This window comes from Spirosoma horti (genome assembly GCF_054776595.1).
The window spans coordinates 114,528-172,198 of the sequence record NZ_BAAHBQ010000011.1; the positions used below are offsets into that span (position 1 = coordinate 114,528).

A 57,671-nucleotide genomic window follows, 5' to 3' on the forward strand; every position below is an offset into this window, starting at 1 on the left:
GTCGAATAATCTGGGCGCGTACACGCAGTTGATCAATGCGCCTTACAATATCTTCAGCGTTGGCACCGATACGTATGTGCGACTCGAATACAAAGCCTATGAATTGTATGTTGGCTACAACCACACGCTGGCTCGGCGCAATAGCTCTGCCGATAATACGTACTTGCCACTGGCCCCTCAGGATAAGTTTTCGACCACGGTAGCCTGGGAAAATGACCATTTCCGGTTTGGTGTCGAAGCCAGCTACGTGGGGACCCAGTACCTTTACAACAACCAGAAAGTGCATAATTATACTTTCTTTGCCGCAGCGGCCGAATACCACTACAATGACCACTGGCGGCTGGTGCTCAACGGGGAGAATATCTTCAATGTGAAGCAAGCTAATTATGAAACGGTTGTGCTCGGCACTAACCCGACGGTACAACCCACCTTCCGGCCTATTTGGGGCCCCTTAGAAGGACGAATTGTGAACCTGGCGCTGAAGTTTACGTTATAAGCTCAACTTGACAGTATCATAAACAAGCTCCTGAAGATCATCTCTTCAGGAGCTTGTTTATTTAATGCTCGTTTGGGTGGATTGAAACACTACATATCGAACTTTTCCAACTTCCCCTTCCGATAGACATAGGCTTCATACGCATGTTTACCGATGCCAAACACTTCTTCCAATACCATGTGGTCGGCTCCCTGGCTGAGCTTTTTCACTTCAGCCTGCTTGTCTGGAGGAAGTTCACTGAAGGGAATGGTGTGTTCGAACTCGAACCCCTCATCGTATTCAAACTCCAGCGAAAACAGTTTATTCCGCCATTGGAGTTGCGTGCTCATGCCATTGGCAACGGGAGAATAGTCAATATCGATCGGCGCGTATGTTACCACCTGACCAGCCGCTTCGGTAAATAAACTTAGTCCCGAAACGACCATGGCCGTGTAGCCAACCCGCCGAAAGAGACCTTCACTCAATCGGGGTAGCAGCCATTTCATGCCATAGGACGCCAGCAGGGCCGCTACGGCGATCACAGCACCTAACGTGAGCGCTTTCCCCGTCAATAAGCCAAAGGAAGCATACAAAGCAAGCTTGACCAGATGCAGCATCACTTCATTAGCCGCCCGAGTTGCCACGATTTCCTCCTTACCCATGCCGTAGCGCAAATAGAACCGATTGAATAATAAGCCAACCGCACCGGTTAGACCCGAAACAAAACCCGCTGCCAGCCCAATCAGAGCCAGATAACCTTTTGATGATGGATGAACCACCTCCAGTTCTTTGGTCGAACGAAAAATCAAGGGCAGATTAGCCATCAGAAATAAACCCATCAACAGTTCCAGATAGAGCGGATTGATATAAGTAAGCAGCTTTGCGCCAATCCAGACGGCGGGTAAGGCAGGGGGCACAAACCAAACCACCACATCCCAGCGAATACGCGGCCAGAAGGCAATGATGCGGGAAATGGAACTGGAAACCGTACCGATGGACAGTGCCGCCGGAACTTGTGCGCCGGGTATGAGAGACCCTAATAGGGGTAACAGCAACAGACCGGCCCCGCCCCCACAAACTGCACTCAGTGAAAAGGCCAATAGGGCACAGCCAAATAAGAGCAAACCGGATAAAAACATAAACATGCTGATTAATGAGAAATCCAGTGGTTAGGCTACGTTGGCTTTATGAGTTGTTCGCTGCCATTCGGTGAGCACAATACCCACAATCAGCCAACAAGCACCCAGTAAATAGCCGCCCAACACATCGCTCAAAAAATGAACCCCCAGATAAATTCGACTAAAGCCCACCAACCCGATTAACCCGACGGCACTGAAACCCACCAGCCACCGGTGCCGAATCCGACGACGGCCCCGAACCAGCCAGTACCCCAGTAATCCATACAGAGTCATGGCCGTGGCCGAATGACCACTGGGAAATGAGTAGCCCGTTTCAGCATAATAAGCAACCTGAGCAGGGCGCTGCCGAATAAAGGTTCGTTTCCCGACCTGAACAAACATCCCGACGCCTGCCATCAAGCTCCACAGGATTACGATGTTGCGCATCTTTCTTTGACGATATAGAACATATGACCCGAGTAAAGTCAAACCTATGGTTACGTAGGCAGATCCCAGCCAGGTTAGTGCATAGAGCAACTGGCTGATCGACGAACTACGCTGCTGAAAGAGCCACTGGGTGAATCCGTGATCAACACGAACCATTGGCTCAGCATTGACCAGATTTTCGGCAATTTCGGAAAGCATCATCACGTTGACGATCAGTAATCCGGCCAGCACGGTCAGGGGTAGACCTCGAAAATGGTCGGTCGATAAACGTTCGGCCAGCCAGCGAACAAGAACTGGATATCGAGTAGCCAATCGGCCAAAGCGTTGGTGAATATGGTGTTGAAATTGGTTTGTCGTCATTCGGTATGCGTTCACTCAAGAGCCATGATAATGCGTACAAACTAATCATGGCATTCTAAAGAAACTTTGAAGCGTAATCCGATTCTGATTCGTGGCAGCGATTTACGAATACGTTTTTTTCAAACGTCCATGCACTCACCGTAACTGACGAAGACAAAAAAACCTGACCATTCGTTAGATTGATGTAAACGGTAATTACCCGATTCCTGTAAAGTAATCAAGTAAGTCAACCCGGAGAAGTTTGTATCGTGATTTAAGCGACTTTTCTAGGCCAGGCATTTCTTCATGTAGCGTCCTTAGACTCGTGGTTTATAAAATAAGCACCAGCGTGCCACCAATAATCAATAGTGCTCCCAGAGCAGCCTTCCAGGTCAGCACTTCGCCTAGAAACACAACCGACAGAATTAGGGCGATGGCCACGCTGAGTTTATCGACCGGTGCCACCTGCGAAACCTTGCCAAGCTGCAGGGCCTTGAAATAGAAAATCCAGGAGAACCCAGTGGCTACACCCGACAAAATCAGAAACAGCCAATTCTGGCGACTAAGCGCGGGTAATGTATCAAGACCGCCCCGCCAGAATACGAGTCCCCAGGCCACAACCAAAATGACGACGGTTCGAATGGCCGTTGCTAGATCGGTATTTACTCCTTTGATACCTATTTTAGCTAATATGGCTGTCAAAGCAGCAAAAAGGGCTGAGAGTAATGCGTAAATCCACCACATTGGTTAAACTAGTTTAGACAGACAGAAGGCAGTTAGTAGCTACCCTGCATCTGGCAGGGTAGCTAGCCGCTATTACTTGTAAAGCACATTGGCGATCTATTTTGCTGTTTAAATACTGCCACATGTACCCCCTAAGTGCTTTTAGAGGGGCCTCTGACAAAAGATACCCTATACTTACTACTTAGCTGCGTATTCCAGCACCATAAACGTTCCCGGCTTCACTGCGGGACGGGGCTTCGGAATTTCAGTCGTAGGGGCTGGGGCAGGGCCGTACTCAGCGGTTGTGACAAAAATATGATGAGATGTAGGATCGATAGTAACCGTTCGGGCACCCCGTTGAGTCGTTACGGTTTGAACCGCGTCAAATTGTCCCGGTTTTACTTCCTTTATGATTGTTAATGTGCCTTCCCCGTTGGAGCTGATGGCCGAGCCGGTTGAGGAGTCAAATACGGCTCCATCGGTTCCGCTTCCCGTTGGGACTTCCGCCAGCACCTTACCCGTTTGCGAATCCATGACCAACATGACCTTATTGCAGGTGCTGAACAACCGGTGATGCGGTTTATCAAACGCCAGGCCGGTGGGTTCCTCCCCCTTCCCTAATTTCCAGCGATGTTTCACCGCCAGCGACTTGGCCTCAAAAACAGCTACCTCATTTTTATCTTCTAGGTTCACGAAAATCAGGCCGTGGTCATCGCTAACGGCAGCTTCGGGTGCTCCGCCTAACTCCACCGTTCCGGCAATGTTACCCGTAGTGGCATCCAGCACGGTTGCGCTATTGCCTTCCTTGTTAAAGATAAAGACCCGCTTGGAAAAAGCGTCGTACATAATCGCGTCCGGCTTTTTGCCCGTCGGGATTTCCTTTATAACTTTAAAGGTCTTCGCGTTAAACATCGTCGCCGTGTTCGGGCGGCCATTCGTCGTGTAACCGATAGAGGTACCCGGCACAACAGCGATACCGTGAACACCTGGTGTTGGGGTGATAACCCCCAATTTTTCGTGGCTTTTCAGGTCGAGTACGTCCACCTGTGTACCGTGCGAAATGTAGAGCCGACTACCCTCAGCATCGGCTAGCAGATAATCCCAGCCCCCTTCGCCCCCAATGATGGTTTTCTTGACGAGCTGATAATTCGCCGACTGGGCGAAGAGAGAGCCTGTTAGCGACAGGCATACGACAGAAATCCATAATGCGTTCATTGAGATAGGGTTGGTTTTAATGAGGGGTGGTTCTTTGTCGACCCAGTTTACGTGTCAACCACGGATAGACCTGGTAGGCAATTTCAGTAGAAAGTAGCCCAATACCTGCCCCAACCAGTACATCCGATAGCCAGTGTTTGTCATTGGTCATTCGCAAAATGCCTGTCGAAGTGGCCATCGCATAGCCGCCAAGGGGAATCCAGGGACTTACGCTACTAAACTCCCGATCCAGCAAACTTGCTCCGGTAAAAGCATTAGCGGTATGTCCCGATGGAAAGGAGAGGTAATTGGACCCATCAGGTCGGAGTTCATTGGTGGTATGTTTCAGTACCAGTATAGCACCCGTACTGATCCCATAGGCAAGCACACCAATAAGCGCCCGGTCAAGGGGTTTCGACCGACCGTTCACGCCCGCCAGACTCAAGCCGGCCCAGGCCACGGCTGGCCCATACTGTAGAAAATCATCCGCATGGGTACGAAAATGAATTTTATCCTGGATTTCACTTCGGACGTAAAAGCGGTCGAAATGGCTGTTTGGATAGTCTGGTGATAGGGCTAACCCAATGGGAATCAGCACGGCCGGAGCTACCCATCGGAAGGTAGCGGGACGCGTTGGAATCGTATCCCAGGATGCTCGTTGGAAAACCATATTTGCCGGTTGTCCAAGGGTGGCGCCAAGGGGAAATAAAAAAAGCCAACTGAGCAGTACCCAGGAGTAAAGTGGAGAATTGAATCGCCAGTTCCGTTTTGTCATTGGTTATTCGTTAGTCACTACGCGCTGGGAGCAGCAAGGGTAGGGTGGTTAGGGAAATATATAGAGATATGGTAGGAAAGAGTAGCGTAAAGGAAGGGTGGAAACCTAAAGAGAATCTGTAGTTGAAGTGCCAATATCTCCAGGTGAAAGACTAACTTCAAAATGTATTCAGTTTTCGTGGCTACTTTGACGAAGTAAGCCAACCGCGTGACCATGAAAATTTTGCTGATCGAGGATGAACCCTCGCTACTGGTGGCCCTGCAACAGTATCTGGAAGGTGAACAGTATCAGGTATCGACGGCGACTAATCTCCGAACAGCTTCGTTGAAGGTGCATGATTATGACTATGATTGTGTCGTGGTGGACATCACTCTGCCGGACGGAAACGGGCTGGCCATTGTGAACGAATTAAAGGAAGCTCATTCGTCGGCGGGTATTATCATCGTATCGGCTAAAAACTCGCTGGATGATAAGCTCTCCGGATTGGAGTTAGGCGCTGATGATTACCTGACAAAACCGTTTCACTTACCCGAACTGAACGCTCGTATCCGGTCGCTAATGCGACGACGTCAGCATGCGGGTGAGACGCAACTCACGTGTGGGGCCATTACGATTGTTCCTCATCGCAAACAGGTTCTGGTAGCCAACCAGCCAATGGACGTAACGGGTAAAGAGTATGAATTGCTTCTGTTTATGGCCACCAACAAAAACCGACTCTTATCCAAAGCCGTCATTGTTGAACATGTGTGGGGCGACTACATGGATGGAATTGACTCGCACGACTTTCTGTATACCCATGTGCGGAACTTGCGCCGAAAATTGCTGGATGCGGGCAGTCCGGATTACATCACCACGCGGTACGGGGCCGGGTATATTTTTACGGTAGGCGAATGAAATTACTTCACAAGACGACGCTCTACCTGCTCCTGGCGGCCCTCCCCATTGCACTGGGGGGTGTTTTTCTATTGAATGCGTATATCCACCGGCATATGTTGTATGAAATCGACGAGTTACTGGCCAGTGAACTCGTCCAGGTAAAAGCACGGCTTCGCCAGCACCCGCCCCAGGCCACCAACGTGCCGTACTGGGATCCAACCATACGGATTACCCGGATTACCCCCCTTCGTCCAGTATCCCCCGTTTACATGGACACCATAGCCTTCGACCCCGTCGAAAAAGAACAGGTTCCGGTTCGTATGCTTCGCGCTGGGTATTCCATTGGTGGTCAGCAATACACGATAAGCCTTATGCAATCCTACCTGGAGTTTGACGAAATCGCCAGTGCGGTATCTGTAGGGGTCATTGTTTGTTTTCTGTTCGTTGTGACACTGCTGGTGCTGGCCGATGTTGTGGTGACCCGGCGGATCTGGCAGCCCTTTTACGGGATCATTCATCACTTGGAGCAGTTTCGGGTCGATGGCCCGAATGAAGTAGCCTTTCCCGTCAGTGATGTAGCGGAATTTAAATTGCTCAGTCAGTCACTCGATGAAATGAGTCGCCGTACTCGCCAACAATACGCCCAGCAAAAGCAATTTACCGATAATGCCTCGCACGAAATGCAGACACCCTTAAGTGTGCTATCGGTCGAATTAGATCTACTGCAACAGTCGGAAGGGTTAAACGAAGCCGACCTGGATCGGATTCACCGGTCACAGCAGGAGATAAAACGGCTCTCCGCCATGAATCAATCTTTGCTGTTGCTGGCCAAGATAGATAATCATCAGTTTGCCCAACAGGATTCGGTGAATATTGGGGAACTGGTCAATCAACTTCTGGATAACTATTTAGATTATGTGGCCCACAAAGGCATAACAGTTAACCGGTTGATTGAAAAAGGCCCAACCCGACCTATGAGCCGGCAGCTAGCCGATGTATTATTTTTAAATCTGATCAAAAACGCCGTCCGCCATGCGGACTCAGGCAGTTCAATTGTCGTGCAGGTGGGCGCAACTAGTTTTAGTATTACCAATGAAGGGGATCCACTGCCGTTTCCTGAGGAGCAACTGTTTCGGCGGTTTGTCCGCAATCAGGCGCTGCTTCAGTCCACTGGTCTGGGCTTAGCCTTAGTGAAGGAAATTGCCGACCAGTATGGCATGAGGGTGACCTATACTTATGTTTCATCGATGCGTCGGCACCTGTTTCAGGTTGATTTTTGAGGCAGGTCTATCACCGTCTACAACTTCAACATTACTTTAGATTTAATGGCTACGTTTGAGTTGGAAACTAAACCTATGTGTAACCATGAACAAGACCTTATTCAGGCGTATCCTGGTGTTAATGGCGTTAGCCAATACAGTGCCGATGGCGGTGGCTCATTCGGTAGAAAATTCCTATACAACCGTAATACGAGCTGGCATTGATGTGCCAGCGGCTGCTAAGGCCACCGTGTCCAAGCGCTATCCGGATGTAAAACAGGTGAAATGGGAGAAAGAGGATAGGAATTATGAAGCAGGTCTAACCCACAATGGAAAGAAATTGTCACTAATTATCGATGCCAAGGGTAATATACTCGAAACGGAAACGACTATTGCCGAATCGGCACTACCAGCCTCCGTGCGAGAGTATGTAGCCAAACACCATACCGGTAAGAAAATTAAAGAAGCGGCCGAAATCGTCGATGCCAAAGGTAAGAAAACTTACGAAGCCGAAGTCGGTGGTAAAGACCTGTTGTTTGATACCAATGGTCAGTTTATCAAGTAAATTAGGTAGTTGACCTAAGTCGCGGCCTGCTTGTGAGTGTAAAATAAGCGGCCGCGACTTTGTCTTTAGCTAGTCATTATAGCCATTCACCCCATTATAAAAGGCATTCCGTCTATTTAGTTTCTCTTCATTAAGAGCTAGTGGCAAGTTTGTGCTATCTGGCAAGGTACAATTTTTTCAATCTCACGTTATGTGGCTTAAAACTACAGGGCTTCTTTTTATAGTAACGATGGAAATTACGTTGGCCCAAACGCCAACCGGAATTCCCACGCAACCCGTTCCAACTCAATCGAGCCAACCCGCTGCTACGCCAGTAGGAGAAACGGCATCAAAAGGCAACGCAAAAATTTCGGGTTATGTCGTCGACTCTACGCTGACCAAAGCAGTTGAATATGCCAACATCGCCGTCTACAATACAGCTACCGATAAACTGGTCGACGGCACGGTCGCCGATGATAAAGGTAAATTTACGCTCACTAAAGTAGCGCCCGGTACCTACAAACTGCTGATCTCCTTTTTAGGCTATAACGTCAAACCGATTGAAAACGTAGTAATTACCAAAGGTCAGATCAAGGATATGGGTGTTATTAGGCTTAGTGCCAGTACGCGTACCCTGGGTGAGGTAACCGTCGCGGGAAAAAAAGCCCTGGTGGAAGACAAAGTGGATCGGCTCATCTACAATGCCGATAATGATGTGGCGGCTAAGGGGGGCGATGCCCTGGATATTTTGCGGAAAGTGCCCATGCTCGCCGTCGATCCGACGGGTAATGTCTCCTTGCAGGGCAGTAGCAGCGTGCGGGTGCTGATTAACAATAAACCCTCCTCTATTCTGGCGGGGAATCTGGCCGATGCGCTCCGGCAAATTCCGGCGGATTTGATTAAAACGGTCGAGGTCATCACCTCCCCTTCGGCGAAATACGATGCCGAAGGAAGTGGGGGGATTATTAATATCATTACCAAGAAAAATACGCTTCAGGGGCTGCACCTCGACGTGGACGGGGGAACGGGTAACCGCAATTCGACGCTGGGATTGAATGGCAGTTTCCGAAAAGGAAAACTGGGCCTTAATCTCAACGGCAATGGTCGAATCATTTATAACCCGTCCGCATCTGACCTGAATCAAACAACCTTCTTAGCCTCCGGGGCTACTCCGGTTCAGACCCGTCAGCGAATCGATGCCTTCGACAAAGGCACCTTTGCCCAGTATGCGTTAGGCATGGATTATGATCTGGCAAAAAATCAATCGCTAACGGCCGGGGTCCGGTTGGGGATTCGTAATTTAAGCCAAGATCAGCACCAGTTAACGAACACGCTTTCCAGCGAACGCGTTGCTGCTCCGACCAAACGGGATGTTAACACGCAGAATCTATCCAATTCGATTGACGTGAATATTGATTACCTGCATACCTACGAGGGCTCTTCGAAAGAGTTCAGCTTTTCAACCCAGTATAGCCGGAGTGCTTTGACCAACAACTTCGAGGCCAACAACCTGGATACCCTCGGGCTCATCCGCACCCGGCAACAAAACCTGAACGATGCCACCAACCAGGAATTTATTCTTCAGGCCGATTACCAAACCCCGGTTAGTAAAGTGCTCCAGCTGGAGGTGGGGGGCAAAAATACGCTTCGCCGGGTAACCAGTGAGTACAACTACCTGCTGGCGGGGCCGACAACCGACTTTGTCGTTGATCCCGGTCGCCCGTCGGGTTTGCTCAACTACGACCAGAATATCGCCGCTGCGTACGTGGCCACCACGTTTACACTGCCCGGTGGGATCGTCCTGAAGCCGGGTCTACGCTATGAATACACCAGCATTCAGGCCCAGACTGGAGGGTCCCAGACCGGAGGGTCCCAGACTGGAGGGTCCCAGACTGGAGGGAGCACGGGCGTACCAATGTCTATCTTGATTCCCGATTACGGACGCTTACTACCCAGCATCAATGTGGGTAAAAAGGTGGGGGAAAGCAGCAGTCTAAAATTTGGGTACACCCGCCGTATCCGCCGACCGTTTATTGACGATCTGAACCCCAACTTCAATACGGCTAACCCGCTCAATATCCGCGTGGGAAACCCTTATTTAAAGCCTGAAACTGTTGATCGAATTGAAATTGGTTATAGCACCCAACTCAAGAAAACATACCTGAATTTTTCGCTCTACACCCGCTTGAATACCGATGATATTCAATCGATTAGTCAGCGTTCGGATACGTTGGTGGGTGCCGTCGTGACGCGGGTGACCAACCTGGGGAAGGAATACAATTATGGCACGAATTTGTTTGCTACGATTAATTTGACGCCCCGGTGGAGCGTCAATGCTAACCTAGATATTATGTACCGCTTTATTCAGGGACTGGCTTTGGATATTAATGGGCTGTCGACCACCATCAGCAATCAGGGTTTCCGGTGGGGTGGACGGATGGATACCCAGATACAATTCGATAAAGGGTGGGTACTACAGGCCAATCTTGGTTACCGGGGTAAAGATATTGCCTTGCAGGGTTACCGAATTGGCTTCGCTCAGTATTCGCTGGGAGCCCGGAAAAGTTTTACCAATAAACGGGGTAGTATCGGGCTGGTGGCGGAGAATTTTCTAACGCAAGGGATGGGCTTTACCTCGGTGCTAAACTCCGCCCAGTTCAACCAGGACTTCCGCCAGTACATTTATAATTCCAGCGTTCGGGCCACCTTCAGTTATAAATTTGGCAGCCTGAATGGAGCCAAGGTGAAGAAAAATAAATCCCTAAGCGAAGAAAATTGAGGTTCGAACGGCTACCTACCAGGCATTTGCCCAAACGTTTATCGAAAAACGTTAGCGTATAAACTGGCGGAGGAGCAATTCACGCCATGGAACAGCCTGCCTTATTAACCCAGGATATCCTAACATTTGTCCTAAACCGGACGCTGACCAGTAATGTACTCAGAATAAATGAGGAATTTATGAGAATGTTGTATTTCATGATAGCAATCTAATAAGCAACAGGTTCCACGCTGGTGTACTGACTAATCGACCAATTCGAAGCTTCCACTGCTCACCCAAAGAATTTTGTAATCAATCTGGTAAATTACTACACGGTTGTTGTTCTGACGCAGGCGTAGAAAGTTATTTTAGTCAGATCTTTCAAAAAACAGAGCTTTTGCCGAATCTGGCCTTATTTTTGGCCTGCGCTTAGCGTCAGTGCTCGTATGCCATGAAAAAAGCGGTTCCTTTTGGTCTATTTGCCCTGCTATTCTACCATACGCTGGCGTATATGCTGGTGTGTGTTAGTAGTTGGTGCCAGGCAGAACAGGATTTATCGGAGCGGCTGCTAGTGTATCGGGCAACCGATAGTCTGATTGAATTTCAGGTCCCACTGAAGAATAAATCTGATGAGGCCCATACCATCGCTCGAACCACCCAGGAAGGGTTTAACCATCGTGGCCACTACTACGATGTTGTAAGCCTGGAAATTCGTAACGATACCCTCTTCATTGCTGGACTTGAGATTAAGCGCAAGCAACACACGTTTGGGCAGGCTGATTTGTTGGCCTTTCTCAACAACCATATCGAGGGAATGGCTGACTCACAAAAGAAAGCCACTAAACTTCTCAAACTTCTATTGACGGAATACTCGCTAACTCCGCGAGCCTTTTTTTGTTTTCTGACACTGGGTTACCACGAGACCGGCTGCTTACCAACCGGACAGCCAAGTCTACCTTCTCGGCCCTATCCGGTTCATTCGCCACCCCCTGAAGCCTAAGCCACTTTTCGGTAATAAATCAGCTCAGACTGGGTCACGCCTGACCGGGTCGATACAGTCTGTTTCTATTCAGACTCGCTGGTAAAAGTATTGCTTTTTCGTATCCATTGACGTAGCATACCGCTATGATTGATACCGCATGCTTCAAACAAAAAAAAAGCTAATCCTCCCTTACCGTAAGCTGAAGCTGATCCAGTAGGACTCATCCTGACTAAGGTAACCCATTGGTAAATGGGCTATCCGTACTGCTATTTGCAATGACGGGATAAAGACTCTTGGCGAAATCAACCAACATCAAGCATTTCTTACATTCATGAAAAAACATAGTTTACTATTGCGTATGACCATACCCAGACGGCTCGTCGTGGGGCTATTAGGCGCTGTTGCCCTCCTTCAACCCGTCTCCGTCGCTATCGGTCAAACCAAAGCCACTGACGATTCCTTACGATCTCATACCCTCAATCCTGTTACGGTGAAAGGGGCTCGCGCTATTGTCGTTGAAACGTTGCCCGAAATACATGGGACCTACCTGATGGGTGGCAAGCGCAGTGAACTCATTCGGCTCTCCGAAATTGATGCCAACATTGCCGAGAAAAATCCCCGGCAGATTTTTGCCCGCATTCCCGGCGTATTTGTCTACGACATGGACGGAACAGGTAATCAGATCAATGTGTCTACCCGTGGACTCGATCCGCACCGATCCTGGGAAAATAACATTCGCCTGAACGGGGTTATTACCAACTCCGATATGTATGGCTACCCGGCCAGTCACTATTCGCCCCCCATGGAAAGCATGGAGCGTATTGAATTTGTGCGGGGCATGGGCTCGCTTCAGTATGGCGCACAATTCGGAGGAATGCTCAATTATATCACCAAAAAAGCGGATACGACACGCCGTTTTGGCTTCGAGACAATTAACTCGGTGGGGTCATATGGGCTGCGGAGCACCTACAATGCGATTGGTGGCCGGATTGGCAAATGGACCTACTACGCGTACTACTATCGACGGCATTCGGATGGCTATCGCCAGAATAGTAACTCAGATTCACAGGCTCAGTTTGGTTCGTTGCAGTTTCAGGCCTCGAAATGGGTGAGCCTAACGGCAGAACTGGGTCGCTCGACGTACACTTATCACATTCCGGGTCCACTCACCGATGCGATGTTTGCCCAAGATCCGCGCCAATCGACCCGGAGCCGTAACTATTTCAACCCTGACATTTATATTCCATCGTTGAAATTGAACTGGAAAATCTCCGACCGGACCAGCGTACTGTGGACAAATTCAGCCGTGTTGGGTGCTCGAAACAGCGTTCAACTAGATGCGTTTGCGACCGTTCCTGATACCATCAACCGGGCAACAGGTCTATACAGAGCCCGACAGGTAGATATCGATAACTTCAACAGTTACACCACAGAGGCTCGGCTATTGCATCGGTATACGTTAGGAAGCATTAGGGGCGCATTAGCGGCTGGTGTTCAACTCATGAGCACTGATCTGCACCGTCGGCAACTTGGCGTGGGCACAACGGGTAGTGATTTTGATTTGACCCTGACGGCTCCCTTCAAACGGGATTTGCACTTTCGGACAAAGAACTTCGCCGCTTTTGCCGAAAATCATTTCTATCTAACCAACCGTCTGACGTTGTCACCGGGTATTCGGGTTGAACGTGGTACGACCGAGATGCGTGGTACGATCTCCTACTATGATAATGCCAACCTGCCTCGGGATATCAGCCACCATTTTGCCTTGTTGGGAATCAATGGCCAGTACAAACTATCGAATGAGGTGAAACTCTACGGCGGCTGGGCGCAAGCGTATCGTCCTGTTGTGTTTAAAGATATTATTCCAGCCTCGGTGTATGAACGTGTCGACAACCATTTGAAAGATGCCTATGGCTACAATGCTGAGATTGGCCTGGAAGGGCGCTGGCCGGGCATCCATGTAAATGTGACCCTCTTTGATCTGCTGTATCGCAATCGATTGGGCACAGTACTACTGACCAATCCGGATGGAGATGGGGTTAATTACGTTCTTCGGACCAATATCGGCGATAGCCGGAGCACAGGGGTTGAAGCGTTGCTGGAAACCCAGCTATTTCGTTCCGAAAAACTGCTGATCAGTGGGTTTACCTCAACAGCCTTTAACAACGCTCGTTATATCGCTGGTCGCGTTTCGACAGGAACGGAAAACCGGAACGTGACGGGTAATCAGGTGGAGTCGGCTCCACGCTGGACGTCTCGTAATGGTCTGACAGCTCGATATGGAGCGGCTAGTTTGACCCTCCAGTACAGCTATGTAGCCCAAACGTTTTCCGATGCATTGAATACCGCTGTTCCTTCAGCCAATGGGGCGGTTGGTCCGGTACCTGCCTATAGCCTGGTGGATCTGAATGGCACCTGGCGCATCAAACGGCTGCTAACCCTTCGTGGTAGCATCAATAACCTGCTCAATCAGCAGTATTTCACTAAGCGCCCTACATTCTATCCAGGCCCTGGTGTGTGGCCATCGGATGGTCGGAGTGCTCAACTCACCGTTGGGCTTACTCTCTAATGGAACGTAGAGTCAGCCTCATTTAGGTAGACTAGCTGACATGAGTTACATTCATGAACTACACCAACAAGCCAGCCCATTCGTGGTTGGCTTGTTGGTTTTCGTTTAAGGGGTACTTCCTTTACTTTAGATCAATCTTTACCCGCTTATAGAGAAACACCGTGTCAATTTGGGGATTACCCGATGCTGGTAGAAACGAGACTCTGAGATCAAGTTTTCCCCTCAGCGATCGTTCCTGTAGACCGTGGTCAGCCGCCCAGTTCCGAAGCTCCTGGCCCGAAAAATGGCCAATTTGGGCCGCCAGTGTCTTTTCTCCGTATTTGGGCATTCCAGGGTACGACAGGGCGAAATCAGTCGTTTGAAGAGTCCCTCTGTCGGAATAAATGGGAGGTGGAACACGGGCAGAATCAGCCAACATGAACAGGTACGAGCCAGTGGCCGCAACCGGCTTATTCGCGGTATCGGCTAACACCAGATAGATCAAAAGTGAATCCGGGCTTGGTTTATAGATCGCAACGTCTTTGATCTGAGAGACTAGGTTTTGAGGCTGCTGCTTTTTTTTGCAGGCGTAAAAAAGGAGACTAGCCAGCAGGAAAAGAGAGACGTATCGCATGAGGGGTTAAACATTGGGACTAGCAAAAATAAGCGTTCGAACATCACTATGAAGACTAGCCTCAAATACTACGCTACCATAGCATCCGGCCCGACTCACCCTCAATACCGAGTCTGCCTATCAATCAAGGGGGATTCCCAATGAACGGACTTTTTAGTTGCGACAATTAGATTGTTATTTCAGGTAGAGGAGCGTTTTATACGAATTACCACGTCTGTTTGTCCTCTTTCGTTTGACTACGTATGCCCAAAAAATTTAAATCTAAGAAAGAGATATTTATTAGTACATTTTATATATTAATACAAATAAATTTTTGCACTTTCTGGGGTAATATTAAAAAGACATTAATCTTATTTGGAATAAATATAAATAATGAATTAGCTTTGTCGGACTGTTTATACAGTCTACCATGTAGCTGCAACTACATCGAAAAGAATTGATCAGTCTTCACGTAAGCATTTAAGCAACTTTAAGCGGTCAGTATAAATAGAAAGAGCCGGAGGGCTGCAACCATCCGGCTCGGCCTGTCTTGCGACAGGCGCTGTACAATGGGGTAACATTATAAAGCAAATGCAAATTAATAAAATTCTGCATGTAGGACTTCTATGTCTTCTTACTTTTTGTAGCTGGGCTCAACAAAAGGATGGCAGCTTAACTGGAACGGTACGGAATGCTGATGGTCAGGCACTTCCTGGAGCATCCATCAGCCTGGCCGACAGAAGCGGAGGTACGTTCGCCGATCCACAGGGAACATACCGGTTGGAGAATTTAAGCGTTGGTAAACACACCGTTGTTATCTCCCATGTTGGCTATCAGAAAATCAGTCAGGTGGTTCACCTGCAGGACGGTCAGTCGACTCGACTGGACGTCGTTCTTAAGCCGGAATTCAACGAATTAAATGCGGTTACCGTAATTGGTCGTACCGAAGTTCAGGAGGTGAACCGGCAGGCCTTCAATGTTACCGCCATTGATGCCAAACAACTTTATAATTCCACGCTTGATCTCAGCAGTGCACTGGACCGGGTTTCCGGCGTACGGGTTCGCGAGTCAGGGGGGGTAGGCTCTAATTTCAATCTTTCCCTAAACGGTTTCTCCGGCAACCGCATCCGGTATTTCATTGACGGAGTACCCATGGACAATTTCGGTTCGTCCTTTCAAATCAATAATATTCCGATCAACACCGCTGAACGGCTTGAAGTCTATAAAGGGGTCGTTCCGATCTGGCTGGGTTCGGATGCGTTGGGCGGGGCAATCAACATTGTTACCGGCGATAGAAACCGGAATTATGTGGATGCGTCGTACTCCTATGGCTCATTTAATACGCACCGCACTGTCGTAAACGCAGCGATTACGAGCAAAAGTGGCTTTACGGTGCGCCTAAATGCTTTCCAGAACTATTCGGACAACAACTACAAAGTAACCGTTGATGCCGCCGACATCTATACCGGGGCTTACACGCCCAATGCCGTAGTCAGGCGTTTTCACGATACATATCACAACGAAACGGTGATTGCCAGTGTAGGCGTGGTGGGTAAAAAATTCGCTGATCAGTTGCTGCTTGGGGTTACGCTTGGAAAAAATTATAAGGAGTTACAAACAGGGGCCAGAATGGTGGCGGTTTTTGGTGGCTGGCACAGACGGGGCAATATCCTCATGCCAACGTTGAAGTACCGCAAGGCAAACCTGATCAAAGGCCTTGATGTAACCCTGAACGCGAATTACAACCTGGGCAAAGAGCAGAACATCGATACGTTGTCGGCCCGATTTGACTGGTACGGTAATTCAAAGCCAAATCCGAACGGGGAAGGCCGCGGCCGCAGCCTGTCGAAATACGGCAATAACAATGGACTCATCACCGCTACGGCTAACTACAGACTAACGGAGCGGCAAGCCATTGCGGTGAGTAATGTTTTCAGTACGTTTTACAGAAAAGGTACGGATGCCTTTAACGAAAGCTTCACGCAGGGTGATGTACGCCCCCGACTCAATAAGAACGTAATGGGAGTGGGCTACACCTACGACGTGAAAGATAAGTGGAGCACCTCCATTTTTGGCAAATATTTACACCAGAGTACGCCAGGAAAGATCCCATTCGACAAACTTGGTTATGGGGTGGCTACCAGCTATTTCCTGACGCCCGGTTTTCAGTTGAAAGCATCCTATGAGCAAGCCAACCGGTTGCCGGAAGCCAACGAACTGTTTGGTGATGTGGAACTAGTACAGGGCAATCTGGCCCTCAAACCCGAGCAGAGTCAGAACATAAACCTTGGATTCAACTACAATTTTGCCGCTAAAGAGAATCATCGGTTTATAGTTAATGCAAACGCCATCTATCGCTATTCCGATAATTACATCTATTCCCGGTTCAACCAGAATCAATCGGCGCTGGTGCTGGATAACCTCGACGGCGTGTTTACCCTCGGCGGTGAAGGCGAAGTCAGGTACTCCTACAAACGATTGGTATCAGCGGGTGCAACCCTCACGTATCAGAAGTTGGAGAACCGGCAGCAGTACGTGTTCGACAGCAACGGCAATCTGGTCCTGAGCCCGGTCTACAAAGATCAAATGCCCAATATTCCGTACTTCTTCGGCAATGCGGATGCTTCGATTACACTGAGGGATTTAGGGCAACCAGGAAACGTACTGAACATTGGCTACAACCTGCTATATGTGCATAAATTCTGGTTGTACTGGCCCAGTCGCGGGGGCGATAAATTGAGCATTCCCCAGCAGGTTAGCCATGATCTGAACGCAGTATATAGCCTGAAGAATGGGCGATACAATATCGGCCTGGAAGCACGTAACATCACTGACAATCGCCTGTACGACAACTTCAGCTTACAGAAGCCCGGGCGGGGCTTCTACGTTAACTTTCGCTATTTCTTCAATTCGTTTAACATATAATTCTATGAAATTTAGATCGACTCTCGCGCTGGCTGTCGCTGCGGGAATGCTGTCCTCATGCAGCGAGAAAAGTGAACCAGCACTCGACAATCCAGGCAATTACATATTAGCGGTTAGCCCGGCTGCTTCAACCGGGGTGGCGGATTATCTGCTGACGGCTCAAAATCTGGACACCGGCACTATCTCCACGGCAGGCAATGGGGTGGAGCAGGACGGAACGTACCGTTACTACGTAACGCACAACGGAAAGTTCTTTAGTATGCTCTACGGTCAGGGTAATCCCGGAGCCGTTACTGCCTACAATATCCAAGGTGGTAAGCTGACCAAACTGACCAATTTTCAGACCGAAACTGTACAGGCTTTTGCGCCGGTTAATGATGACCTGCTGCTGTTTAAAATTTCAAGAAGCCTGACGGCGCCAACCTCAAGCTGGTACAAGGTGAATACGAACAGCCTGACTATCTCTTCGGAAGGTACTGTGAATACCCTCGACCTGACCGGGTTGGGTGAACTGGCTCATTTTACTTGGATCAAACAGGTGGGCACCAGGCTATTTGCTCCGTACCAGACGATCAACGATCGAAACTTTAACACGGCTTATCCTAATCAGGCGTCCATTGCGATTTTCAATTACGCCGACATGAAGCTTGAAAAAGTGATCACGGATAAGCGGGCCAGTTTTATTGGTAAGTATTTCCAGGATGGCCTTTCTATTCAGGAAAATGGGGACATCTACGCATTTTCTCCCGCAGCAGCCACAACCGGTGGAACGATTTCGACTACTAAACCCTCCGCTATTCTGAAAATCAATTCCGGCACGACTGAGTTCGATCAAAACTATTTCTTCGACGTGGAAGCTGCCAGCGGTGGGATGAGCATTACTACCTGGCTATACGTAGGTAACAATACGTATATCGTGAACGCTGCCGCAAAGGCTGAAAAAACGGGTGGGTTCCCAGCTGGTAAACGTATTGGTATCGTGAATGTGGTCGATAAAACCTACAAAGCCGTTACGGGCATGCCCGAGGTAGCCAGCATTTCCAACCTGACCACCAACAACTATACACCCAAAGATGGCAAAACGGGCTACATCGGGGTCAACTTAACGGATGGTACCAGCTATATCTATAAGATTGATGCCAGCACGCAAACGGCTACCCGTGGCCTGAAAGTGGAGGGCGGTGCCGTTACCGCCGTCCAAAACCTGAAATAAGACATTCTGATGCTACCGAACCGGAAGCTTTCAAGGATTTTCCGGTTCGGTAATTTTATCCAGCACAATTGCCCAATCACTCTCAATGGCTTATGATCACCACCTTATACTTCATCCAGTTTATCGCCTTTTATCTTTGGCAAATTACGGCGCCTAAACGTCAGCCTGTGGGCGATTTATGGACCTACGCGCTGGCGAACAAATCGCAGACACGTCTTATTGGGGCAGCCTTATTACTGGTCGCCTGCGTGGGGTTTGTCTTTCAGTGGGGTCTGGCGAGCGGCATCTTTGGCTTTTTTGTAGGGTTGATGGCCGTGGGTTGTCTTTCGGTGGTCATCGAGCCGTTTAATTACCTGCGTATACAGAGCGTTGCTGCAATTTACGTGTGTTGTGTGCTCTTGGAAATAATTCTCTAGTTATGCCAGCCAATAAAAAATACCTGACCAAATCGCCCTGGATAAAATTATCTAAACTACTGGCGGGCTCACTGGGTGGCTACCTGGTGACCGTAAGTTTTCACGCGGCCCTAACCCGCGTGTTTCCGAAGGAATACGTCATGGTAACCTCCTTCATAACGGGCTACCTACTCTGGGCAACGCTTTTACTGGTTGCTTTCCTGATTCCGCAAGCCTGGAAGACCTGGGCCATCTATGTACTGTTAGTAGGGGTATTTTCAGGCATTTACCTTAGTTAGAATCGATTACGATTATGGATAACAGGAAATACAACATTTATTTCAACACCCATACGGTTAGCGGCATTATTATTTGCTCGATTTTGTACGTCATGTTTTTTGCCGGTTCATTCTCGTTCTTTAAAGACGACCTGGCTTCGTGGCAAAAAAATGAGTCCTATTTGAGTCCTGAAGCGGGCGTAAAAAAAGATTTTAACGGCATTCTTGATTCACTCGCCAAGCATCATACGTTAAAAGGGCGTGATTTTGACATGACGATGCTACGGCATCAGGCGGGTGTATACGTATCGATGAGTGCCTCGCACGACCCGATCGTGCAAAAACTAAAGAAGCCGAAAAAGAAACCGGAAGGCAGGCGTGGTCGGGGCAGAGGCCGGGGAGGAGATGATGATTCAGCGTTCTTTACGTATGATTTCAGCAAACAGCAGGAAGCGGATTACGCGTCAAGTTATAGCATCGGTGAATTCTTGTACCGGCTACACTTTTTAGCGCAACTAAACCAGGTTTTTCCTTTCCGCATTGGCGTACCCTTTGGGTATATGCTAGCCGGTATTGTCTCCTTTATCTTTCTGTTCGCCCTTATCACCGGGCTACTGCTGCATTGGGACAAGATTGTATCGAATTTCTTTACGTTCAGACCCTGGAGTAAGCGCAAGACGCTATGGACCGATCTGCATACGGTTCTGGGGGTGATCGGGTTTCCGTATCAGCTCGTGTTCGCGATAACGGGCGTCATTCTGATCTTCAATTCGTTCCTCATCGTTCCCTATACAAAGTTGTTTTACAAGGGCAATGACGAAAAAATTTATAAGGATCTGGGCTATGGCGTGAAGCAGGAATTTACTTATGCGAACAAGGCGTTGACCGCCAAATTCGATATCAATCAATTGGTTACGCAAACTGAACATAAATGGCAAAACAGCGATGTCAGTTTGGTTGCCATCCGAAACTACGGGGATGAAAACATGCACGTAGTGATCCAGGGAAAACCCCATACGGATGCCCAGCTAAACGGACAGGGAGAGTTCGTTTACCGGATACGCGATCAGAAGATCCTTTCGGAACATACCCCGCTGGAACCGGCATCGTATATACATACGGTCAGAGGACTCATTTTACGGCTGCATTTTGGCGATTTTGGCGGCAGGCCCCTGCGGGTGATTTATTTCGTTTTGGGAATTCTGGGCTGTATTGTTATCAACTCAGGTGTCATGATCTGGCTGGTAGCCCGAGACAATAAGAACATTCCAGCTCGTAAACGGACATTCAATTTCTGGACAGCCAACGTATATATCTCCTCCAGCTTAAGTATGTTGCCCGTTACGGCTTTTACCATGACAGCCCTACTGTTCCTCACTAAACCGGGCCAATCGGATATCTATCATTGGTACTTTTATTCATGGCTCGCCCTAAGCGTTTACTTCCTCATTCGGAAAGATCTCGCCCTAGTGAATCGGCAATCGTTACTCTTATCCGTCGTAACCTGTTTTGCGCTACCTCTAGCCAACGGTGTTATACGTGGTAACTGGTTTTGGAACACCTTTCAACGTAACGCTTTCGACATCCTGTTTATCGATGTACTTTTTCTTTGCCTAGCCATTATCAGTGGAGTTATTCTGTGGAAGCTAGAGCAGCAAAAGCGTTCTCAGACAAGTCCAGCACCGGCAAAGGAGAAAGTTGGGCAGTTAGGTGCTGCCTGATAGCGTATTCATCTTTTCTGATAACACACCAGCCTTCCTGATTCATTTAATTGTCTCTTTTAAAACCTTGCTATGAACCGATTACGCTTTATTATCCTGATTGTTTTTGCCTTCAACGTAGCAGACGTATATGCCCATGCGTTATGGATACAGACCAGCCCAACTGGCAAAAAGGGTCAAAAGCAAACAGTTACTGTACTCTATTCTGAACCTGGTGATCCATCTGAAAAGATTAGCGACTGGTATTCCGATGTTAAATCATTTGAACTTTGGCTAATCGGCCCCGGTGGACAGAAAACCAAGCTACCTGTAAGCCCCGCTCAGGATCATTTCACGGCGGAATTCACGCCCGAGCAGGACGGAATTTATACACTAGCTGTAGGTCATGGAGCCAAAGATCTAGGTGGCACTACCAAATATCAGTTTAATGCGACCGCAGCTGTAACTGTTGGCAAGGTAGCTTCCTTGTCAGTAGCGCATCCAAACGAGTTAAACGTGTCGGTGTCCGAAGCCGGGAAGGGTTATGTTGTGGGGAAGCCAGTCGCCTTAGCCGGTATTTTTAATGAAAAACCGGCCGATAAACTACGGGTTGCGGTTCACTCACCCAGCGGCTGGAATAAGGAAATTCAACCCAATACCAACGGTATCGCCGAGTTTACCCCCCTCTGGCCAGGTCGCTATTATATTGAAGCCAGTAAGACTGACAAGATGGCCGGGGAACAGGATGGCAAGCCTTATCAGGCTATATGGCGCTGTGCAACCTACGTGATTGACGTGGCAGAGAAGTAGTCATGTGGCCGCATTGCCATTCCGTAAGTGCGAACTATCCAAAAGTCTTCTAGAAGCACATTTAACAATATCGTTTAATGCCCTATTTACGGACTGTGAGACAACCCTCATCTCATGTGGGAGCGATTTGCGAGATTAGGACAGAAATTATTAATCTCCTGAATGATTAGCTGCTTTTCAGATGCACTGCGGGTTGAGAGCCAGCCATCTAAGCCACGGCTTGTCGAAGGTAACCAGTTACTCTTCGTCGGTCAACGATTTGCCGCTAATCATATAATACAAGTCCGACTCAGATAGTTTAGAGAAAGACCCCGGGGCGCCCTGATGCACCGAGGCGACTTGATAGAGAGGATTGTCGATCGACTCGGTCGATAGCTGCTGGATGGCGTATGTCCGCACCTGATCCGCGCCGATGGATAATTCGACCTCAAACAACAGGGGATCTTCCGAGATAATGGTTAGGTGGCTCACGCACGCATTAGTGTTAGCCATAACGGGCGTCTGCTCTCGGTAAGCCGTCGATAGGTAGCGCAGGATCGGGCTTGGGTTTTCCATGATGGGACTAATATACGCAGTAATTTCTTGGGCGGGTAACAAGCAAGGGAGCTGAATCTAAAATCTAGTGTGTTTATAAAGAGCGTTTTCTTACTTGACCTCATAACACATTGATCAGCTATACAAATTACTGTTGGTGGACCATTTCGTATAAATGGGAGCACTCCCCCTTAGTTGCTTATCGAACTAATACCATATGAATCATCTGTTGAGCAAGGCTCATTTTTAACCCAGCCTACCACCGCAAACAGCGGATCACTCCAGCCACCCGGGCTACGATCAAGGGTCTTTATTTGGTCGAACAGGCCGGTTTGCTCATAATACGAACGGACCAACTGCTGATGGCCTAGATCATCGAGCGATTGCCAGATGGCAACGGCCTTGGTAGGAAACATGCGATTGGAGAATACGGTCAGGAACGGACTGCCGGGCCGCAGCACGCGCGCCAGCTCCCGATAAACAATCACCGGCTGCGTCAGGTACTGCACCGAAACGGTTACCATGCCACCGTCGAAGGTATTATCGCCGTAGCAGAGGCTGGGTCTTTGGTTCAGGTTCTGTACCACGTACTCGGTGAGTTGTGGGTTGGCCTTCAACTCGACCTCGTTCATGCCCAGTCCGGCCACGCGTCCGTAGTGTATGTTGGTAGGCAGGTGGCTTACCCAACTGCTCATTAGATCGAGAATGTTGCCGCCAGCGGGCAAATAGTCGGCATATAAGTTGGTGGTGGCCCGGACGGCGGCCTCGTCGATGTGGTTGACCAGGCGGGGCTGCCCGTAAAATTGCCGGTCGTCGGTTTCGTCGTACCGTTGAAATGGATTAGTAGCGGTCATAAAAAGCAGGTAACTGATTAGGAGCCTAACCGATCGTTTATAGGGGATGTTTTGCTGGATCAGGCGCAAAACTGATCAAGAAAAGAGCGAACTTACCCACCATACTTGGGGGTATTCGGTAAAAGAGGGTTACCGTTATTGAATTCGGAGCGTTTTTTAGAGAATGATACTCAATTGGTCAACGATCCACAAGCTAGGTCATATCTTGGTTAGCAGTTCCTTATTTGCCTCCCTTCTTTATACTTTGATCGTTTGAAAACTGTTGTATAGTGAATTCTATATAGGGAAAAAAGGAAAACAGGCCCCAACGTAATTACTTTACTAACGCCAAAAATACACGTAGAGAAGGGGGTATATATAGTGAACTCTAACCTTGTAACTAAGTTATTAGTTATATTTAATATCGCATTTATAAACTGATTAATCATGAAGACTTTATTCGTGATAGTAGTCGCTTTCTACTACAGTTTCCTCCCCTCTCAGGCTCAGACCAAGGGCATTGTCTTTCAGCAAGGTACTTGGAAAGAAGCCTTGAAGAAAGCTCATGACGAGGGTAAGCTTCTTTTCGTTGATACCTACACTACTTGGTGCGGACCCTGTAAGCTGTTAGAACGGGACGTGTTTTCGGATGCAAAGGTGGGTGAGACATTTAACACCCAATTCATCAATGTGAGGATTGATGCCGAGAAAGGGGAGGGCATTGAACTCGCCAAAGCGTATCGCGTCTCGGCTTATCCGACGATGCTCTTTGTCAATTCGACGGGTCAATTAGTTCATGAGATCATTGGCTTGATCAAGACTGATAAACTGATCGGAGAAGGGGGTATTGCCCTGTCGAAGCGAACAGGCAGCTTAGGGTTAACTTTTAAAGGAGCACAAAGGGAGAAGTCATTGGCGGACTGGAACAAAGAATTTCCCTTGCATAAGAACGACACTAGTTTTCTCTATAACTATATTCGAATACGTCATCAAAACAACGTACTTGATGGCAACAAGCTATTGGATGAATACATCGCGTTGTTGCCCCAGAAAGAACAGCACTCTACCAAAAGTTTATTATTGATGAGTCAATGTTTAGAAACCTTTGATACACGGGCCGGCCAAGTTTTTGCTCGCTATATTGCCGAGGCTAACTTATTGGAAGATCAGGGCTACAGTATGGGTAGAACGTTCGGTTTTGCTCGAGCTACCTTTTCAAAGGCCGTCGCCAAGCGTGACACATCGATCCTAAATGCTTATAATCGAATTATCCCTGTTCTCAATAAAATGTATGCGGCCTATACGATTCAAGATCAACAAGACTCCCTTGCGCTTGTCCAAGCTAACCGGTTACGGTACTTGAAAGAAACAGGTGATACGGCCGCTTATCTACGGACCATACCTACTTACGTTGAGTCCTACCTGCTCAGTCTGACACCGGAGCGCTTATCTCAGAAAGACAACCAGACACTCAGTTGGTTTATGAGGCCTTACCTAACCGGAAAAGAAGATAGTACGCAGGTACCTGGTTTTGCGGACATGAAGCGTGGGCTGCACAAAAACCGTACGCGAGCCATCGCTGATCAACTGAATACCTTTGCTGCCGATTTTTCAGCCATGCATGCCGCCGAGGGCGAACTTAGTCCCGCCCTTGAGTGGACTCAACAGGCCCAGCAGTTGTTCTACAAGACTGATTATGTATTGACCGAAGCCAATCTGTTAAAAAAGGCTAATCGTCCTTCTGAAGCCCGAACCGTTCTTGAGCGAGGCATTCAGGATGCCCAAAAACGGCAAGTAGACTACCAGGCATTAACGACCGCCTTGACCTCCTTTAAGTAGGAATAGTTATAAACCTGCAATCCGTCGCATAAAACGCCCAGTTTGAGCGATGATATCCGAATGTAAACAAGCTTTCCCAGTTTTACCGCTGCTCAATCTCAAATTGCCATCTCGCAAATCAATGTATCATTTTCAGTGATGAGTGTGAGTTAATGATACATCGTAGACTGCCAAGTGACGGATTTTCGGGGCCGCCCTAGCGGTACCAAACGGCAAGTGCACCCTGGTGGGTATTCAGACTGTAATAACCTGCTTCTGAGCGTTGATCCTACCTCTATCCTCTACTAATATAGGAAGTATTAAGAACTCCTTCTATAAGGCTATAGAAACGCTTAGATAGCTATTAGCCGTGCAGTTATATCTTTCTTATCGTCAGATCCGGTTTTATTGTAGGTTCCGCTGATGATATAATACTCAAATCTCACTTACAATAAGGAGGGGTATACTCCTACAGTAGTCGCCAGCTTTATCGGTTTAATAAGGGTACCTGCTCTCCTAATCTACAGCCTTTCGATAGGCTTATTTAGCTTTGTTTCGAGGGAAATTTCCTGATCACTTAACTATAACAAAAAGTACGATACTATTTATTTGCCAGTTTAGTCTCGTGTTTAGTATGTATCTGGTAATCAGGCTAATAATATACTAACTATAACAAAAAGTACGTTTTTTTTACTCTGAAGCGTGCGAATTTATTTCAACAGTGATCTTGAGGAATATACTGTAAATCAGCACGGTAGAGCGCTAACTATAACAAAAAGTACGGTATATATTACTGATTTGAGTGGCTGTAGTTAAACTCCGAAAAAAGCTTATCTACTGATTATTAAGTAGTTAGAACCAAAGTATAACAAAAAATACGTTTGTTTTTTTTGTTTGCTGCTGAAGTGCTTATTCGGATTTAGCTCAGTTTACCCTCATACTCATGCAGATAACTGCTTAACTATAACAAAAAATACGTATAAGTCGAATTTATTTGGCCAAAAAAGGCTATCGTTAGTGGATAACCTATTGATTTTCAAGCACTTAACCTAATTATAACAAAAAGTACGTTCGTGAGATCTTTTTTCATAGCCAGTAATTGATTTTTGTTTTTCTCGCTGGATATTTTCGTGAATAGCCTTGTTTTTTTACCCTTCTAAACTCTGATATCAAAGATTTGTGAAAAGTCAATTCTTTTATTTGTATATTTATTTTGATCTTTGAGAGCTATTTAACTTTCTGATCCTTAACAGCTTATGAAGTCTAATTATAACAAAAAGTACGGTTTCTATAACAGTTTATACGGTTTCTATAACAGTTTATACGTTTTGTCTAGCCTATGATATAACAAAAAGTACGCGGTGGAAGAACAAGTATAACAAAATGTACGATACCATATAACAAAAAGTACGGTGGAGATGTGGATAAGTTTCAATTGCGTTATGTTCGTAGTTGGTTTATTTTTGTGGACATGGCACGCGGGCATAAAACACAGACACTTATTTATCAGGGCAATACCCTGACGACGGCGCGGTACGAAATGTCGGCCCTACAAAAGGACATATTATATGTACTCCAATCAGCGATTAAGTCGAATGATGCGGCTGATCAGGAGTATATCCTGCGTGTGCGCGATATTATTATTGATCTAGATCGAGATCCTAGTAATGGATATACCAATTTAAAGAAGGCTTCCTGGGGGATGATGGACATTAAAATGGAGATGTTCATTAATGGAGAGTATGTGCAGGTAGTCCCCTTTTCCCGCTTTATTTATAACGAAGGTGAGGGGACGATGCGGGTCACTATAGATCCTATCATGCGAGGTATGTTAACTAACCTAAAAGGGGGTAACTATACTACGCTTGGAAAAGAATCGGCAATGAAGGTGACTGGTAAATACTCGAAGCGGCTTTATGAAATGATTTCTCAATGGAAGGATATAGGTATATTTAGTATAACTATTACCGAGTTGCGATCACGTCTAGCCTTAGTTGATACTGAAACTGGGAAAGAATTGTACTCAATGATCGGTATGTTCATGGAGCGTGTTATTGATCCCTCAATTAACGAAATTAATCAGCATACGGAATTATTGGTTCGGTATGAACTTATTAAGCAGGGTCGAAAATATACAGGACTTCGGTTTAAGATTAGCAAAAACTCCATAGAACAGGAATTATTTCTGCCCACACCAACCGATTCCATAGGTATTCTATCGGAAAAACTGGTTAGTCGGTTTGGTTTACGGACTGATCAACGGGATACAGTTATTGAAAAATATGATCAGAAGCTTATCAATAAAAAGATTTACGAGATTGAAAAAATGATTAGTGATGGACAGATTAAAAACATTGGTGCCTATACAGCAAAAGTGTTTGGTGTGAAGTAAAAAGACCTTGTTTGTACTGTAGCCCTTTTCTGTTACTTGTTGATTGAAAAGCCATGATGCACAGCAATTCTTATGCCCAAAATTTTGGACATGCACTTAAGCGTTAATGTTCATTTGTTTAGCGCTAACCGGCTCTATAGATAGTATTTATTATGATGGGGCCTGTGAAGTCGGTCAATAGATTAAGCGAAAAGTTAGAAAAAATGGCTCCCTTACGCAAAATAAGTATCTTTTAACTGAGCTCAACTAAAATCTGCACTTACTAATGAGCTTTGCGAAAAGTTTGCGCGATTATTTTGGCTCAATCGGCTGGTGCGGCCTTACCTACCATACCTTTCTCCACTTACTTCGGCTTTTAGAGCAGGCTAGTATCAAAGCTTATGCTTAGTTTATAAACCATAATTACAAGGTTCTAAAGCATCTAATTCTTATACCTAAAGCGACTTATAAGTCAGTGCCACAATCAGGCTATTTAATGGTTAATTTCACTTTACTTTTACAAGTAAACAAGCCACTACTAATTAATTAGATCGCTAAATATCAGTAGTTTACGTTACAAAATAACCACTAATATTAGTATAAAGCTTAAAAATTAGTATTCCAACAAGTTTACTTTAAAAATGTATATATATACTAAAAGTATTAATTAATTTGGTTTAGTAAAGGCTTGTGTAATTTCAATAGATAAGAAAACATGTCTAAAAACGGGTTTGTATTGATTTTACGTCTCATCATTTAGCAAACAAAATAGCATTTGTATATTGCATATTACCTGATTTATTTACTTTTATAGTAAATAAACGATTCACTAATTTATGGCCAAAAAACCCGCCAAACGAGACGACGAAGCACCCCTGGAGGGGCTCCGCACCGTCCTTAGAACCCAGGCTATCACCCTTACCCCGGGCATTAACCAGATTAGCAATCCACCCCCAGCAGATCAACACCTGGAATATTACTTCATCCCCATGCAATATATGAAGCAGTATCAGGCCTACAACCGGCCCGGTAAGCCCCTGAAAAACCTAAAATTGGTCAATTATGACAAGCCCGCCATATCGCTTTCTTTCTTTTACAAGCACAAATACTCCATTGAACGCTCGGTCACCCACGGCGATGTGGTGCAGCACATCAAGAATTACCGCGATGAATTGCTAAACCGATCCCTGATGGAACAACTCAGTGTGGGCCAGCTCAAAGAACTCCAACAGACGGATGGGATATTGCGTACTATCCGGGAGCAACCTGATGCTTACCAGGCCTGTTTTTCCAATTATTATCACAAGTATTACTACTGGTATTGTAATTATCGCTATTTTGATGATTTGGCAAGTATGAAAACAACCACCTCCAGTGAGCATTTGCTAAAGCACACCGAGCGGGCGGGTCATGAAGTACATGAACGACTAAACATCATCTTCATTGATCCCGAGTACATTTCTGAACCGGTACCCCATGACCACAAATTAATTGACCGAGAGCTGAGTACCTTTCCTATTCAGCTTCGGCAAGGCATTACCACCTTGTATCTTCGGAAGGACTGAGCAGGGAGCTAGTAAAGGCAGCACGAATAAAAAAAGTTTTCGGGGTTGCTTTGCCGTTTTATAGGGCACCGATCATCTTTAAAGATCGTCACTTGGCAATCAGACAGCGAACAAACAAGTAGTGATTGTATGTACCCAGGCCCCTGATTTTCTATTCATTTAGTCGTACACGCCTGCATCTGATTAGGAGAGTTTATTTCTTTTTATTTGGGAAGATTGCCTGTGTGAGGGCTTTTCGGTAAGCATCGCCAATGGGAATGAGCTTGATTTGACTTTCTTTCTTTATACCCAGCTGCTCTTTCTCGACTAAATCAATCCGCTTCTTGGCAACAATGTAGCATCGATGAACGCGAATAAACAGTTTGGCAGGCAGTAGCGCTTCTATATCGCTCATGAATAGGTGTAAATTGATGCGATCAGTCAGCGTGTAAATGGAAACGTAGGTTCGTTCGCTCTCAATCCAGAGAATGTCGCTGAAGTCGATCCGTTGCATTTTTCCATCCACCCGCACATACGTGTATTCCTCCGACTCAGGTTCATCGGATGAAATCTCCAGTAAGGAGCGCACTTTGTTAACAGCCTTCAAAAAGCGCTCAAAGGGAAAGGGCTTACACAAAAAATCGACCACATCATAATCGTAGCTGGGTAGCGCATACTTAGGATAAGCGGTCGTTAAAATATAATTCTGTTTGTTGCCCATTATCTTGATAAATTCCAGGCCATCGATGGCAAAATTGGGCATCTCTATGTCCAAAAAAACCAGCTTAACCGGATGCTTCTCTAGAAAAGTAAGTGCCTCACTTGGATCGGTAAACGAACCCTCAAGGCTTAGAAAAGGCACTTTGGCAATATAGCCAAGCAGGTGATCGATTGCCATTTCTTCGTCATCGACGACAATACAGGGAATAGCCATAAAAAGAAGTGATATATACTTACGTTTGAATAATTAATTGGCACGTGTACTGGCTCTCATCCTGGTTAACGGTATAAGAATACCGACCTTCATACGTTAAATCCAGCCGTCTGATCAGATTCGCCAGACCAATCTTATTCGACTCTGGCCGGTTCTTCTGGTTTTTACGATTACTGGAGTAAAAACGGACACTGGTTTGGGTCGTCTCGATTCGAATGATCAGGGGATGATCCGCCTCATTCATTTTCCCATGTTTGAACGCATTCTCCACCAGGTTAATGAAAATAAAGGAAGGAATCATCTTTTCGGCCGTCATCCCTTTGACGGTAAAGTCGATGAAAAGCTTCGTTTTATACCGTTCTTGGTGAAGGGCAATAAAATGGTTCATGTAGGTTATTTCGCCGTCCAGATTGACTAAATTCAAATCATCCTGCATGCTGTAGCGCATGATATCAGAAAGCTTCAAGATAGCCTGTCCTAATTCGGGCAACGCTTCCGAACTCTTGATATAGAAATGATACAGCGTGTTGTAGAGAAAGTGAGGGTTAATCTGGGATTTCAGGGCCCTTAACTCCGCCTGCAGTGTTTGTTCACTGAGTTGAAGTTTTTGTTCTTCGGCCTGGCTGCGTTCCCGTTCTAAGGCCAGTTCCTGCCGTTTGGACGTATTGATGGCTTCCTTGATTTCTTCGGTGACGGTGGGTATGACATTGAACACATCCAGGGTAATACTCATGAAGAAATAAGCCGTAAAAAAGGCAATCAGAATAAAGACCAGCCAGGTGTTGAAATAGCGGGAGATGGTCGGTGGATTCAGCGAATGAGCGTTTAACTCCTGTTGACGGACTAAAGCCCAGGGTTTGCGCTGGGCCAGGGCTACCTCATACCGGGCCGATTCAGTTGGCGTTAGATAGTTGAACCGGTCGGAATAGCTATGCTGACTAAACGAAACGTAAACCAGAATGCCCAGCACCAGCACAAACCAAACGATGGAGGCCTGCCGCCCCAGCAGCATAGCGGATAGGACAATCAGGGAATGAGCCAGCGCAAAATCGGTCAAAATCGCATCACTACTGGGATTGCCGACCCCCAACATATGACAGATGCTCATCAGCATAATGGAAATCAGGCTAGCCCAGCGAAGGACGATATCGAACGGTTTATCATTGGTGAGCGATATACTTCGATTGAAAATGACAATGGATTGTTTTCCCAGTAATAGTAAGCCGTTATAAACAAAAGAGGCCAGGTTCGCCATACCGACCCCTGCATAGACGTAGCCTAAAATGGGATGCGGGACAAAATGCCCATTCGCCAGCTTCTCCATAATCAGAAAGATTGGCGTTAATAGTATATAACTGGCGTTCAGCATCACCAGCAGCGTTCGCTGGGTTCGGCCAAAGGGTTTGGTTAGCTTCAGCCTGGAATTTTCTAATAGTTCCTGTAGACCAACTTCTTCACTTCTCATAGTAGACCGGGGCGTTAGGCGTAATCAAAACAGGAAACATAGATGGGCGCTTTCGTATCAAAAACCTCCTGGGGAAGCCCGATTGGTTTAACCAGGACGTGCGTCTGGACGTCTTTTTCAAAACCACTTAAGGACCCCATGGATGGGTGCATGAGTAGCTCCACGAGTGGATCCTGTTGATCGATCTCGCACATGGCCGAGTGAAGGCCATAATGAGCCAAAACACTTTCTAATAAAATAGGTAGGAGTTCCGCTCTGCCTTCTTGGAAAAAGAATCCCTCCAATACCGCAAACTCATTATGAGTCGGATTGAAAAAGCGCCGGGAAGCTGAAAATAGCGGGACCAGGTTCATCAATACCCAACCCGTGGCTCCGGGCATCTGGTAGAAGCGCCAGGCTACGGGATTGGCCTGAACACCAGCCACGATCCGGCCTTGCTCCTTGAGCACAAAGTATTGATTCTGGTACCCGAGCTGGGCAAAGGTCTTGAACCGATAGGCTTGATAAAACGGCTTCAGTAGCGGTTGAAGGTGATCTAAATCAGCCGCCGTTGCGGGGCTAAATCGGTTGTCCTGGATCGGAGAGAAGCGCCGAAAAAAATAAGTTTTAAGGGTAGCCACCGATTGAAATCCTTCTTTCCGGGAGATCGCAATAGAGCGGGCATTTTTACCCTCGATAAAGGAATAAAATAGGAAAGGGGAAGGGGTACGCTGCTCCACATAGGCAACGGCCTGTTGTTTCAGCAGTCGGCCATAGCCATGTCCAGAATGAGCTTCGTCGACGGCCAGGTAACGCCCGTAAAAACCAGTCGTCTGCATCGAGCCCAGATCGAGGGTACGTTCATCCAGACAGTACGTCCCTACCAATTGACCAGCCTGCCATAAATGAAAAAAAAGAGGGTTGGCTAACTCGTGAATTTTGGTTTCCTGATTGGTATGCTGATAGCGAACGCCCTTTGTCCCATAGATGGTACGCTTCAAGAGGTCAATAGCCGCCGGATCTATTGTCCCGCCAGCCGTCAGGATCAATTCTCCATTCCGATAGATCTCTACGTCAGGTTGCGAATTAGGCATCGTGTATGTACTCACAGTAGAACGGTTTCTTTTCTTAGTATAACGATTGAAGACGGAAAAGGTAAACCGGGTTCGTACACAGTTTTGGCCCGTTCGTACACAGTTTTGTCCTGTTCGTACCGGGTACTCTAAAACGGCAACTCGTCAACCTCCTTTCTTTCGTTTACGTACTAACTAAAAATCAATGTAGGGAAGTCATGACCCATCCCTATTGTGACTAAACAGGTATCTATAAAATGCGTGAGGTGAACGACGGAGGTGAGATGGAGATGACGTATGTAATTTACCTGATTGACAGTATTGGCGAGGAGTTCTTTATTACTCAGGAAGATGAACCCGTTCGGGTCAATGCCCACAGTGATCAAAATCCACTCGTCGTTAACAGTTTATTTCAACTTAGTACGCAACTCAGTCGACTTCGGAAGAAATATTCGTCCACTTGTCAGCTCTTTGCTCTCGAGTATGGTGAATTCCTGGAGCGGAAAGAGCAATAAAGGAAGTAGAGAAGAAGGTTAGAAAAGGGAAAAAGATCATTAGTCAGTGTCGATTCACCCGTTCAATAAAAAGAATAAAGGGCTCCTACAGGCCCTTCATTAGGTTTTCTGTAAACCGGCACCTATTTAGTTTATTTATCGTGTTTTCTGGAAGCATGAGCAGGTAATTCAGATTACTTCGAGGCTCCCAACTGTGCTGCCTACTCTTAAAATTAAATGGAGGTTTTCCTGAACGATTTTTCTTTAGCTTCAAATCAGGTATAATCTGCTTTCTTCCAGGAAGTTATGCTGTTCAGAAATTTAGAAGAACTGACACTTAATTGGACGATTTTGAGTAGGGGAGGGGTAAGGTTGCTATTGAACGTTTTTAACCCCTCTCAGGACTTGTCCGTAGTAAACGATACCGATCTCCGGATCAAAAAATAAGTGTAACTTACTATAAGTAACGCTTATTTTTTGTTAACCTGTCGATAAAACTCTTATATCGTCGTAGTCCAAAGACTCACTAATTACTAAAGAAGATTTTGTCGCATTTTTAGAGCATCTGTTTACCCTGGTGTTCCGTGTATTCATACTTGGCGTTAGTGTATTTTATGCCAGAAGCAACGGCATCCTGCTTAAATTCTAGTACGTCTCCATTCAGCATGAACGTAGCGCTGTGATTGGCGTAATCATATCACATCACCAGTTGGACTCCATCCTTATAAGATGTGCTGATTTACTATTTCGTTCGTTTTTGATGAAAGCAGATGGAATTAAAAAAATCTCAGAAAGTTAAGTACGCAAAAGCATACTGAAGGAGGGAAAGTCCAGTTTCAGCCAGCCTGCTTCAATCAAGCTTTCAGGGTTACCCAGAAAATAGCATTAATCCTATTAATCGTTTATGGATTTGAAACTAAACAAGGTATGTTCGCTACAGAGTAAATGTGGAGATTGAATTTGACCCACCCGATTTGCCGAAGAGCCACTGCCGACAAACCCATTCCAGGGGCCCAAGCCGGTGATGTTTTCTCCATAGCCAACTGAAGCCGATCTGAAAGCTGTAAATGCCTATTATGATGCCGGTTCTTCCCCAAACGGTTGGCGGGCCCGACACCACCACCTCATAGCCGTATAGCAGAAGCGGACAGAGGATCGACTGGAAGACATAATTCGATAAGCCAAACCGGCCGATCCAACCGATCCATCGAGCCCATCCTGAAGGGGCCAATCGGGTATTTATTCCCACATCCAATAAATAAACTCCCGTCAATAGCAAGGGCCCTATAAAACCACACAACGCCAGAATCATGGGCTGGTAGGCGACAATCCACTGGGGGAGCACCACCAGACCAAGCGCCAGGACTACCCAGGCCCCTTTACACAGAAAGGCCGCTGGTAGAATCACGACCTGAAGTAAGGATAAACGCACCTTCAGCCGGGCATCTGGCAGCAATAGCCCTAACTTACTCACCAGTAATCCCCCCAGCATCATCAATTCGTAGGATAGAACGGATGAAAAATCCTGATACGCCGAGTTACCCGTCAGCAGCCAGTGCCTAACGGACTGCCAACTGAAAAGGCCGTGGGATGTTGCGCTGGCGGGATGCAATAGCCCCACTATACTGAGCATTAGCATAGCCAGTAGGGTGAAGCCTACCAGCCAGCTCAGCAGGCTCACCACCGACTGGTTTACAAAATAAAGCAGGGTAAACCCCAGCAGCGCGTACTGAAGCAGCAGATCAGCCGAGCGAAGCAGTAGACTCAGGCCCAGGCCGATCCCTAACAGGCCGATTAATAGCCGTCGGACGATCCGGTGACCATCCAACCGAGCGTCGGTCCGACCGGGACCATCCGGCCCCGCTTGCCCCCAGCACCGATAAACCCCCAGTCCGAACAAAAAGCTACCCATCCGCTCGAACTGACCACTCACCAGTAGCCGAATCATAAACTGAACCGGCAGTTCGGCGGGGTGATGCTCCAGGTGCAGCATATGGACCGGCTGGGGGTAGGCAAGCGGACCAAACGCCTGCGATATCAATAGCCCCAGCAGCACCAGCCCCCAGAGTACATCCAGGGTGGTGATCCGCTCGACGGGACGGCAAAAGGCGTGGATCATAAATTGCTAAGGGCCTGTTCACCCCCATCTCAGTTAGGCTGTTGTAATTTTTTAAAGACCTCCTTTGGAGTCAACACCATCAGGGGTTTGGCCGTTGGATCGTTGACCGACAAATCGATCTGATACGCTTTTTGCTTGCTCACAAACTGGTCCAGAAACTCGTCAATGATGGGCAGCTGATCGATCATGGGCAACACGGATACTTCATGACCAAGCCTTTCGGCCCAGTAGATATAGTACGGATACTCCTTTTCTTTAAATACCCGGGCAATCGCGGACGAGCCAAACATCCCCCGGTTCAAAAAGCGAATCTGCTCATAGGGCACCATCTTATCGGCCGTGCCGTGAAACAGTAAAACCGGCGCTGGCGAAATGCGAAATTTGGGCCGTCCATCGACACTGAAGATCGCTCCTGAAAAGGAGACGATGCCCGCGTAGTTGAAATTAGGGGGTAGCTTACTGGCAATGGGTTTCTGGTTTCGGCGGTTAAAGTCCGCTTCCAGCACTGTAATGGCTCCCTAGGAGGAACCCGACAGAATAATTCGGGACGTATCAACCCCAAGTTTTGGGGCATTATCAAGAATCCAGTCGGTGGCATCATAGACATCATCAACGGCCATGCCAATGGCTTTCTCTAAAGGGGCAATGTTGAATTTGGACAGGTTCTTCACCCCTTTTAAGCCCAACCGGTAGGACATGGAGATCACCACGTAGTCATGGGCGAGCAGGCTATTGACATAGTTGTTATACAGACTGTCATCCCGCCGGCCAGTCATGAAGGCGCCACCGAACACAAACAGCACGCACGGTTTTTTTTTAGTCGCCGAAGAATCCCCCACATTGTACACATCCAGCCCCAACGGTATGGAATCTTTGGTGGCGTAGGTAAAGCTCTGTTTGTGAGCCGAGGGATTGATCGGATCTAGGTGGCGAGCCGACGCAACGCTCAGCGGTGCAGTTTGGGAAAGGGCCGGGTATGCCGTGGATAAAAGCAGGAAATACAGCCACCGGAAGCCCATAGCAGCTTGCTTCTGTGCGGGTTTGGACAGTATACGGTTGACTACGATTTCGTTGAGAGCGATCCCATTCCGTTTTATCGATGAATAGACTGAGCTACGGTTAGTGGCTGCTGTCGAAAATGGCTTCCCCATTTTTAGCCTGGTTTGCGTTTCTAAGCTGATTTATACAGAAAAAGCCGGATACGTTTCGTGGTGGGATCATATAGCACGATGGCCGGATACGTATCGGTGGGAACGATCTTGCTCACTTCGGCAGTGGCCAGCGTGGGATCTGCTGTTACTGGCTTACTGTCTTTCCCTTCGTCGAAGGTCTCAAATAAACTTAACGAGGGTTGACTCTCCGCATTGAGGGCTCCCCCGAACAGAATATGATGGGTGTCTTTTGGATCGACCCAGATCCCATAGATATACGTATACGGAACGGCAGGATTGGCTTCCTCCGCTTTAAAGATGAATTGGGGGGTGGTTCCGCTTACTTTGGCCAGAGCCCCTTCCTGACCTACGTAAATGCTGTTGCCGGTATAGGCGTGGGTCTGCAGTTCGACCGGCCGTCGATTGCCGAAAACGCCCATATCCACCACTTTGGTAAAATTTTTCAGCTTCACCGGATCGCTCGGGTCTATATCATAGCGGCCCAGCCAGGCATCATCGAACGGATTTTCACTCCCCTGAAAAATCTGGTCCGCGTTATTGGGTAGAAAAACAATCGCGCTTCGGTAACCAAGATCGCTATGTTGCTCGTGATTCATTCGTTGCCAGTTCAGGCCTCCATCGGTCGATACGGCGATCATAGTGCCGCCAATATTGGCATAGATCTGATCGGGATGATTTGGCCTGACGGCCAGACTGACGTAGATTTCATACCGATTTTCCAACTCATCGTAAACCGGTGATTGGGCCGCCTGCCAGGTGGCCCCACCGTCATTGGAAATAAATAGGGTTTTTTCCGGGGAATGTTCATCGGGTTTAATACCGGCAAACAGCTTATTTTCAATAGTAGGATGCCGGAAAATACAGGAGACCCGTTTCCCCTTAAGGCCGCTTCGGGACCATTCTTTTGTGAGCAGATTATTCTTCCACAGGCCATCCGATGTGGCCACAAAGACAAAATGGTTCTGGTAGGTGGCCGTTTGGAATTCATTTTCCGCAAATTCAGAATGCCCCTCCACCGGTACCGGAATCGAGCCATGATCAATGAGTGTACCCTGGCCCGTCTGTGGGCTGACACCAGCATGGTCCTGGGTCATGCAGCTTAGGGTGATGACTAGAAACGTACTGAAAAGAGCTAGCTGACGGATGTGTTTAGTGGCTGTTTTTTGCATGATAGAGCTTACCTGAAAAAGTGAATTCGGGACGAACGGATGCGCCATTGCCAGTTTAATTGGCCAGCAGCGCAACCACCGGGGCCGGAAACCCAAAGGCATCGGTATAATACGCGATAGTATGCTGGTACTTGGCCTCGGCAAAAAAACCACCTGCCCCATCGGGATACGTATTCGGGCTGCCGGAAAAGACAAACTCTCCCTCAGGCGCAATCCGCCGGTAGCCTTTCCGATCGATCAGCTCTTTAGCCGCATCGAACTTGAGCTGATCGCTGAGCGATAACCGAAATCCTTCCTTACCCCCCGGGTTGAACGGCGGGCTGTTTTTGTAAAGCGACGGAATCTGAGCGAATTGATCTTTCTGCCAGGCATGAGGCACGATATCATTGGCGTTGATGACCGAATGGTAGCCGGCGCCAAATTTCTGGGCCGCATAAACAGCAAATTCCTCGTCGCCGGGGGTAGGGCCAGCAATGGGATAAACGCTCACCTGAAGGTTGTGATCGCCCATCTGCTGCTTCCACTCGATACAATGGAGGGCCATCAGCGGACACAGGGCTCCCCCCAGGCTGTGGCCGGTAAAGGCAATATCGGCTGGACCAGCCTCGGCCAGTGTTCCCAGAAACTGGAGCAGGGTTTTGCCCGTGGCCGGATCGGCCATTGCGTTCAGGATACTGAAACCCAGGGCACTGCCCGCACTGATTTTGCCACTTTTGGGTCGGCTCCAGGGTTTTTGAGTGCCCCAATTGGTTTCGTCGAACACATTGAGATCTTCCCACAGGGCACCTTTTCTGGAAACCGCATTCGTTCCCGCTATGGCCACTACGTAGAGCGGCTTGCCCGTAGCCCCGTCGGTACCCCGAGCCACATACATCGTGTTGTCGGTCACGAAACTATCGACTTTGCTGGTGCTGGATTTTTTGATGCTGTTCGAAATGGCGGGTCCCCACACCACCTGCCAGTCGGTGCCCAGATAGGCACGCACGTCGGCATTGGTTTGCAGAGCCTCATTGATGCGCAGCGTGTTTTGGCTTAATTCGGCCTCCGACGAGGCCACCAGATCGTAGTTGACATCGGCGAACATTGCCAGCAGGGCGATACGGTTGTGGGTATCGGTTGGGGATATCCCTTGCCCAATTTCCGGCGTCAGCAGATGGTCGCTACAGGCCGCCAGGGCAACGACGCCCAGCAACAGCAGGGCAGTAAACGGAGATTTCTTTTTCATGATTTTTTCGGTAGGGATTGCTCCACATCCGCCCAATCAGATGACAACTGGTCCGTCAGTGCAGGCCAACCGTTCATGACGACGTACCATGGGACAAAAGAAGGGGATGAACCCTGGGCGCTGGTAGCACAAATTGGCCATTTTAGTGTACTGTTTGCCTGAGGGTCGAACGTAACGTTACAATCAGGCAAACAGTACACTAAAATGGCCCGGGTAGCCGCCCGGGCCATTAATCAATTAGTCTGCTGACGAAGACAATACTGGCTATTTTGAGGCTTTTGCGCGCGCTTCGACACCCGCCCAATACGCCTTACGAGCCGCCTTTAAGTCGTCGGTGATCAGACCCGCCGGTATGGTAAGGCTCGGGTAGGCCTGGGCAAAATCAGCCGCCGAGCGTTCGGTGGGGCTTTTTACTTAGTGCGGGAAGCGCTTAAATCCAAACACAATGCAGTTGGCGTATTGCTGTAACGTATCATTGACTCCGTCAATGTAAATACTCGACAGCGCATAATTAGCATACTCGACATTTTCCTGGTATTGGCCTAGTTTCTGGCCAAACTGCGGAGTTACGATGCGTGCACCGTTGAAGTAGCCCAACGTGAACTGAAGCGTGTTGACAACCATCGTGGAGGTCAGTTCCCTAGTATAATCATAGGACACTGAGGCACCAAGAATCGGCTCGTTCTGCGATAGGGTTAATGGGTTCGGATTGCCACTTATCTGATCACCCATCCGGGGCGTAATGGTCGCCCCGGAAGGCCCACCACCGGCGGGGTAGGTTAGCTGAACCGCACCAATGTCCTTGCTACCCCATACGGTTAGCTGAGTAGGAAACTTGGTTGCCGGTGAGGGTAAAGCGAAGTCTGGGGTTATATTATCGACATTTATTCGGTTGCCATAGGGGTCGGAATAGATTTCGCGGGTAAAGAGGGCTGTTGGCGCTCCATTGGGATATGCGGTAACATCATAATAGGGCCAGGAATCCATATAATCAAGAACCAGCATCGTCATCTGGCGGTCATAGGCGTTGGTAGACCGAAAAGGCTCGAGCGTCGAATCATTTCGCGGAATCTTTTTCAAGTTATCTCTGACGCTATTATACGTGTCAAGGGTATACTTGGCAGCATCAGTGATAACCGTTTGCAATTTTTTCCTAGCATCGATGATGTCCTGATCGGTCATACCCCAGAATGTCCCATTGAGTACACCAGAACCTGGCTTAGTAGGGAGTAGGGGATCGCGTAAGATCGATAGATACATGTTAACATACTGCGCATACAAGGGCAACAGCGTCACCTGATGCCCAGCTGTCGTGAAACTATCTTTACTAAGGCCAAAACCTCCAGTAACATTGTCAAATTTTTCGAGTATCCGCGATGGTGTACTGTCATTGACTGCCTGCACATATTCATTCATAGCCCCCTTCAGGGTATCCAGTTTGCCTGTAGCCTGATCAAAGACTAAGGTATCAATTTTTTGGTCTATTAACTGGTTAACCTGGTCTTTGATTTCGTTCCATGGGCTACCGGAGCTTGGCCAAAAGATCTCAATAAACGGCTTAATGAATTCACCAGCTCCGGGTATCTCTCCAAGCCCGGTGGTGACGGCTTTTTTTACGAGCTCATTCCAATCAATATCTGCGTCACCTATAACCGGAGGTTTGATTGGCGGAATGTTGTGGTCCTGTAAAGTACAGCTTTGCAGGAGGCTGGGTAACAAAAAGGCGCTGCCAAAGCCCAGCATGGAGCGTTCCAGAAATTGTCGGCGAGTTGTCATACTTGTTTGTGAAAACATGGTATCAGTAGTTAAAAATGATTGAGAAAGTTGATTGATTCCGGGTGGCTCGCATTGGGGCATCAATGGCGTAGATATACAAGGTATACCTGCTTAATAGCCCCCTTACAAGACACTGTTTATTGGGCTGGCCGGGGCTTGTGGTACGCAGTGCACGGCGGAATCCATGACGCTTAACGGCAGGACAAAATTAGCCGGGGAGCTGCCCGGCCTGGTTGCCTGAATCCGCCAATTCGCTTGCCTGAATCCGCCATTTTTGCGTTCCAAGGCGTTTTCAGACAGACTTTTGGAGGGTTAATAACAGAATTAGCAGAAGATGTTGTACGAAAAGTAGATTGATTTCAGAGCGAGCCCGGGTGAGCCTATCAGCTGAGAGCGAAACATAATCGAGCGAAGTCAGGTCACCGATGCGTTTAAACCCAACTCGTTAAAAGCAGTTATCTGAGCGACACATCGTACCTAGTGCCGCTTCCTGCCGGGAGAAACTCAACTTGCGCAGAGTGGCCTATACCCTGCGCCGGAATAATGCCGGACCGACCGCACTAGCGGACCGGTTCGGACTAAGGTGTACCAATACCAAATGGCCACAATTCCTTTTCAAGCAGGGATACATACCAGGCAAAGTTACCTGTTTACACGCCTTATTAACTATATTTAAACCGGCTAACCTACCCCCTACACGACATGGTAGCAAGACGTTGGTTTACGGTTCTGTTCATGCTGGCTATGCATTCGTTGGTAGCTCAGCACGTACCCAGTCGTAACCTGAGTCTACGGCAGGGCTTACCTGAATACTACGTGTCCGGCATCGTGCAGGATAAGGCGGGCTTTATCTGGATCGCTACCCGCGACGGGCTGGCCCGCTATGATGGCCGGCGCTTCAAGCTCTTTCGCCATCAACCCCGTGATCCCAGCTCTTTAGCCAATAACGTGATCTCCTCGCTCCAGCTCGTTTCGGATAGTGCCTTGCTGGTCCACCTGGAAACGGGAACGATTCAGCTCTTTAACCCCCAAACCGAACAGGTCAAAGACCTGCTCACTCGCCAGCGGCTCGATCAGGAGCGTATCCCGGTGACTAACGTTCTGTTAACGGCCGACCAACGCCATTTTTGGGTTCGTAACGAACGGCAATTGACCGAGTACTCGCCCATTCAGAATCGATTCACCCGCCACCCCTTACCGAAGGATTTCCTGCCGGACGACGTTTATGCGGGGAATCAAATGCTGCTGGACTCTGCCCAACACCGGCTCTATGCGCCGTTTACGGGCGGCATCGCCGAGTTAAACACCCACACGGGCCAGTATCAGGCCTGGCCCTTCGCCGTTTTAGGGGAGCAGGGGGCACTCGAAAGCTATCTGGGCATTCCCATTATCCGGCGGGCGAATGGTGAACTGATCACGGTGGCCCCCGGCCGCTTAATCGCTTTTTCGCCCCACACCCACCGGTTTCGGACCATCCCCATACCCAACAAGCTATCCATCCGGGCCGGCGTGCTGCACGCTGGACTCGATGGCAATACGTACTTTACCTACGGCATGACGGTGTACCGACTGGCGCCTGATGACCGCATTACGCCCCTCTGGACGGCGTCGCGCATCGATTATCAGAACTATTTTCATGCCCTGCTGCTGGACCGCTCCGGTATGTTGTGGGTGGGTACCAACGGCGACGGCGTGCAGCAGCTAGATTTGAAAGCCCTGCCCACCAAAACGTACCCCTACCGGGTCAATTACCTGGTCGATCTGCTGGCCAGCGAGCTGGGCCTGCAGGTGCCCAACTACATCAGGGGCGATGAGATGCCGTACTCGCTACGCTGGACCAAAGGCGTGCGCTATCTGGCGGGCTATATGGACCGGGCTTACCGGCTGTCGCGCGCGGATTTGGCGCACCATCATCTTCAGCCCTCAGCCCCCATCCAAACCAGCAATTCTATTCCAGGCAACGGCCTGAAGATGACCACCGCTGGGGAGATTTGGCTCTATAATTCCTACCGAGGTCTTCTCCAGGTCGATAGGACGGGGCGGGTGCTGGCCGAGTGGCCGCTGCGACTAGAGCGGGTGGGCGATATTCAGCCGATGGGTTCGCTGGTCTGGGTTGGAACCGAGTTCAATGGCCTATACGCCTACGATCTGCGCCAAAGGCGTATTGTGCACCACCTGCGCTTTCAGGCGGCCGATTCCACCTCCCTGATCTCCGACCAGGTTCTGTGTCTGGCGGCTGACCCGGCTGATACCAGCGTACTTTGGGTAGGTACGCAGGAAGGGCTCAGCCGCCTGGACACCCGCAGCCTGCGCTGTCGGAACTGGACCGAGCGGCAGGGCCTGCCCAACGCCACCATCAACACCTTACTCACCGATTCCCACCAGCGATTGTGGTTCAGTACCTTGCAGGGCATCAGCCGGCTGGATCCCCGCACCGGGCGGATGCGTCACTTTACCACCGACGACGGGCTGCTCGATATTGAGTACCGACGCCAGCACGCGGCTCAGCTCCCCGATGGGCGGCTGGCCTTCGGGGGCATCACCGGCATGACCGTCTTCGATCCGTTAACCCTGGAGGAATCGCCCCGGCCCATCCCCCTGGCCTTGACGGCCCTCCGGATCGGCAATGTGCCCATCGAACCTCGTCCGAGTGGATCGCCCCTGACGGCGTCGATCAACGACACCCCGACGTTACACTTAACTTATACCCAGAACTTTTTGAGCCTGGAATTTGCCGGTTTACAGTTCAACAAGCCCACCACCCTTCAGTATCGCTACCAGCTCAGGGGCGTGGATGCTGACTGGGTCTACGTGGGCAACCAGACCGTAGCCAATTACACGCATTTAGCGCCCGGCAGCTACGAATTTCGGGCCACGGTCGCCGATGCCTCGGGCCACTGGAGCCCGCTGGTGAAAACGCTTCGGATTGTGATTGATCCACCCTGGTGGCAAACCTGGTGGGCGTATGTCGTCTATGGACTGATGCTCCTGGTGCTGATCCGGGCCTACATCCAGTATCGAATCAACCAGGCGCAGCTTGGCCAGGAAATGGCTCTACAAAAACAGGAGGCCCGCCTGATCCAGCAGAACGCCGACTGGCAGACCCGCTTTTTTACCAACATCACCCACGAATTCCGAACGCCCCTGACGCTGATCATCAATCCGCTGGAGCGGCTCATGGAACCCCTTGCCCCCCTGTCCCGCGCCAGTCTGCAGCAACAGTACGGGGTGATGTACCGTAATGCCCAGCGCCTGTTACGCCTGATCAATCAACTCCTGGACATCGCCAAGCTGGAAGCGGGCCAACTGTCGGTTACCGAGTCGCAGGGTAATTTACCCGCTTTCGTTGCCCAGTTGGTCGATTCGTTCCGGGCCCGAGCCGAAAAAAAGGAGCTTCAGCTCACCTACGAAGCATCGGGGCTGACGGCCGATTATCGCTTTGACGCGCATAAACTAGAGTCGATCGGCTATAATCTACTGGCCAACGCCCTCAAATTCACCCCACCTGGTGGACGTATCGAAGTGCATCTAAACCCGGAAAATTTTCCGGGTGAGCGCAGCGGTTTTCAGCTGGTAGTCTCTGATACGGGTGTGGGCATTGCTCCCGAACAACTGCCCCATATTTTTGACCGGTTTTATCAGGGAGCGAGTGCTAACGCCAGTAGTGGTCCAGGAACGGGTATCGGTTTGTTTGTGGTGGCTGAATTTAGCCGCCTGATGGGCGGCTCGGTCAAGGTCGTGAGTCAGCCAGGGCAGGGCACGACCTTCACCGTAACCCTGCCACTGGAGCCGGCCGACGCGGTAGCCCCCCTGGTGGAGACAGTTCCTAGCCAAGTTATCCTTGAGTCCGAGCACTCCCCCGACCGGTTGGTAGCGCCCGCTACGGCTCCACTAGTGCTGGTGGTGGAAGACAACGACGAGCTGCGCGAGTTTATCGCCAGCGAAATGGCCGGTACCTACCGGGTGCTCACGGCCGCCAATGGTGAGGCTGGCTGGCAGCTATGTCTGAGCGAACTGCCCGAACTGGTCATTTCGGACGTGATGATGCCCGTCCCGTCGGGGCCGGAAGTAGATGGTTTTACGCTGGTGGAGCGAATTAAAACCACACCCCTGACGGCCCACATCGCCGTCATCCTGCTGACGGCTAAAACCATGACCGATTCGCGCATCCAGGGTCTATCGGTGGGGGCCAACGATTATCTGACCAAACCCTTCAACGTTCGGGAACTGCATCTCCGGATTGGTAACCTGCTCCGCCATCAGCAGCAGTTGCGTCAGCATTGGCAGCAGCAGATGAGTCAGTTAGGGCAGGGACAACCAGCAGCGCCGGTAGCCCCGCTTCCCGTCGATGACCCATTCCTGCAAAAACTCTACAGTGTGCTGGATACCCAATTAACGAACTCGGCCTTCAGCGTGGAGCAGTTAGCCGATGAGCTGGCCGTCAGTCCACGGACGCTGCTGCGCAAGCTGACGACGCTGACGGGCAGCAATGCGGCCGAGCTAATGCGCGCTTACCGGCTGCAAAAGGCGGCTGCTTTGTTACAGGCGGGCTGTTCGGTGTCCGAAACCGCCGAGAAAACCGGCTTTGAGAGTGTCCCTCATTTCTCCCGCTCCTTTAAAGCGCAGTTCGCCGTTTCCCCCTCGGCCTATGGGCTAACCCGGTCTCAACCCTAATTAACCTCCCTATTCGGTTACTTCGTTCGGCTGATTGACACAATCAGTCCGGTTTGGCATGCCCTGAAAGCCAAAATTGGCGGATTTGGGCAAGTGAATTGGCGGATTCAGGCAACCAGGCCGGGGAGGCCCTAAGCTAATTTTGTCCCGCCGTCAAATATCATTGTCTCTGCTGATCAGGCTTCCCATCAGGTGGGTACACGTTTATCCACCCTTGGTAACCTGACTTGCCATCCTGGCCGATGAACAGGCTGACGGTTGCCCCGAACGTTTTCTCTAACCCATTTCACTCATGCCAACGCCCGTTAGGCTCGGTAACGGGCCGTCTGTCTGTACTGCCCTGCCGCTTTCGGCCTGTCACACCAACGCCTAACCTGACTTAACGCCCCAAGATACCCCGGTTCTGGTTAGCCTCGTCCAGGCCGAAACGGAATGGCTATCGGCTCAACTAACCTACCGGAGTGTACTCGTGTATTGGCGGGTGGTCGCTGGTGACTATTGATCGTTTCCGAAAGGAAAAAACAGACTCACTACGTAAGATAATTCCACAACCTAGCCCGAAGCGACTACGTTGATCCTAACACTCGTACGCTCTATGCGACTCTATTTCAACGATCCAATGTTCGACGGACAATTGATGCGGGCCGTCAATCACGTGTATCATAACGGGGCGGATGTCGGCGAATGCCTGATGACGGCCAGCCGTATCCGTGAAAAAGACACCGAAAGCTGGTACCATGAATGGACCGCCACCGCCGAACGTATGGACCAGCAAGCGCAAATCAGCGAGCAGGCTGGCCATTGGGTCAGCGCCCGGGAAGCCTACCTCAAGGCATCCAACTATTATCGCACGGCCTATATTTTTCTCATCGGCTTGCTCACGGACCCGCGCGTGAAAGCAGCCTACCAAAAGCAGCGCGATACGTTTCGCCAGGCCATGCGGTATTCTCCCTATGCGGTGGACGAAATTGCCATACCCTATGAACAGACAGCCATGAGGGGCTATTTTTTCAAACCCGATCAATCGGAGACTAGGCGGCCCACCCTCATCATGACGGGCGGCTACGATGGCACCGCCGAAGAGCTTTATTTTTTAAGCGGGGAAGCCGCCCTGCGCCGTGGCTACAACTGTCTGCTCTACGACGGACCGGGGCAGGGCGATATGCTGATTGAACAGGGGATTCCCCTCCGGCCCGATTGGGAAAACGTAGTAACGCCCGTTGTGGATTATCTGACCACCCGCTCCGATGTCGATCAGGCGTGTATCGCGCAATTGGGCATTAGTCTGGGAGGCTATCTGGCCCCCCGAGCCCTCACGCAGGAACACCGTATTTCGGCCCTGATCGCGGATCCGGCCCAGTTCGATCTGTACGATGCGGTTACCCGGCGCATGCCCCCTTTTCTGCTGAAGCTTATTCAGAGTGAGAGCCGTTTCAACAATAGGATTGCCCAGATGATCCTCAAACGCGTTCTCCAGAATCCCCTGAAAGGGTGGGCGCTACGCCGGGGCCTTGCCGTGCATCAAGCCGCATCGGTTAGGGACTACATTAACCTCGCCAAAACCTTTAGCTATAAACCTACCGTGGCGGCTATCCGTTGCCCTACGCTGGTCTGCGCGGCCGAAAACGATGACATTGCCTCGTTCGCTAGGGACGTCTATGAAGGGCTGCGTTGCCCGAAAACCTTTGTTTTCTTTGGCCATGATGAAGGAGCCGGTGAACACTGCGAGGGCGGTAACCGCTCGCTGTTCAATCAGCGCGCCTTCGACTGGCTGGATGCCGTGTATGGCCTCAATAAGACCAAATCCTGATTTTTCCGGAATTGACGCGTTGCGAATCGGTGGATTATTGACGTTCACCAACGATAGGAATGTAAGGCTGCCCACTTCCCATGACGACACTCTCTCTTTACAGGTAGCGCCTGTTATCGATCATTCTATAAAAACTACTCTTACATGTTTGTTTGATGACTACGCAAATTTCGTTTTTGAAGTCCACTATACTAAGGGGCGCCGTTATGAAAGTGACTCGCTCCAGGCTGGTTCGCGACCACAGTAATAGGTCTACGGTTTTACAATGTATGGTTATGCTATGCTTAGGTACATTAATTTATTGGTGGATAACTCGCTACCGACATCATCTAGAACTCAAAAAAACGATTGAGTTTTTGGATGAATCCCATCCATCGAACCGATTCAATCCAGTAAGCATACGACCCTATTTCAGGAAATGACCGTCATGCCTGCCCATGTAGCGTGCCATATATTCCTAATCAACATCTCGTTTAACGCCTGAATCATGTATACAACTGCTCGCTTAGTAAGGGTTGCCAAAACAATTTCGGTAGGGGCCATCGGTCTCCTTGGTCTCATCATTGTACTGGGTAACACCACCGATTATTACACCAATTATCGCTTCGTCGAGCACGTGCTGAAAATGGATACCACCTTTCCGGCTAGTCGAATTCAGTACCGACATATCAACAATCCACTGCTGTTTCATGTGGGCTACGTATTGATCATCGGACTGGAAACGATGATGAGTGTTTGCTGTCTGCGTGGATGCTGGTTACTGGCGAAACGCCTAAACAGCGATCCTATCACGTTTCAGGCCGCCAAGAACTGGGCCGTGGCGGGTATTATCATTGGTATTTTGATTTGGTTCGTTGGCTTTGAGGTGGTTGGCGGGGAATGGTTTGCCATGTGGCAAAGTGCAAGCTGGAACGGTTTACCTAGTGCTGAACGGATTGTGAGTTTTCTGATGTTAACCCTTATTTTATTGCAATACCGCGATGAGTAAGCATTCCATTTGTTACCCTAAATGAAAGCCGGGAGATTAGGGAAGTTAAGGAAGTTGCGATTAGTCGATAATGGTAATTGTAAGCATTGCCTACTTTCTTCTCGTTGATTATCTGATATATATAAATGCTACTTAAACCCGACTTACGACTCAGCCGCGTCATCCGAATCACCTGGAAAGTGGATCTATGGATGATTGGTCTCTGCACAGGCGCGTATTTGCTGGAAACCTATCTGCTCCGAGGCAACGTTCGCATCCCTAACAACATCCCCGCCTTGCTGGCCACCACGCTGGCTTTTTTCATTGGCTTCAACAACAACCAGGCCTATAGCCGCTGGTGGGAAGCCCGCACCATTTGGGGAGCCCTAGTCAATGATTCCCGCTCCTGGACCCGCTCTATCCTGGCTTATTGCCAGCAGATGGAAGAGTCTAGTACAGATCAAGCTCACACTGGCCAAATCACCATGCGTTTAATCCACCGGAATCTAAGTTTTTTGCACGCCCTTAAGAAAAACTTACGAGGTACCGATGCGCACGAGTACCGGACCTATCTGGAGCAAGCTGATCTGAGCATCCTCACCCGCTACGCCAATATTCCGGCGGCCCTACTGGATCTACAGGCGCAGGAGTTACAGAAACTCCGGCAAACCGGTCAGGTGGATGGCTTTGCCTTTATGGCACTCAATGAGTTGCTGGTTCGCTTTAGCGACAGCATGGGCCGCTGTGAGCGCATCAAAAACACGCTGTTTCCGGTAACGTATCTTTACTTTACCCGGGTGTTTATCTGGCTGATGATTGTCATCTTAACCATCGATATTGCCGAAGACGCTGGTATTTGGTCTATTATTCTGGGCTGGCTCATTGGGTTTGTCTTTCACGTGACACACCTAAACGGGTTGAACCTGGTGAATCCCTTCGATGGCAATCCGGCCAGTGTCCCGCTAGATTCAATCGTGCGCACGATCGAAATTAACGTGTTGCAAACCCTGAAGGCGGCTGAAATTCCCACACCTATCGAGCCTGTTGACGGAGAATATATTTTGTAGACGGAATCAGTCCGTTGGATGGAATACGAAAAGCCAGTCAACCCAAATCTCCTATCTTTCTTTTTGGTACTTTGTACAGGCCTAAGTCTACGTTTTCAGGGTATATAGCACTCTTCCGGACGAAAATAGGGGAGTAGAAGCTAAAAATGGCCGATTCAGGCAAGTAAACTGGCGGATTTAGGCAACCAGCGTTTGGGGCCACCCTCTACCTTTGTACCGCAATTGAATCAACAAAGATCAAACTGATGACCACAATCTGAACCGGATGGGACATTCATTTCGGCTCAGGTAGCGGCTGGTTCTGTTGGGAAGTTTTGCGTTTTCATTTTTCATACATATAAATTTTAAGCATCATGGTTACAAGTATTTTTGCTATTATGGGTTTGGGCGGCCAGGAGATGATCTTTATTTTCCTGGCATTGATCTTGTTGTTTGGGGCCAAGAAGATTCCCGAACTGGCCCGGGGGCTGGGCAAAGGCATCAAAGAATTCAAAGACGCGACGAAAGACGTTCGGGAGAGTGTAGAAGGCGGTCTGAACCAAATCGAGCGGAACTAATGAGTTTGTTCGTCCATCAGCCTGCGCTTTAGGGAACGAGCTGATGGACTATTGGTATTCGATTAGTAATCGGTGAAAGGCAAGCTGCCTAAACGATGGCATGTTGTACAGGAGCATAGGTATCAACTAGTATTCCAGCCATTAGCCGTTTGTAGATAGTACCCGTGTAGGGGTTAGGGTGTACCGACAACCCGTGAATTATCCTTTAAAAAACATATGTATGAGATTGAGTCTACTCCTGTTTAGTCTAGTCATTAGTGTAGGGACATATTCCTGCCGAACGGCGGAGAAAACCAACGAGCAAACGCCAACCCGGACTAGTACCGAAACGTTTACTGCAGATTCGATCGTTCGAGACACCGTCACCAATAGTAAAGGTGTAAAACTGGCGATGGAGTATAACAAAGCCAGGCATAGTGCCACGTTTGTGCTGGCTGGCAAAGCCATTATTCTAAGGCAGGATACGACTGCTTCGGGCCTAAGATACAGTAACACACGGTATGAATACACCGAACATCAGGGGCAACTAACGCTCAAAAAAGAGGGTAAAATTATCTTTCGTAAGCCCTAAGGCTATGGGCACAGCAATCGTAGACCTACGAAATTCTTGGATGTAGCTCTACCAATGCCTTATCCAGTGCATGTTGGTGTGATTAGGGAGTTGTTTGTTCGGTCATTTTTCTAGGTCAAATGCCAGGCTTACGTTTTTGCGCTTTTTGGGCGGTATTCATTTTCGGTGTTGATTCGACAGCCGTTGGCCAGCAGCGTTCCATGGTTCATGGAGCGCTCGAAGCGGGAAGCTTTATCTCCTCGGCGTCAGTAACGCCCTTCTGGCTACGGACCAACCAATATGGTATAGTGCCCAATCAGGCACCCGCTGGCCTTTTTCAGGCCGCCCTCTGGAAATCGTATGCCAGACCAGACTCCAACCATACGCGAAAAATTAGCTGGGGGTTTAAATTGAGTCCGGTGCTTACCTACGAAAGAAATGACAAACCAACGGTAGTATTACCGGAAGCTTATGGCAAGGTCAGATTCAAGGCGATTGAACTTTTTGTTGGTCGCCGGCGCCAAGTGATTGGTTTTGGCGATACAACCCTTTCGTCGGGCTTTTATGCGGTTTCGGGAAACTCGCTGCCTATTCCGAAAGTACAGATTGGCACGATCGGCTATGCACTGCTTCATTTTACAAACGACTTTCTGGCACTCAATGCGGGCTTTGCCCACGGCTGGTTCGACATGCCTGCGATTCAGGGCGTTCGTCTCCACCAAAAGTATCTGTACCTCCGTTTCGGCAAACCGGCTTCTTCGGTAAAAGTCTATGCGGGCGTCAATCATCAGGTTCAGTGGGCGGGTCATGCGGATTATCTGAAACAACGACTTGACATCGCCGATGCGAATGGCTATTTTCCGTCCGACTGGCGTTTTTATAAATATGTGGTGTTCTCGTACACCCCTAAAGACTGGAATACCGTAACGGGCTACACCGATTTTGACAGTTACCGGGTGGGCAATAGCGTTGGCAGCATTGATTTCGGGGCTGAATTCACCACAGCAGGCCATAAATGGATGGCCTATTATCAGCATGCGTACGAAGACGTATCGGGCCTTGTCTTCTTAAATATGCCGGATGGACTCTGGGGGCTCAGTTGCATCTTTACGCCAGAGCAATCAGCGGCTTTTCAGCTAACCCGCTTAAATCTGGAATTCCTGACAACTAAAAATCAGACTGCCCCTACGTTTATTATTCCGGGCAGCCGCTTTCAGGGGGGGGACAATTATTACAACCATAGCCAGTATACCGAAGGCTGGTCGTATCAGGGACGAACAATAGGCACACCCTTCATTGCACCCGGTCAGGATTTTGACCCCAAATTTGCGTTGCCTAACCAGCAATTTTTCCCCAATAACCGGGTGAACATGTGGTATGTAGGGCTACAGGCCACCTATCGAAAAGCGTTGATTGAGGTCCGTACCTCTTTCAGTAAAAACTACGGAACCTTCCGGGATCCACCGGTAAACACCAATTACCCAACTCAATTTTCAGGATTGATTTCGGCCCAGATGCCTATCCCGCGCTGGACTAACCTAACGCTTGTTACCAAATTATCCGTAGACCGTGGCGGTTTATATACCAATGCCGTTGGGGGCTACCTTGGCCTAAATAAAAGTTGGTGATGAGATAGATTGTACTATAACCTGACGCAGTGCCTTAAGCCAGTTAAAGTACACAAGTTACACATTTGTAGTTGTCTTGTATAGACGGACTATACAAACCTAAAGGCATATTAATGTCTTGTCCTGATTGGAATCGGACGTTTAATTGAACGATTTTTGCCCCTTATGACGACTCGTTCAATTAATTAGGATAACTGCCCTTTTTGTGAACGATAAGAAATGAACTAGTTTATACAAACCAATTAATATAAGTTACATTTTACATAGCCTTTCAGCTGACTACGTACCGGTTTGCTACTGAAATAAATTATGGATTGTCTGGCTGCCAGAGTCGACGTTCGATAGGGAAAGGCTCTTGGTGTAAAACCCGGAGTTGGCTAAAAGCCGGATGAGCCGGATGAAGTAAATAATTGTAGGACATGGGCACCACCACCGAGGGAACAGCAACCATTAGGGTAGCGGGCTCATTCAGCCAATCCCGTAAAATCCACTGGGTCCGCTCGTAGCTTTCTTCATGCCAATAAGCAGGCAAGTCGGCCGGCGACAAAGTGGTTAACGAGCCATCAGGCACCTCTAGGGTAAACAGAACTAATTTAGGCAACTTTTCATACTTAACCCGAGGTTGGTGCACTAACGATTCGACTAAGGCCAAAGCAGGTGAGGAGGTAGTGTAGAGTAGGGGATACCCCTTTGGGTTCCACCGGCCACCAAATAACCGCGCTCCTTCGGTCGCCAATGGCTCATGAATGTATTTAGCTTTGACAGTTCGATAAACAGTTAACATCAAGGGAGCAGGGTAACTAGCCGACAATGCCATGTTCGATGCGCCCCAGCACATCATCCACCAGGCCAAACCCGGTTGTTGTGTCCAGTAGAGACAAGGGGGATTGGGTATTGAGTTCACGAATGGGTGACCGAAGCCATTCGGCCAGTGTCTGGGCGTCCTCGTCGAAGACATCCAGCCCATGTTGTAACAGATTGGTTAGTAATAGCAGCCGCTCGGAAGCATCTCGGGCCAGTTTATCATCGGCTTTGAGCCGGTGTAGGTTCCGTATCGACATGTTCAGAATGCGGGCCAGTTCAATATCCGTCAATCCGGCTAGCTGGGCTACCTGATCCGCTTCAGTACGAAGCATGCCCTGCCGGGATTTATCAATGACGGTATAAGGGGTGTAAACCGCCACTTGTGGAGGAAGTGTTGCGTATGCCATATTAAGCAGTGCCTTTTTTCATTACTACAACTGCAATATGCCAAGAGTCGTTCATTTTTGCAACCCACAGTTGTTTCTGCAGTATAAACCAGTACCTTTTTTCGAAAGCTATTGGCCGTATAACTGAACGCAATTCGTACAGGTTTCTGGTAAAAACGAAGTCACTGTTTTTAAGTTAATGCCTAAACATCCTCTTTAACGAAACCGGTAGGTGGGGTAAGGCAACTAGCTGAGCCAGCAAGTCTGCATCGGCCTGATGGGTCAGTACGATCTGGGACACTGTTTGAATGGTAATGTCGGTGTTGGCGGCTTCGATTAAGGTAATCGCATCACTTGCCTGCACGGCACCGGGTTCAACGACTCGAAAATAAACGCCGGATCGTCCCTCCCGAGCGAAGTGACGAGTCATGCCGGGATCATCAAACCGAACGTTTAGTTTATAACAGGGGAACCGGGGCTGTACCGCCCGTAGTAGAGCTGACCCAACCCGAAACAGGTCGCCAATGCGTACCTCCGATTCAAGCAAGCCTTCTGTGGTTAGGTTCTCCCCGAATAAGCCGGGTGCCCAGTCATCGCGTTCGAGTTGGTGCTGCCAGTGCTCGTAATGCAACTTATCATAAGCATACACCGCCTTGTCCGGCCCGCCGTGCACCGATAGGTCAGCTTGCCCATCCCCAACGAAGTTGAGCGGCTCCAAATATACCGCCCCCTGTCTGGGCTGCTTGAAAATACCAGTAGTAATCGTTCGCCCAGCCCATTCAATAGAACGAGGTAGGCCTACATTGACCGAAAGGATATGCATGAGCAGCTTGATGGGCTAGGGATTGGCCAGTGGGATAGTACTGATACGGCGCTCGTGGGGTTGGATGGGGAGGTCGTTAATGCTGGCAAATCGTTTGCTCATCAAGCCATTTTGGTCGAACTCCCAAAGCTCATTGCCATAGCTTCGATACCATTGCCCGCTTCCATCATGCCACTCGTATTCGAACCGAACCGCTATCCGGTCCTCGCTAAAAGCCCATAATTCTTTCTTTAGTTTGTAGGCAAGTTCTGTTTCCCATTTACGGGTTAAAAACGCTTTCACCTCCGCTCGTCCGTTAATGAATTCGGTTCGATTGCGCCACTCCGTGTCCAGCGTGTACGCTAAACTAACTTTTTCAGGATCTTTGCCGTTCCAGGCATCTTCAGCCATCTGTACTTTTTGCAAAGCTGTGTCAAGTGTAAATGGCGGCAAGGGTGGCCGTAAGGCAGGATTGTAAGGAGGTTGAGCGAGTACCTCGTCCCACAGGGTGTCTCCACACGCTTCGATCACGAAAGGCCGACCGTCCTCGTCGAAGGGTGTACTAGAATCCGTTGTGTTCATGATTAGTTGGTTAAGTGGCTACCTGAGAAGTTGAGCCGGCACAAAGTTTGCCAAAAAGCCTAAGATAATTTAGATCAACTTGAGAAAGCAATTTGAGTTTCGTATGCTGCGGATTACAGTTGACAGTTGTTAAAATTTTCTAGAAAGAACTGGACGTTTTCGTGAACGATTTTTCAAATGGCATATTTAAGTATAATCGGCTGATTAATAGATAATAAGGATTAAATTAAATTTTTTGACCAGCCTTTTATTAGACGAGAAAAATATCAATACGAACGAAACCATTCGAATAAAGGCACAGACTCACTACGGTAACAGAATAGGAGTTCGCCTGCATTGCTTATTGTGTAGTCGAGTTGTGCTCTGAGTACATCCAAGTTATCGGCGCAGTCAAAAAAAATTATTTCCTCACTTTCAGGTTCTATAACGTGTGCTATATAATATCCACTAATGGATTTTTTGCGAGCGATGATGGCATGGAGACAACACATATAGTCCTGTCCATCTTCTTCTAGAAAAAGAAAGTATACATCCTGAAAATTACCCGACGTTGCCATTCTGGAAGGAGGCATTAACATAAAGACCCATGACACTACGTATAGTTTTTCTGACTATCGTCGTACCCTAACTAACCAGTTCCGATCATAACACGATCAAATTTTGACAGTGTCTAAATTCTACTTCTTACTTATTATCGGCAAATGTAATTCACGGGGTAATAGTAACACTAGGCTAATGCCCCCAATGAATTAAGTTGAAACAGTTAGAAAACAGGTTTTTAAAGCAACTGCGATTTGATCATAGTCCATAAGCACGGTCGGCTTTTTGATGTAACAATTTATTCCCTTCTTATACGCATCGGCCATTAGTGAAGGTTGATCACTCGTGGATAGCATGACCGCCGGGGTATGACACAAATCTGCGTGTAATCGAATGAAGGAGAGAATTTCTAATCCGTTAAGGCCGGGCATATTCATATCAAGTATCACTAAATGGATAGTACGTCCAGCCAATAAATCTAATGCTTCTTCCCCATTGCGGGCTTCAAGTACGCCTACTCCGACGAGGGTACGTTCAATAGCTAACCGAAGAAAATAGCGATCATCATCGTCGTCATCTGTTAGTAAAATGATGTTCTTTTCCATGTCTACGGGCTTACTGATACAAATACACTAGAAAGTGGTTTTTATCCTTGATTAACATCAACTCAATAGGCAAGTTTACCAACCGAATGGATTCAATTCTGATAGTCCCATTTTATAGAAGTCTATTAAATTAAGTATGGGCTTCCCAAAAGATAAATGATTAATGGTTTAATTACTCCTCGTAATTGAATTATCATTGATTTTTTAAAAAATCGGTTTAGGTAACAAGGAATAAACAACTTCGGAAATAACAAAATCATTATCTACTTTTTAAGTTGCATTCTATAAACGGGAAGCTACGTTTACAGGGTAGCCCATTACAATCATGTGGTTTAGATCACCTAATAATATTGTACCCTTAATGATTAACCCCTGATGGATACCAATGCCGATGGACAGTCTTTTATCGAGGTATTTTAGAAAATAGTTTTCATTTAGCTCTTTCAACTCAATTAAAGTACCGTATGCGGCTTCCACGGCCGATGAAGCACTTAAAGCCAAATCCTGATTTAATCCAAACACAGCATATATACCATCGCCAGCAATCTCAACTATCTAGTCCTGATGACGGGTAATGATTGACTGAATTACCGTAAATAATTTTCGAACGAAATGGACGACGTCAAACGCTAATTGAGTTTCCTCACATAGCAAGAAGTTGTTGATTCTTTTGCAGAGACCACAAATCAATTTATTGATGGGAAGCTATCCCAGGGAAACATATCAACCAGTATATCAGTATGATAGATAGATATTGTTTTTACACCAATAAAGTATTGTGCACTAACAATTTTGCCTTGTCGAATTCGGTAGAAATGCGTAAATGGAGCTACGTAGTTTTGGAACTGGTCTTTAAAATATAGCTTGCCAACGACGATAGCTCCAATGGGTGAACCAATGACTTCAGTGATCACCGGCTTCCAGTCTTTATAAGAAACCGCAAAGTGGTTATTATACCACGTATAAAAATCAGTTCCCTTATAAGTGCCCTTTACAGGATAGTCCTCACTCATTGTCCATGTACAATGAGGATGAACAAAATCAGGGCTTGGCTTAACAAGCCAATCACCAATAAATCGTGTATGAAGATCTTCCATTATTGACGTGATGGGAGTACCACAGAGAAGACGGATAAAGGCTGCGAGCAACTTCATATAGATAAAATATCAAAAATATAAATAATAAAAAAAGGCAACATCTCTTCTAATGGTTCTTCATTAAACCTACAATTGCCGTGCCACTAATAATCAATTGATCAACCTCAAACTTAATAGACTTTTTATTCGTTTAAACAGGCTTGTTTTTATATATGCAAACCAATTAGCTTGCTGCCGCCTTGTCTAATCTCTCCAAAAAAATACAAGTTAGTTAACACTATTTGGTGATTTTTGGAGCAATTCCTATTGAATATAGTTGAGTTTGTTTTATCGTAAACTGTAAGTCATTAAATCAGTTAGTATTTTAAGTCGATAACAATAATAAGTGGAAAATTAAAAACTCACATATAGTATTAGTTGCCCGTAGAAAGACGGAATGATTTATATACATTTAAGAAAGCTATAGCGGCTGGTATTGCTTGTAGGCACGCTACTATATAGGCTTTTGTAGTACACACTAAAATGAGGCCTGCTCCGAAACCGAAAAAACAAAAAAACAAAATGAGTGTGTAAGCAATTGTGTACTTTCCTATTTATACCAAGAACAATCCATAGATACCTGAAATTGACAAAAAAATAGATTATAAAAACCCTGATTAATAAAAAGATTTTTTAAGACTAATGCTTGAGTATAGTAATCTAATGTTATAGGATTATTTAATAAACTGATTAATGTGATGTAGACGAATGAGTTCATCCAACATACGGCTTCTAGTAAAAAAAATAGAGATGTGCAATGATCACAAAAATCAATGTACCTTTTTTAATAACTTTCATATTTAAAGCTAACGTAGCGTCAATTAATAGAACGAATGCGTTTTAAACGCATTCGTTCTATTAATTGAATGGTAATGATAAATTACAGGTTACTTTTTAGGTTGATAGACGAATTAAGCAGATTTTCACTTTTAGAATTACCAGTTACTGGTTTAGGTAATTGCTCAGAGGACGATTTAATAATCGCTTTTACTTCTGCCATATTTATGACGGGAAGAAACTTGGCGAAGCCAAGAAAAAGTGTAAAGAATAAACCGAACGAAAAAATAAAATCACTTATATCAAAT

49 protein-coding genes (2 of these 49 cut by a window edge) are annotated in these 57,671 nt (G+C 48.0%); 24 read left to right on the forward strand and 25 right to left on the reverse strand.

The window, feature by feature from the left end:
- A protein-coding gene (locus tag ACYVAM_RS28400; protein ID WP_461073465.1) for a TonB-dependent receptor crosses the window boundary here: on the forward strand, positions 1-496 show its 3' end. The gene continues 1,706 nt to the left of window position 1, outside the view; only the last 496 of its 2,202 coding nucleotides appear in the window; its start codon lies beyond the left edge, outside the window; its stop codon occupies positions 494-496.
- Positions 497-585: 89 nt separating this feature from the next.
- On the opposite strand, the gene ACYVAM_RS28405 is transcribed toward ACYVAM_RS28400, so the two are convergent.
- The 5 genes from ACYVAM_RS28405 to ACYVAM_RS28425 all read right to left on the reverse strand — a co-directional run bounded on the left by ACYVAM_RS28405 (position 586) and on the right by ACYVAM_RS28425 (position 5,071).
- Positions 586-1,614, reverse strand: a complete 1,029-nt coding sequence (locus ACYVAM_RS28405; RefSeq protein ID WP_461073467.1) for a sulfite exporter TauE/SafE family protein — start codon at positions 1,612-1,614, stop codon at positions 586-588.
- Positions 1,615-1,644: 30 nt separating this feature from the next.
- Positions 1,645-2,400, reverse strand: coding sequence for a phosphatase PAP2 family protein (locus ACYVAM_RS28410; protein ID WP_461073469.1), 756 nt, complete (start codon positions 2,398-2,400; stop codon positions 1,645-1,647).
- A 309-nt stretch (positions 2,401-2,709) separates the two neighbouring features.
- Entirely contained in the window at positions 2,710-3,123 is a 414-nt protein-coding gene (locus tag ACYVAM_RS28415) for an EamA family transporter (RefSeq protein ID WP_012931171.1), read from the reverse strand.
- 177 nt (positions 3,124-3,300) lie between these two features.
- Positions 3,301-4,317: a YncE family protein gene (locus tag ACYVAM_RS28420; RefSeq protein WP_461073471.1), complete on the reverse strand. Its 1,017-nt coding sequence runs from the start codon at positions 4,315-4,317 to the stop codon at positions 3,301-3,303.
- Positions 4,318-4,333: 16 nt separating this feature from the next.
- On the reverse strand, positions 4,334-5,071 hold the full coding sequence (locus ACYVAM_RS28425; RefSeq protein ID WP_461073473.1) for a phosphatase PAP2 family protein: 738 nt from the start codon (positions 5,069-5,071) through the stop codon (positions 4,334-4,336).
- Between the two features lie 213 nt (positions 5,072-5,284).
- On the opposite strand from ACYVAM_RS28425, the gene ACYVAM_RS28430 reads away from it, so the two are divergent.
- The 6 genes from ACYVAM_RS28430 to ACYVAM_RS28455 all read left to right on the forward strand — a co-directional run bounded on the left by ACYVAM_RS28430 (position 5,285) and on the right by ACYVAM_RS28455 (position 14,059).
- Positions 5,285-5,965 carry a response regulator transcription factor gene (locus ACYVAM_RS28430; RefSeq protein ID WP_461073475.1) on the forward strand — a complete coding sequence of 227 codons (681 nt, stop codon included), beginning with the start codon at positions 5,285-5,287 and terminating at the stop codon, positions 5,963-5,965.
- Positions 5,962-7,227 carry a sensor histidine kinase gene (locus ACYVAM_RS28435; protein ID WP_461073477.1) on the forward strand — a complete coding sequence of 422 codons (1,266 nt, stop codon included), beginning with the start codon at positions 5,962-5,964 and terminating at the stop codon, positions 7,225-7,227. Before ACYVAM_RS28430 ends, ACYVAM_RS28435 begins: the two co-directional genes overlap by 4 nt.
- Positions 7,228-7,312: 85 nt before the next feature.
- Positions 7,313-7,771, forward strand: coding sequence for a PepSY-like domain-containing protein (locus tag ACYVAM_RS28440; RefSeq protein ID WP_461073479.1), 459 nt, complete (start codon positions 7,313-7,315; stop codon positions 7,769-7,771).
- Positions 7,772-8,000: 229 nt separating this feature from the next.
- A complete protein-coding gene (locus ACYVAM_RS28445; protein ID WP_461073481.1) occupies positions 8,001-10,529 on the forward strand; it encodes a TonB-dependent receptor in 2,529 nt (842 codons plus the stop codon).
- A gap of 430 nt (positions 10,530-10,959) precedes the next feature.
- Complete coding sequence (locus ACYVAM_RS28450) at positions 10,960-11,508, forward strand: hypothetical protein (RefSeq protein WP_461073483.1); 549 nt, start codon at positions 10,960-10,962, stop codon at positions 11,506-11,508.
- Positions 11,509-11,821: 313 nt separating this feature from the next.
- On the forward strand, positions 11,822-14,059 hold the full coding sequence (locus ACYVAM_RS28455; protein WP_461073485.1) for a TonB-dependent receptor family protein: 2,238 nt from the start codon (positions 11,822-11,824) through the stop codon (positions 14,057-14,059).
- A gap of 121 nt (positions 14,060-14,180) precedes the next feature.
- On the opposite strand, the gene ACYVAM_RS28460 is transcribed toward ACYVAM_RS28455, so the two are convergent.
- Complete coding sequence (locus ACYVAM_RS28460; protein WP_461073487.1) at positions 14,181-14,672, reverse strand: hypothetical protein; 492 nt, start codon at positions 14,670-14,672, stop codon at positions 14,181-14,183.
- Between the two features lie 570 nt (positions 14,673-15,242).
- On the opposite strand from ACYVAM_RS28460, the gene ACYVAM_RS28465 reads away from it, so the two are divergent.
- The 6 genes from ACYVAM_RS28465 (at position 15,243) to ACYVAM_RS28490 (ending at position 21,972) form a co-directional block, all read left to right on the forward strand.
- A complete protein-coding gene (locus ACYVAM_RS28465) occupies positions 15,243-17,576 on the forward strand; it encodes a TonB-dependent receptor (RefSeq protein WP_461073489.1) in 2,334 nt (777 codons plus the stop codon).
- A gap of 4 nt (positions 17,577-17,580) precedes the next feature.
- Positions 17,581-18,789, forward strand: coding sequence for a DUF4374 domain-containing protein (locus ACYVAM_RS28470; RefSeq protein WP_461073491.1), 1,209 nt, complete (start codon positions 17,581-17,583; stop codon positions 18,787-18,789).
- 92 nt (positions 18,790-18,881) lie between these two features.
- Positions 18,882-19,205 carry a hypothetical protein gene (locus tag ACYVAM_RS28475; protein ID WP_461073493.1) on the forward strand — a complete coding sequence of 108 codons (324 nt, stop codon included), beginning with the start codon at positions 18,882-18,884 and terminating at the stop codon, positions 19,203-19,205.
- Between the two features lie 2 nt (positions 19,206-19,207).
- Entirely contained in the window at positions 19,208-19,483 is a 276-nt protein-coding gene (locus ACYVAM_RS28480) for a hypothetical protein (RefSeq protein ID WP_461073495.1), read from the forward strand.
- Between the two features lie 14 nt (positions 19,484-19,497).
- Positions 19,498-21,183, forward strand: a complete 1,686-nt coding sequence (locus tag ACYVAM_RS28485) for a PepSY-associated TM helix domain-containing protein (protein WP_461073497.1) — start codon at positions 19,498-19,500, stop codon at positions 21,181-21,183.
- Positions 21,184-21,255: 72 nt separating this feature from the next.
- Positions 21,256-21,972 carry a DUF4198 domain-containing protein gene (locus tag ACYVAM_RS28490; protein WP_461073499.1) on the forward strand — a complete coding sequence of 239 codons (717 nt, stop codon included), beginning with the start codon at positions 21,256-21,258 and terminating at the stop codon, positions 21,970-21,972.
- A gap of 237 nt (positions 21,973-22,209) precedes the next feature.
- Here ACYVAM_RS28490 and ACYVAM_RS28495 read toward each other — a convergent pair whose 3' ends face one another.
- The gene (locus tag ACYVAM_RS28495) at positions 22,210-22,569 is read right to left on the reverse strand and encodes a hypothetical protein (RefSeq protein WP_461073501.1); all 360 of its coding nucleotides are present in this window, start codon (positions 22,567-22,569) and stop codon (positions 22,210-22,212) included.
- 128 nt (positions 22,570-22,697) lie between these two features.
- Positions 22,698-23,360 carry a methyltransferase domain-containing protein gene (locus tag ACYVAM_RS28500; RefSeq protein WP_461073503.1) on the reverse strand — a complete coding sequence of 221 codons (663 nt, stop codon included), beginning with the start codon at positions 23,358-23,360 and terminating at the stop codon, positions 22,698-22,700.
- Between the two features lie 426 nt (positions 23,361-23,786).
- Here ACYVAM_RS28500 and ACYVAM_RS28505 point away from each other — a divergent pair, with 426 nt between their 5' ends.
- The 3 genes from ACYVAM_RS28505 to ACYVAM_RS28515 all read left to right on the forward strand — a co-directional run bounded on the left by ACYVAM_RS28505 (position 23,787) and on the right by ACYVAM_RS28515 (position 29,093).
- A complete protein-coding gene (locus tag ACYVAM_RS28505; RefSeq protein ID WP_461073505.1) occupies positions 23,787-25,178 on the forward strand; it encodes a thioredoxin family protein in 1,392 nt (463 codons plus the stop codon).
- A gap of 1,399 nt (positions 25,179-26,577) precedes the next feature.
- Positions 26,578-27,549 carry a replication initiation protein gene (locus ACYVAM_RS28510; RefSeq protein WP_461073507.1) on the forward strand — a complete coding sequence of 324 codons (972 nt, stop codon included), beginning with the start codon at positions 26,578-26,580 and terminating at the stop codon, positions 27,547-27,549.
- A gap of 815 nt (positions 27,550-28,364) precedes the next feature.
- The gene (locus ACYVAM_RS28515) at positions 28,365-29,093 is read left to right on the forward strand and encodes a hypothetical protein (protein WP_461073509.1); all 729 of its coding nucleotides are present in this window, start codon (positions 28,365-28,367) and stop codon (positions 29,091-29,093) included.
- Positions 29,094-29,286: 193 nt separating this feature from the next.
- Here the strand turns inward: ACYVAM_RS28515 and ACYVAM_RS28520 are convergent, their stop codons facing one another.
- Genes ACYVAM_RS28520 through ACYVAM_RS28530 form a run of 3 tightly spaced genes read right to left on the reverse strand, consistent with a single transcriptional unit; the run spans position 29,287 to position 32,544 of the window.
- Positions 29,287-30,006: a LytR/AlgR family response regulator transcription factor gene (locus ACYVAM_RS28520; RefSeq protein WP_461073511.1), complete on the reverse strand. Its 720-nt coding sequence runs from the start codon at positions 30,004-30,006 to the stop codon at positions 29,287-29,289.
- 19 nt (positions 30,007-30,025) lie between these two features.
- A complete protein-coding gene (locus tag ACYVAM_RS28525) occupies positions 30,026-31,471 on the reverse strand; it encodes a sensor histidine kinase (protein ID WP_461073513.1) in 1,446 nt (481 codons plus the stop codon).
- A 14-nt stretch (positions 31,472-31,485) separates the two neighbouring features.
- A complete protein-coding gene (locus ACYVAM_RS28530; RefSeq protein WP_461073515.1) occupies positions 31,486-32,544 on the reverse strand; it encodes a GNAT family N-acetyltransferase in 1,059 nt (352 codons plus the stop codon).
- 236 nt (positions 32,545-32,780) lie between these two features.
- Here ACYVAM_RS28530 and ACYVAM_RS28535 point away from each other — a divergent pair, with 236 nt between their 5' ends.
- Positions 32,781-33,038, forward strand: a complete 258-nt coding sequence (locus tag ACYVAM_RS28535) for a hypothetical protein (RefSeq protein WP_461073517.1) — start codon at positions 32,781-32,783, stop codon at positions 33,036-33,038.
- Positions 33,039-33,951: 913 nt separating this feature from the next.
- Here the strand turns inward: ACYVAM_RS28535 and ACYVAM_RS28540 are convergent.
- The 6 genes from ACYVAM_RS28540 to ACYVAM_RS28565 form a co-directional block, all read right to left on the reverse strand.
- A complete protein-coding gene (locus ACYVAM_RS28540; RefSeq protein WP_461073519.1) occupies positions 33,952-35,136 on the reverse strand; it encodes a DUF418 domain-containing protein in 1,185 nt (394 codons plus the stop codon).
- Between the two features lie 29 nt (positions 35,137-35,165).
- Positions 35,166-35,642 (reverse strand): alpha/beta hydrolase, encoded by a 477-nt coding sequence (locus ACYVAM_RS28545; protein WP_461073521.1) that lies wholly within the window; start codon positions 35,640-35,642, stop codon positions 35,166-35,168.
- Positions 35,643-35,654: 12 nt separating this feature from the next.
- Positions 35,655-36,287, reverse strand: coding sequence for an alpha/beta hydrolase (locus tag ACYVAM_RS28550; RefSeq protein WP_461073523.1), 633 nt, complete (start codon positions 36,285-36,287; stop codon positions 35,655-35,657).
- Positions 36,288-36,307: 20 nt separating this feature from the next.
- The gene (locus tag ACYVAM_RS28555; protein ID WP_461073525.1) at positions 36,308-37,477 is read right to left on the reverse strand and encodes a WD40/YVTN/BNR-like repeat-containing protein; all 1,170 of its coding nucleotides are present in this window, start codon (positions 37,475-37,477) and stop codon (positions 36,308-36,310) included.
- 55 nt (positions 37,478-37,532) lie between these two features.
- Positions 37,533-38,702 (reverse strand): lipase family protein, encoded by a 1,170-nt coding sequence (locus ACYVAM_RS28560; RefSeq protein WP_461073527.1) that lies wholly within the window; start codon positions 38,700-38,702, stop codon positions 37,533-37,535.
- 414 nt (positions 38,703-39,116) lie between these two features.
- Entirely contained in the window at positions 39,117-40,478 is a 1,362-nt protein-coding gene (locus ACYVAM_RS28565; protein WP_461073529.1) for an insecticidal delta-endotoxin Cry8Ea1 family protein, read from the reverse strand.
- Between the two features lie 702 nt (positions 40,479-41,180).
- Here ACYVAM_RS28565 and ACYVAM_RS28570 point away from each other — a divergent pair.
- From ACYVAM_RS28570 to ACYVAM_RS28600, 7 genes are all read left to right on the forward strand, one after another.
- The gene (locus ACYVAM_RS28570) at positions 41,181-45,152 is read left to right on the forward strand and encodes an ATP-binding protein (RefSeq protein WP_461073531.1); all 3,972 of its coding nucleotides are present in this window, start codon (positions 41,181-41,183) and stop codon (positions 45,150-45,152) included.
- A 595-nt stretch (positions 45,153-45,747) separates the two neighbouring features.
- Entirely contained in the window at positions 45,748-46,962 is a 1,215-nt protein-coding gene (locus ACYVAM_RS28575; protein ID WP_461073533.1) for an alpha/beta hydrolase family protein, read from the forward strand.
- 487 nt (positions 46,963-47,449) lie between these two features.
- Positions 47,450-47,950 carry a DUF2165 family protein gene (locus ACYVAM_RS28580; RefSeq protein WP_461073535.1) on the forward strand — a complete coding sequence of 167 codons (501 nt, stop codon included), beginning with the start codon at positions 47,450-47,452 and terminating at the stop codon, positions 47,948-47,950.
- A 125-nt stretch (positions 47,951-48,075) separates the two neighbouring features.
- Positions 48,076-48,996 (forward strand): bestrophin family protein, encoded by a 921-nt coding sequence (locus tag ACYVAM_RS28585; RefSeq protein ID WP_461073537.1) that lies wholly within the window; start codon positions 48,076-48,078, stop codon positions 48,994-48,996.
- A gap of 353 nt (positions 48,997-49,349) precedes the next feature.
- Entirely contained in the window at positions 49,350-49,553 is a 204-nt protein-coding gene (locus ACYVAM_RS28590; protein ID WP_461073539.1) for a Sec-independent protein translocase subunit TatA/TatB, read from the forward strand.
- 220 nt (positions 49,554-49,773) lie between these two features.
- A complete protein-coding gene (locus tag ACYVAM_RS28595; protein ID WP_461073541.1) occupies positions 49,774-50,124 on the forward strand; it encodes an MliC family protein in 351 nt (116 codons plus the stop codon).
- 119 nt (positions 50,125-50,243) lie between these two features.
- On the forward strand, positions 50,244-51,731 hold the full coding sequence (locus ACYVAM_RS28600) for a capsule assembly Wzi family protein (RefSeq protein ID WP_461073543.1): 1,488 nt from the start codon (positions 50,244-50,246) through the stop codon (positions 51,729-51,731).
- A gap of 307 nt (positions 51,732-52,038) precedes the next feature.
- On the opposite strand, the gene ACYVAM_RS28605 is transcribed toward ACYVAM_RS28600, so the two are convergent.
- The 8 genes from ACYVAM_RS28605 to nrfD form a co-directional block, all read right to left on the reverse strand.
- Positions 52,039-52,515 carry an RES family NAD+ phosphorylase gene (locus ACYVAM_RS28605; protein ID WP_461073545.1) on the reverse strand — a complete coding sequence of 159 codons (477 nt, stop codon included), beginning with the start codon at positions 52,513-52,515 and terminating at the stop codon, positions 52,039-52,041.
- Between the two features lie 16 nt (positions 52,516-52,531).
- Positions 52,532-52,942 carry a type II RES/Xre toxin-antitoxin system antitoxin gene (gene parS / locus ACYVAM_RS28610; RefSeq protein ID WP_461073547.1) on the reverse strand — a complete coding sequence of 137 codons (411 nt, stop codon included), beginning with the start codon at positions 52,940-52,942 and terminating at the stop codon, positions 52,532-52,534.
- A gap of 175 nt (positions 52,943-53,117) precedes the next feature.
- Positions 53,118-53,744 carry an MOSC domain-containing protein gene (locus ACYVAM_RS28615; RefSeq protein ID WP_461073549.1) on the reverse strand — a complete coding sequence of 209 codons (627 nt, stop codon included), beginning with the start codon at positions 53,742-53,744 and terminating at the stop codon, positions 53,118-53,120.
- A gap of 15 nt (positions 53,745-53,759) precedes the next feature.
- Positions 53,760-54,305 carry a nuclear transport factor 2 family protein gene (locus ACYVAM_RS28620; protein ID WP_461073551.1) on the reverse strand — a complete coding sequence of 182 codons (546 nt, stop codon included), beginning with the start codon at positions 54,303-54,305 and terminating at the stop codon, positions 53,760-53,762.
- 749 nt (positions 54,306-55,054) lie between these two features.
- Entirely contained in the window at positions 55,055-55,450 is a 396-nt protein-coding gene (locus tag ACYVAM_RS28625) for a response regulator (RefSeq protein WP_461073553.1), read from the reverse strand.
- Between the two features lie 282 nt (positions 55,451-55,732).
- Positions 55,733-56,005 carry an adenylate/guanylate cyclase domain-containing protein gene (locus tag ACYVAM_RS28630; protein ID WP_461073578.1) on the reverse strand — a complete coding sequence of 91 codons (273 nt, stop codon included), beginning with the start codon at positions 56,003-56,005 and terminating at the stop codon, positions 55,733-55,735.
- Positions 56,006-56,136: 131 nt separating this feature from the next.
- Positions 56,137-56,547 (reverse strand): nuclear transport factor 2-like protein, encoded by a 411-nt coding sequence (locus ACYVAM_RS28635; RefSeq protein WP_461073555.1) that lies wholly within the window; start codon positions 56,545-56,547, stop codon positions 56,137-56,139.
- 919 nt (positions 56,548-57,466) lie between these two features.
- A protein-coding gene (gene nrfD, locus ACYVAM_RS28640; protein ID WP_461073557.1) for an NrfD/PsrC family molybdoenzyme membrane anchor subunit crosses the window boundary here: on the reverse strand, positions 57,467-57,671 show its final stretch. 1,229 nt of this gene lie beyond the right edge of the window; the window shows 205 of its 1,434 coding nt (coding positions 1,230-1,434); its start codon lies beyond the right edge, outside the window — the gene reads right to left on this strand; it ends in the stop codon at positions 57,467-57,469.

Bases quoted from the DNA above. Each gene is read 5' to 3' on its own strand.
- ACYVAM_RS28405 (WP_461073467.1), bottom strand. From the start codon at position 1,614: ATGTTTTTATCCGGTTTGCTCTTATTTGGCTGTGCCCTATTGGCCTTT.
- ACYVAM_RS28410 (WP_461073469.1), bottom strand. From the start codon at position 2,400: ATGACGACAAACCAATTTCAACACCATATTCACCAACGCTTTGGCCGA.
- ACYVAM_RS28415 (WP_012931171.1), bottom strand. From the start codon at position 3,123: ATGTGGTGGATTTACGCATTACTCTCAGCCCTTTTTGCTGCTTTGACA.
- ACYVAM_RS28420 (WP_461073471.1), bottom strand. From the start codon at position 4,317: ATGAACGCATTATGGATTTCTGTCGTATGCCTGTCGCTAACAGGCTCT.
- ACYVAM_RS28425 (WP_461073473.1), bottom strand. From the start codon at position 5,071: ATGACAAAACGGAACTGGCGATTCAATTCTCCACTTTACTCCTGGGTA.
- ACYVAM_RS28430 (WP_461073475.1), top strand. From the start codon at position 5,285: ATGAAAATTTTGCTGATCGAGGATGAACCCTCGCTACTGGTGGCCCTG.
- ACYVAM_RS28435 (WP_461073477.1), top strand. From the start codon at position 5,962: ATGAAATTACTTCACAAGACGACGCTCTACCTGCTCCTGGCGGCCCTC.
- ACYVAM_RS28440 (WP_461073479.1), top strand. From the start codon at position 7,313: ATGAACAAGACCTTATTCAGGCGTATCCTGGTGTTAATGGCGTTAGCC.
- ACYVAM_RS28445 (WP_461073481.1), top strand. From the start codon at position 8,001: ATGGAAATTACGTTGGCCCAAACGCCAACCGGAATTCCCACGCAACCC.
- ACYVAM_RS28450 (WP_461073483.1), top strand. From the start codon at position 10,960: ATGAAAAAAGCGGTTCCTTTTGGTCTATTTGCCCTGCTATTCTACCAT.
- ACYVAM_RS28455 (WP_461073485.1), top strand. From the start codon at position 11,822: ATGAAAAAACATAGTTTACTATTGCGTATGACCATACCCAGACGGCTC.
- ACYVAM_RS28460 (WP_461073487.1), bottom strand. From the start codon at position 14,672: ATGCGATACGTCTCTCTTTTCCTGCTGGCTAGTCTCCTTTTTTACGCC.
- ACYVAM_RS28465 (WP_461073489.1), top strand. From the start codon at position 15,243: ATGCAAATTAATAAAATTCTGCATGTAGGACTTCTATGTCTTCTTACT.
- ACYVAM_RS28470 (WP_461073491.1), top strand. From the start codon at position 17,581: ATGAAATTTAGATCGACTCTCGCGCTGGCTGTCGCTGCGGGAATGCTG.
- ACYVAM_RS28475 (WP_461073493.1), top strand. From the start codon at position 18,882: ATGATCACCACCTTATACTTCATCCAGTTTATCGCCTTTTATCTTTGG.
- ACYVAM_RS28480 (WP_461073495.1), top strand. From the start codon at position 19,208: ATGCCAGCCAATAAAAAATACCTGACCAAATCGCCCTGGATAAAATTA.
- ACYVAM_RS28485 (WP_461073497.1), top strand. From the start codon at position 19,498: ATGGATAACAGGAAATACAACATTTATTTCAACACCCATACGGTTAGC.
- ACYVAM_RS28490 (WP_461073499.1), top strand. From the start codon at position 21,256: ATGAACCGATTACGCTTTATTATCCTGATTGTTTTTGCCTTCAACGTA.
- ACYVAM_RS28500 (WP_461073503.1), bottom strand. From the start codon at position 23,360: ATGACCGCTACTAATCCATTTCAACGGTACGACGAAACCGACGACCGG.
- ACYVAM_RS28505 (WP_461073505.1), top strand. From the start codon at position 23,787: ATGAAGACTTTATTCGTGATAGTAGTCGCTTTCTACTACAGTTTCCTC.
- ACYVAM_RS28515 (WP_461073509.1), top strand. From the start codon at position 28,365: ATGGCCAAAAAACCCGCCAAACGAGACGACGAAGCACCCCTGGAGGGG.
- ACYVAM_RS28520 (WP_461073511.1), bottom strand. From the start codon at position 30,006: ATGGCTATTCCCTGTATTGTCGTCGATGACGAAGAAATGGCAATCGAT.
- ACYVAM_RS28525 (WP_461073513.1), bottom strand. From the start codon at position 31,471: ATGAGAAGTGAAGAAGTTGGTCTACAGGAACTATTAGAAAATTCCAGG.
- ACYVAM_RS28530 (WP_461073515.1), bottom strand. From the start codon at position 32,544: ATGCCTAATTCGCAACCTGACGTAGAGATCTATCGGAATGGAGAATTG.
- ACYVAM_RS28535 (WP_461073517.1), top strand. From the start codon at position 32,781: ATGCGTGAGGTGAACGACGGAGGTGAGATGGAGATGACGTATGTAATT.
- ACYVAM_RS28540 (WP_461073519.1), bottom strand. From the start codon at position 35,136: ATGATCCACGCCTTTTGCCGTCCCGTCGAGCGGATCACCACCCTGGAT.
- ACYVAM_RS28550 (WP_461073523.1), bottom strand. From the start codon at position 36,287: ATGGGGAAGCCATTTTCGACAGCAGCCACTAACCGTAGCTCAGTCTAT.
- ACYVAM_RS28555 (WP_461073525.1), bottom strand. From the start codon at position 37,477: ATGCAAAAAACAGCCACTAAACACATCCGTCAGCTAGCTCTTTTCAGT.
- ACYVAM_RS28560 (WP_461073527.1), bottom strand. From the start codon at position 38,702: ATGAAAAAGAAATCTCCGTTTACTGCCCTGCTGTTGCTGGGCGTCGTT.
- ACYVAM_RS28565 (WP_461073529.1), bottom strand. From the start codon at position 40,478: ATGACAACTCGCCGACAATTTCTGGAACGCTCCATGCTGGGCTTTGGC.
- ACYVAM_RS28570 (WP_461073531.1), top strand. From the start codon at position 41,181: ATGGTAGCAAGACGTTGGTTTACGGTTCTGTTCATGCTGGCTATGCAT.
- ACYVAM_RS28575 (WP_461073533.1), top strand. From the start codon at position 45,748: ATGCGACTCTATTTCAACGATCCAATGTTCGACGGACAATTGATGCGG.
- ACYVAM_RS28580 (WP_461073535.1), top strand. From the start codon at position 47,450: ATGTATACAACTGCTCGCTTAGTAAGGGTTGCCAAAACAATTTCGGTA.
- ACYVAM_RS28585 (WP_461073537.1), top strand. From the start codon at position 48,076: ATGCTACTTAAACCCGACTTACGACTCAGCCGCGTCATCCGAATCACC.
- ACYVAM_RS28590 (WP_461073539.1), top strand. From the start codon at position 49,350: ATGGTTACAAGTATTTTTGCTATTATGGGTTTGGGCGGCCAGGAGATG.
- ACYVAM_RS28595 (WP_461073541.1), top strand. From the start codon at position 49,774: ATGAGATTGAGTCTACTCCTGTTTAGTCTAGTCATTAGTGTAGGGACA.
- ACYVAM_RS28600 (WP_461073543.1), top strand. From the start codon at position 50,244: ATGCCAGGCTTACGTTTTTGCGCTTTTTGGGCGGTATTCATTTTCGGT.
- ACYVAM_RS28605 (WP_461073545.1), bottom strand. From the start codon at position 52,515: ATGTTAACTGTTTATCGAACTGTCAAAGCTAAATACATTCATGAGCCA.
- parS (WP_461073547.1), bottom strand. From the start codon at position 52,942: ATGGCATACGCAACACTTCCTCCACAAGTGGCGGTTTACACCCCTTAT.
- ACYVAM_RS28615 (WP_461073549.1), bottom strand. From the start codon at position 53,744: ATGCATATCCTTTCGGTCAATGTAGGCCTACCTCGTTCTATTGAATGG.
- ACYVAM_RS28620 (WP_461073551.1), bottom strand. From the start codon at position 54,305: ATGAACACAACGGATTCTAGTACACCCTTCGACGAGGACGGTCGGCCT.
- ACYVAM_RS28625 (WP_461073553.1), bottom strand. From the start codon at position 55,450: ATGGAAAAGAACATCATTTTACTAACAGATGACGACGATGATGATCGC.
- ACYVAM_RS28635 (WP_461073555.1), bottom strand. From the start codon at position 56,547: ATGGAAGATCTTCATACACGATTTATTGGTGATTGGCTTGTTAAGCCA.